43 protein-coding genes and 3 pseudogenes (1 of these 46 cut by a window edge) are annotated in these 57,671 nt (G+C 62.4%); 22 read left to right on the plus strand and 24 right to left on the minus strand.

Annotated elements, in window-relative coordinates:
• On the minus strand, positions 1–223 hold the start of the coding sequence (locus AC5Y3Z_RS17575; protein WP_499918669.1) for a phosphorylase family protein. Its footprint begins 4,334 nt before the window's first position; the window shows 223 of its 4,557 coding nt (coding positions 1–223); it begins with the start codon at positions 221–223; its stop codon lies beyond the left edge, outside the window.
• Between the two features lie 161 nt (positions 224–384).
• Here AC5Y3Z_RS17575 and AC5Y3Z_RS17580 point away from each other — a divergent pair, with 161 nt between their 5' ends.
• Together AC5Y3Z_RS17580 and AC5Y3Z_RS17585 are read left to right on the plus strand one after the other, a co-directional pair.
• Complete coding sequence (locus AC5Y3Z_RS17580; RefSeq protein ID WP_499918671.1) at positions 385–831, plus strand: hypothetical protein; 447 nt, start codon at positions 385–387, stop codon at positions 829–831.
• The gene (locus AC5Y3Z_RS17585) at positions 794–1,744 is read left to right on the plus strand and encodes a zeta toxin family protein (protein ID WP_499918672.1); all 951 of its coding nucleotides are present in this window, start codon (positions 794–796) and stop codon (positions 1,742–1,744) included. Before AC5Y3Z_RS17580 ends, AC5Y3Z_RS17585 begins: the two co-directional genes overlap by 38 nt.
• A gap of 741 nt (positions 1,745–2,485) precedes the next feature.
• Here AC5Y3Z_RS17585 and qatD read toward each other — a convergent pair.
• The 5 genes from qatD to AC5Y3Z_RS17610 form a co-directional block, all read right to left on the minus strand.
• Positions 2,486–3,220 (minus strand): Qat anti-phage system TatD family nuclease QatD, encoded by a 735-nt coding sequence (qatD, locus tag AC5Y3Z_RS17590; protein WP_499918674.1) that lies wholly within the window; start codon positions 3,218–3,220, stop codon positions 2,486–2,488.
• Positions 3,217–4,497 carry a Qat anti-phage system QueC-like protein QatC gene (gene qatC / locus AC5Y3Z_RS17595; RefSeq protein WP_499918675.1) on the minus strand — a complete coding sequence of 427 codons (1,281 nt, stop codon included), beginning with the start codon at positions 4,495–4,497 and terminating at the stop codon, positions 3,217–3,219. The genes qatD and qatC overlap by 4 nt, the downstream gene beginning before the upstream one ends.
• Positions 4,494–5,306, minus strand: coding sequence for a Qat anti-phage system associated protein QatB (gene qatB, locus AC5Y3Z_RS17600; protein ID WP_499918676.1), 813 nt, complete (start codon positions 5,304–5,306; stop codon positions 4,494–4,496). Before qatB ends, qatC begins: the two co-directional genes overlap by 4 nt.
• A complete protein-coding gene (locus AC5Y3Z_RS17605) occupies positions 5,284–7,200 on the minus strand; it encodes a KAP family P-loop NTPase fold protein (protein ID WP_499918678.1) in 1,917 nt (638 codons plus the stop codon). The genes qatB and AC5Y3Z_RS17605 overlap by 23 nt, the downstream gene beginning before the upstream one ends.
• Before the next feature lie 97 nt (positions 7,201–7,297).
• Positions 7,298–7,465, minus strand: a complete 168-nt coding sequence (locus tag AC5Y3Z_RS17610) for a hypothetical protein (RefSeq protein ID WP_499918680.1) — start codon at positions 7,463–7,465, stop codon at positions 7,298–7,300.
• A gap of 327 nt (positions 7,466–7,792) precedes the next feature.
• On the opposite strand from AC5Y3Z_RS17610, the gene AC5Y3Z_RS17615 reads away from it, so the two are divergent.
• The gene (locus AC5Y3Z_RS17615; RefSeq protein ID WP_499918681.1) at positions 7,793–8,749 is read left to right on the plus strand and encodes a hypothetical protein; all 957 of its coding nucleotides are present in this window, start codon (positions 7,793–7,795) and stop codon (positions 8,747–8,749) included.
• Between the two features lie 764 nt (positions 8,750–9,513).
• Positions 9,514–9,810, plus strand: a complete 297-nt coding sequence (locus AC5Y3Z_RS17620; RefSeq protein WP_463828042.1) for an ANTAR domain-containing protein — start codon at positions 9,514–9,516, stop codon at positions 9,808–9,810.
• A 301-nt stretch (positions 9,811–10,111) separates the two neighbouring features.
• Here the strand turns inward: AC5Y3Z_RS17620 and AC5Y3Z_RS17625 are convergent, their stop codons facing one another.
• The 4 genes from AC5Y3Z_RS17625 to AC5Y3Z_RS17640 all read right to left on the minus strand — a co-directional run bounded on the left by AC5Y3Z_RS17625 (position 10,112) and on the right by AC5Y3Z_RS17640 (position 17,690).
• Positions 10,112–13,642 (minus strand): non-ribosomal peptide synthetase, encoded by a 3,531-nt coding sequence (locus AC5Y3Z_RS17625; protein WP_463828043.1) that lies wholly within the window; start codon positions 13,640–13,642, stop codon positions 10,112–10,114.
• A 609-nt stretch (positions 13,643–14,251) separates the two neighbouring features.
• Positions 14,252–15,046, minus strand: a complete 795-nt coding sequence (locus AC5Y3Z_RS17630) for a CbtA family protein (protein ID WP_463828044.1) — start codon at positions 15,044–15,046, stop codon at positions 14,252–14,254.
• A 9-nt stretch (positions 15,047–15,055) separates the two neighbouring features.
• Positions 15,056–15,265 (minus strand): CbtB domain-containing protein, encoded by a 210-nt coding sequence (locus AC5Y3Z_RS17635; protein WP_463828045.1) that lies wholly within the window; start codon positions 15,263–15,265, stop codon positions 15,056–15,058.
• Positions 15,266–16,310: 1,045 nt separating this feature from the next.
• Positions 16,311–17,690, minus strand: coding sequence for a SagB family peptide dehydrogenase (locus tag AC5Y3Z_RS17640; protein WP_463828192.1), 1,380 nt, complete (start codon positions 17,688–17,690; stop codon positions 16,311–16,313).
• A 499-nt stretch (positions 17,691–18,189) separates the two neighbouring features.
• Here AC5Y3Z_RS17640 and AC5Y3Z_RS17645 point away from each other — a divergent pair, with 499 nt between their 5' ends.
• Complete coding sequence (locus AC5Y3Z_RS17645; protein ID WP_463828046.1) at positions 18,190–19,122, plus strand: alpha/beta fold hydrolase; 933 nt, start codon at positions 18,190–18,192, stop codon at positions 19,120–19,122.
• A 598-nt stretch (positions 19,123–19,720) separates the two neighbouring features.
• On the opposite strand, the pseudogene AC5Y3Z_RS17650 reads toward AC5Y3Z_RS17645, so the two are convergent.
• Positions 19,721–19,870: pseudogene (locus tag AC5Y3Z_RS17650) on the minus strand (transposase); the annotation flags it as partial.
• Between the two features lie 692 nt (positions 19,871–20,562).
• Between AC5Y3Z_RS17650 and AC5Y3Z_RS17655 the strand changes: the two are divergent.
• From AC5Y3Z_RS17655 to AC5Y3Z_RS17675, 5 genes and pseudogenes are all read left to right on the plus strand, one after another.
• On the plus strand, positions 20,563–20,874 hold the full coding sequence (locus tag AC5Y3Z_RS17655) for a zf-HC2 domain-containing protein (protein WP_463828047.1): 312 nt from the start codon (positions 20,563–20,565) through the stop codon (positions 20,872–20,874).
• Positions 20,875–21,366: 492 nt separating this feature from the next.
• A pseudogene (locus AC5Y3Z_RS17660) lies at positions 21,367–21,664 on the plus strand (hypothetical protein).
• A gap of 568 nt (positions 21,665–22,232) precedes the next feature.
• A complete protein-coding gene (locus tag AC5Y3Z_RS17665; protein WP_463828048.1) occupies positions 22,233–23,819 on the plus strand; it encodes a PPE family protein in 1,587 nt (528 codons plus the stop codon).
• A gap of 437 nt (positions 23,820–24,256) precedes the next feature.
• Positions 24,257–24,721 (plus strand): hypothetical protein, encoded by a 465-nt coding sequence (locus AC5Y3Z_RS17670; protein WP_463828049.1) that lies wholly within the window; start codon positions 24,257–24,259, stop codon positions 24,719–24,721.
• Positions 24,722–25,189: 468 nt separating this feature from the next.
• Positions 25,190–25,832, plus strand: a pseudogene (locus AC5Y3Z_RS17675) (IS21 family transposase); the annotation flags it as partial.
• A 613-nt stretch (positions 25,833–26,445) separates the two neighbouring features.
• On the opposite strand, the gene lpqS (AC5Y3Z_RS17680) reads toward AC5Y3Z_RS17675, so the two are convergent.
• The 5 genes from lpqS (AC5Y3Z_RS17680) to AC5Y3Z_RS17700 form a co-directional block, all read right to left on the minus strand.
• The gene (gene lpqS, locus AC5Y3Z_RS17680) at positions 26,446–27,009 is read right to left on the minus strand and encodes a putative copper homeostasis (lipo)protein LpqS (protein ID WP_463828050.1); all 564 of its coding nucleotides are present in this window, start codon (positions 27,007–27,009) and stop codon (positions 26,446–26,448) included.
• A 1,179-nt stretch (positions 27,010–28,188) separates the two neighbouring features.
• A complete protein-coding gene (locus AC5Y3Z_RS17685) occupies positions 28,189–28,503 on the minus strand; it encodes a four-helix bundle copper-binding protein (RefSeq protein WP_463828193.1) in 315 nt (104 codons plus the stop codon).
• 353 nt (positions 28,504–28,856) lie between these two features.
• Positions 28,857–29,690, minus strand: coding sequence for a serine/threonine-protein kinase (locus tag AC5Y3Z_RS17690; protein WP_463828051.1), 834 nt, complete (start codon positions 29,688–29,690; stop codon positions 28,857–28,859).
• A gap of 418 nt (positions 29,691–30,108) precedes the next feature.
• Positions 30,109–30,576 (minus strand): putative copper homeostasis (lipo)protein LpqS, encoded by a 468-nt coding sequence (gene lpqS / locus AC5Y3Z_RS17695; protein ID WP_463828052.1) that lies wholly within the window; start codon positions 30,574–30,576, stop codon positions 30,109–30,111.
• 635 nt (positions 30,577–31,211) lie between these two features.
• Complete coding sequence (locus AC5Y3Z_RS17700) at positions 31,212–32,021, minus strand: TetR/AcrR family transcriptional regulator (RefSeq protein ID WP_463828053.1); 810 nt, start codon at positions 32,019–32,021, stop codon at positions 31,212–31,214.
• Between the two features lie 598 nt (positions 32,022–32,619).
• On the opposite strand from AC5Y3Z_RS17700, the gene AC5Y3Z_RS17705 reads away from it, so the two are divergent.
• Complete coding sequence (locus AC5Y3Z_RS17705) at positions 32,620–32,910, plus strand: metal-sensitive transcriptional regulator (RefSeq protein WP_463828054.1); 291 nt, start codon at positions 32,620–32,622, stop codon at positions 32,908–32,910.
• A gap of 1,178 nt (positions 32,911–34,088) precedes the next feature.
• On the opposite strand, the gene AC5Y3Z_RS17710 is transcribed toward AC5Y3Z_RS17705, so the two are convergent.
• Positions 34,089–34,595 carry an STAS domain-containing protein gene (locus AC5Y3Z_RS17710; protein ID WP_463828055.1) on the minus strand — a complete coding sequence of 169 codons (507 nt, stop codon included), beginning with the start codon at positions 34,593–34,595 and terminating at the stop codon, positions 34,089–34,091.
• Between the two features lie 1,024 nt (positions 34,596–35,619).
• Between AC5Y3Z_RS17710 and AC5Y3Z_RS17715 the strand changes: the two genes are divergently transcribed.
• The 5 genes from AC5Y3Z_RS17715 (at position 35,620) to AC5Y3Z_RS17735 (ending at position 42,696) form a co-directional block, all read left to right on the plus strand.
• Entirely contained in the window at positions 35,620–36,657 is a 1,038-nt protein-coding gene (locus AC5Y3Z_RS17715) for a L,D-transpeptidase (RefSeq protein WP_463828056.1), read from the plus strand.
• 301 nt (positions 36,658–36,958) lie between these two features.
• The gene (gene pstS, locus AC5Y3Z_RS17720; protein WP_463828057.1) at positions 36,959–38,074 is read left to right on the plus strand and encodes a phosphate ABC transporter substrate-binding protein PstS; all 1,116 of its coding nucleotides are present in this window, start codon (positions 36,959–36,961) and stop codon (positions 38,072–38,074) included.
• Between the two features lie 475 nt (positions 38,075–38,549).
• A complete protein-coding gene (locus AC5Y3Z_RS17725) occupies positions 38,550–40,589 on the plus strand; it encodes a serine/threonine-protein kinase PknD (protein WP_463828058.1) in 2,040 nt (679 codons plus the stop codon).
• A gap of 245 nt (positions 40,590–40,834) precedes the next feature.
• Positions 40,835–41,239 (plus strand): ArsR/SmtB family transcription factor, encoded by a 405-nt coding sequence (locus AC5Y3Z_RS17730; protein ID WP_074343291.1) that lies wholly within the window; start codon positions 40,835–40,837, stop codon positions 41,237–41,239.
• A gap of 98 nt (positions 41,240–41,337) precedes the next feature.
• Positions 41,338–42,696, plus strand: a complete 1,359-nt coding sequence (locus AC5Y3Z_RS17735; RefSeq protein ID WP_500001820.1) for an MFS transporter — start codon at positions 41,338–41,340, stop codon at positions 42,694–42,696.
• 258 nt (positions 42,697–42,954) lie between these two features.
• Here AC5Y3Z_RS17735 and AC5Y3Z_RS17740 read toward each other — a convergent pair whose 3' ends face one another.
• Positions 42,955–44,943 carry a heavy metal translocating P-type ATPase gene (locus AC5Y3Z_RS17740; protein WP_074343292.1) on the minus strand — a complete coding sequence of 663 codons (1,989 nt, stop codon included), beginning with the start codon at positions 44,941–44,943 and terminating at the stop codon, positions 42,955–42,957.
• Positions 44,944–45,037: 94 nt separating this feature from the next.
• Here AC5Y3Z_RS17740 and AC5Y3Z_RS17745 point away from each other — a divergent pair, with 94 nt between their 5' ends.
• Complete coding sequence (locus AC5Y3Z_RS17745) at positions 45,038–45,400, plus strand: ArsR/SmtB family transcription factor (protein ID WP_074343297.1); 363 nt, start codon at positions 45,038–45,040, stop codon at positions 45,398–45,400.
• A gap of 196 nt (positions 45,401–45,596) precedes the next feature.
• Here the strand turns inward: AC5Y3Z_RS17745 and AC5Y3Z_RS17750 are convergent, their stop codons facing one another.
• The 5 genes from AC5Y3Z_RS17750 to lpqS (AC5Y3Z_RS17770) form a co-directional block, all read right to left on the minus strand.
• Positions 45,597–46,658: a PLP-dependent cysteine synthase family protein gene (locus AC5Y3Z_RS17750; RefSeq protein WP_463828194.1), complete on the minus strand. Its 1,062-nt coding sequence runs from the start codon at positions 46,656–46,658 to the stop codon at positions 45,597–45,599.
• Positions 46,659–46,893: 235 nt separating this feature from the next.
• A complete protein-coding gene (gene lpqS, locus AC5Y3Z_RS17755) occupies positions 46,894–47,208 on the minus strand; it encodes a putative copper homeostasis (lipo)protein LpqS (protein ID WP_463828195.1) in 315 nt (104 codons plus the stop codon).
• 380 nt (positions 47,209–47,588) lie between these two features.
• Positions 47,589–48,740 carry a PPE family protein gene (locus tag AC5Y3Z_RS17760; protein WP_463828059.1) on the minus strand — a complete coding sequence of 384 codons (1,152 nt, stop codon included), beginning with the start codon at positions 48,738–48,740 and terminating at the stop codon, positions 47,589–47,591.
• A 31-nt stretch (positions 48,741–48,771) separates the two neighbouring features.
• On the minus strand, positions 48,772–49,071 hold the full coding sequence (locus tag AC5Y3Z_RS17765) for a PE family protein (RefSeq protein WP_463828060.1): 300 nt from the start codon (positions 49,069–49,071) through the stop codon (positions 48,772–48,774).
• Positions 49,072–49,549: 478 nt separating this feature from the next.
• Positions 49,550–49,999 (minus strand): putative copper homeostasis (lipo)protein LpqS, encoded by a 450-nt coding sequence (gene lpqS / locus AC5Y3Z_RS17770; protein WP_463828061.1) that lies wholly within the window; start codon positions 49,997–49,999, stop codon positions 49,550–49,552.
• 531 nt (positions 50,000–50,530) lie between these two features.
• Here lpqS (AC5Y3Z_RS17770) and lpqS (AC5Y3Z_RS17775) point away from each other — a divergent pair.
• The 5 genes from lpqS (AC5Y3Z_RS17775) to AC5Y3Z_RS17795 all read left to right on the plus strand — a co-directional run bounded on the left by lpqS (AC5Y3Z_RS17775) (position 50,531) and on the right by AC5Y3Z_RS17795 (position 56,277).
• A complete protein-coding gene (lpqS, locus tag AC5Y3Z_RS17775) occupies positions 50,531–50,902 on the plus strand; it encodes a putative copper homeostasis (lipo)protein LpqS (RefSeq protein ID WP_463828062.1) in 372 nt (123 codons plus the stop codon).
• 61 nt (positions 50,903–50,963) lie between these two features.
• Positions 50,964–52,175: a PLP-dependent cysteine synthase family protein gene (locus AC5Y3Z_RS17780; protein WP_463828063.1), complete on the plus strand. Its 1,212-nt coding sequence runs from the start codon at positions 50,964–50,966 to the stop codon at positions 52,173–52,175.
• Positions 52,175–53,476 carry an MFS transporter gene (locus tag AC5Y3Z_RS17785; protein WP_463828064.1) on the plus strand — a complete coding sequence of 434 codons (1,302 nt, stop codon included), beginning with the start codon at positions 52,175–52,177 and terminating at the stop codon, positions 53,474–53,476. The genes AC5Y3Z_RS17780 and AC5Y3Z_RS17785 overlap by 1 nt, the downstream gene beginning before the upstream one ends.
• A gap of 186 nt (positions 53,477–53,662) precedes the next feature.
• Positions 53,663–55,174, plus strand: coding sequence for a multicopper oxidase family protein (locus AC5Y3Z_RS17790; protein ID WP_500001821.1), 1,512 nt, complete (start codon positions 53,663–53,665; stop codon positions 55,172–55,174).
• 347 nt (positions 55,175–55,521) lie between these two features.
• Positions 55,522–56,277: a YoaK family protein gene (locus AC5Y3Z_RS17795; protein ID WP_463828066.1), complete on the plus strand. Its 756-nt coding sequence runs from the start codon at positions 55,522–55,524 to the stop codon at positions 56,275–56,277.
• A 679-nt stretch (positions 56,278–56,956) separates the two neighbouring features.
• Here AC5Y3Z_RS17795 and AC5Y3Z_RS17800 read toward each other — a convergent pair.
• On the minus strand, positions 56,957–57,616 hold the full coding sequence (locus AC5Y3Z_RS17800) for a DUF305 domain-containing protein (protein ID WP_463828067.1): 660 nt from the start codon (positions 57,614–57,616) through the stop codon (positions 56,957–56,959).
• Between the last annotated feature and the right edge of the window lie 55 nt (positions 57,617–57,671).

The following is a 57,671-nucleotide window of genomic DNA, read 5'->3' on the forward strand; positions in this document are numbered from 1 at the left end:
CTTCGAGTTCCGTAACTCCGGCCACGTCAGCGGTCGTCGTCCATAGGGACGTGCGCCCGGCTTTTCGGGATTCGACGAGTCCACGCTCCTGCAGCGCCTTCAGTGCGCGGTTCGCGGTGTTCGGCGCTATCCCGACGATCACGGACACCCGCCGGCCGCTAAGTGGTTCGGCTGACCGACGGAGCATTCGCAAGATGTCGATATCGATGGCAGTCAGTGTCACGTCATCAGTGTGACAACTTGCGTATTGTTTGTGCAACACCATGGACTGTTGCACATGCAGTGTGCAGCAGTCCCTCGGCCTGATGGCAACCTGTGGTTGACCTGCTTGATACGCAGCGTATCGATGGGTGATACACTGCGTATCAGACACGGGGAGACGCCATGACTGCAACAATTGAACGCACCGTTGAACGTATCGCGCACGAAGCGCACATTCGCAGGGTGCGCGAGCGTTTGATGCACATTGATGAGATGCGTGCCGCCAGTGAGCTCGAGCAGGCTCGCAAGAGTCAGCGCGAAATCGCCGAAATTCTTGCTACCACCCAGCCACGCGTGGGACGGCTCTTGCGAGGAGCCCGCTTGCTCGGTGACCACCCAACCCCCGAGGAAATCATCCTGCGCGCCACAGTCGATGGGATCTCAAGGCAGAAGCTGGTCCGACAGCTCCGCGAGCTGGACTACTCGTTTACCGAGTTCGCGCCTCACCCTCACGAGGGATCCGTGCCAGGGAGCTGGGACCAAGTGACCACGGCTCATCTGCTCGGACTACTCAGCGACGAGGAATACGAGAGTGTCAGCTCCGCAGTCAAACACCCGACTACGGAATAAGGTCCGTTCTGAGCTAACTGCCCTCCACAACGGGGGGCAGTTAGCTGTTCCCAGCACGGTACTGAGTTACCTCCATGGTCCACTGATCGAGCAGGTTGCTCAGGACTACCGTGCGCAATGCCGCGACACCCCGACAACGGGTCATGCGGCGATCGTCACCGCGGGTGTTCCAGGCGCTGGAAAATCATTCGCCCTCGACGCAATAGCGGTTGGATATCGTCGTATCGACCCGGACGAGATCAAAGAAATACTCCTGGCGCGTCTTGCTACCGCAGGACTGCTCGACGTCCGAGACAATCACATTCTCGCCGATGGCAACCCAGTCAGTCCCGGCGAACTGTCGAAGTGGGTACACGAGGCGTCGACCAAAGCTGCGGATCTGGTTCGCGCGGTGTCGCTGCTTATGGGGGAGAACTTCGTCATGGAAGGAACCCTGTCTTGGCCTCCGCTTCCAGCCCACTACGTCAACGAGTTGGCGTTCAACGACTACGAGAGACTGACCGTACTCGACGTCGAAGTTCCTGCCGCTATCGCGGTCGAGCAATCTACATACCGCTGGTGGGCCGCGCGCCAAGCCCCACGGCGCGTGAATGGTGTCGAGCTGGGCGGCCGGTTCATCTCGGAAGATGCCGTCCGCCAGTTCTACGCCGGCCCACTCACAGCGTCGACCTGCGCGGCCAACGCTCGAACGCTATACGGCGAAGCAAACGCCGCCGGGATCGAAACTGAACTCCTCATTGTCAGTCGCACCGCGAGCGGCACCGAATATCGCGCGCGCCTAACAGCTGACAGTGATGTCCGACCGTGGCAGGGTCCGCCGCTAGGGGCCGTCTGCGTTGTTTGCGGTCGAATCCTCAAACATCAGAAGGCAATTCGCGACGGCGTCAGTAGATCCTGTATCCATAAGTCCTGACGTCGCTAACGTCCATTTATTTAGGCACCAAGACGCGAGTGTGCCGCGGAACGAGGCATAAGGCGCCCGCGCTCCTGAGCCTGGGCATACGTGCGACCGTGGTGCCGGCGCGTTGGGTCCGCCTCTTAGCGAGACGTGAGCTACACGTCTCTTTCTTAATCTTTCGGGACCACCTTCTCATCAACTATCTGCCCGTTCTCGCCCATCCCTAACAACTCGCCGCTATTCTCACTTGAATCAAAATCGTTGGACGCCAGCATTTCTCGTCGCAATAGTCCCAAAAATTGTTGGCTCATTTACACAAAAGGTGCGAGCATGTTTGTGGCGCGATAAGTATCAATTTTCGGTCTGCGAGTGGGCTGCTGGTGTGGAGAATCTCAGAGCTCAAGCGGTGGTCGATCAACTGCTAAATCGACAGGGCAACAACAGCTGCGCGCTCTCCAGCCGATCTGCAACGCGCGAATGGCGGGCTGGGGGAGTAATACTCCGAGCATGAGACGCACACACCGGTGCGCCTAGCGCACGCACACAGTCGGCGCGGCCGCTGGGATTCTATGATCTGCAGCGCACGGGCGGAAGCGGACGCCGCGGTGGTAGCGCGTTGGCTTGATATGGCGTCGCGCCCAGCACGCGGAGGCGTGCGTTCGGTGCCCAACACGCGGGTTGCCCTTGAAATGCCATCGTCAGTATGGCAAATTTCACTGGGGTACAGAGGATTTCATCCTAAGACCTCTCTGAATATCATCTTGCAAACTCCAGGAGCGAGCGCTCGTTGCTTCGGACCTTGACTTCTGCATTTTCGTAGTCGGTTCTCCATACCTCTGCCAACGCTCGGCACGCGAGAGCTACGTCCCAAGGCCGCAGCGTATTTTGCCGAACCTGGGCGAATGGTCCGTCTGTTTCGAGAAGTATCCTGTCCCGCGGCATCTCACGGACAAGAGCTCGTCCCTTCGCCCCGGCGAGCATTGCCGGCCCAACGCTGAACCAACATCCCCGATCGGTAGCGCGACGGACTTCTGCAAGGGTTCCTGAGAACCAGTGAAGGACAGGTGCTCGAAGTCCGCCAAACCTGTTGAGTGATTCTAGGACTGGGCTCGCAGCCCGTCTGCTGTGAATCGAAACAATCCTGTTACCCGCTTCTTCGCAGGATCGAAGCACGTGATCGAACACGGCGGTCTGGTCGGACCAGGACGATCGATGTTCCGGCGATCCATCGAGCCCGACCTCGCCTACGAACATTGCATCGGGCAAGTACCGGTCGAACGCTCTGAGCTCTTGTCTTCGCTCCGAGGCGAGCTGAGGATGCAAGCCGAGAGCAGTCTTGATGGTTGGCCGACCGACGGCGAGACTGGACGTACCGGGCCATGCCGACGGAGTTGTCGTCACCGAAAGGACGCCTACACCAATGCGTTGCGCTTCGTCAGCAATCTCGAGCGGGTCGCGGTAGAGATCCAAATGGCAGTGGAAATCAATCACGTCAAATGGTACTTGGTGTGCAGGACGCCAAGTTCATCGATGCCTCGCTGGACCGTCGATCGAAGTGTCAGTCGATTCGTGATTAGCGGAGAACTCAGCGCTGGCCCAAGCCATCGGTCAAGCCCATCCTCTTCCACCGTGAGGCGTGCGACCGCAACAGATCGCACGTCGTCGAACGCGGCATGGTCGTCATCCACCTTGCCTAGATCCTTGTAGATGTACTCGGTAGGGTCATCGTGCGGCCATGCGAGGAATGAAGCTCGTCTAATCTGGCACGGGACACAGCGACCACAGTGCGTGTAATTGAAACGCTGGAACCGTCCGCAGCTTGTCGATGCTGGCGCTTCGTTCATAAGAACCATCTGGTCGAGACATTCACGGAGCATCTCCCCCTTTGTCTTTTCGCCATAGGGGTTTTCGATGCGGATGCGCAGCCCAACCGCGTCAAGGATTTGTTGCATTCGGCCGAGAAATTCGGGGTGCGCTGTTCGCGTGCTGAGGCTTCCGATTCGAGCCTGGGTGAGTGGGGGATTGATAGCGATGAATCCGTTTTCGCACACGAAAAGCGGCACGGTGTCGCCGTCGAGGTAGCGCTGGGTTGCAGTCGCTGCCAGCACTCCGAAAGCGAGGAAGATAAGTGACCGCGACCGCTGAGATGTCTCTTTTTGCCCGCGGCGGGTGCTCGCGTTGTGATTGATCTGGAGGTGTTCTAGACCGCCGCCGATTAACTTCGCAAAACGTGCCTGCTTGTCCTTATCGCCGCGAACAATCTGGCTGACGGCGAACAGCTTTCGCCCTAAGCACGTTAGATCGATAGCTCCGATGAGGGAGTCGAGGCCACCAGAGAGGAGAACAATGGCATCCGTTTGAGGGTAGCGAGGCTTCTTAGGCGCTGCCGGAACGATCCCGCCGCTTTTGAAGCTCATGGCCCATCGATCGGTTGTAAGAAATGCAAGCGCTGATGAGAATGAATCAGCGAGCGCTTCCCATGGGCTGGGGTCGTGGAGCGCGACATCGATCTCAAACTCCCGCGTCCATCCGTCCGGGCTTGTCGATCGGCTAGTCTCACAATCTGCGACAACGACCGACAATGCAATTGATAAGAGATCCCAGGCGGCTGGGTCCGGCTGCAGAGACTGGCGTCGCACTGCGTCGGAAGCTGACCAGCCCGCCGTTGGTGTCTGATTTGGGGCAGAATGCCCGAACAGGACAATCGGCGTCGTCGAGGCGTTAATCGTTTCTACAGCTGACTTGGGCCCACTTGAATATCTTGTCATGTATATTCCTCGAACACGCCGAACGTCGCCCGAAGGGCTTCGCGTGTTAGCCGTGTGATGTCCGAAGTCGTTGCCGGGGTCCCCCTTTCGCGGATGGATCGAAATGCCGCAGCAACATGTTCGGCAATGAACTCCCGAACTTGTTTGAGTCGCCGGAGGCCCGTGGCGGGGTCGGGAGACTTCGCCATTATGTGTTTCTGCAAATCGAGGCAGAACCGACCGTAGACATCGAGTGCCGTGTACCGCTCGATGACGAACGAGCGTTCATTATCGCTGAGAGCCAAGAAGTCAGCATCCGGGAATCGCACGAGGAGGTCTGATAGTGCGTCACGTATCGCGTGTCTGGAGCACTCCCTATCTTGTGTTCCATCTGCCGGACTAGCCACGTCAACGATGGCATCAAGTACAACGTTAACGTCGTGGCCACCTGCCAAGATCGCATCGCGGATGTCTGTACCGTCCGGAGCGCGGCCAGATTGGAGTACGCCGTTGAGCCTTCCTGCAGTCGCGGCTGTGCCGCCCATACGGCGAGCCATTGTGCCGCCGCCGCCGTAGCCCGTTCGTACGTAGTGACCAAGAGCTCGGTGCAGCCCCCGCTCGTTGCCAGAGCGGGCGAAATCGCCGATTGCCCGTCGCGTGTCCCGAAAGCGCGCACGAGGGGCGATAGATACCGGCTCTTGCGCAGCTGGGTCATTAGACTCGCGCTCGTCGCCTTCTGTGTCCGCTGCTGGAACATCGACATCATGAGCCCAAGGCGGAACCAGCGGGACACCGGCCCCTGCCCCGCTACTGCTTTGCGATGTTCCCATCCTTGGCCTGCCCCTCGATTGCCCTCTTCACTGGTCCTTCGATCGCCGAAGATTTTGCCCAATGCTCGATCGCTGGCGGAGCCCATGGCAGCTGCGCGATCTTCGGCACGATGCTAGGTTGAATCTGTTGGGGCGGACGGTCGATCAGAAATCCTGCAAGTGTGCTGCCTTGCGTCGAGTCAACTTCCGCTACGACGATGCACGCGTCCAGAATTGGTGGAACGCCCCAAACTTGTTCTCGCCGCGCACTAGCAAGTAAGCGGTCCATGATGATTGAAAGTTCGGCGCGCTGGAGACTTTTGAGAGGCTCCCTGACGGCGTTCGCCATACCGGGGTTCTCCAGAAGCGCCGACAACAATGCTGCTGCTTCCGATGAGAGACGGTCTGCTGCCGTAATCAGCGGCGCCTGCTCGCGGCCAACGTACAATGCGCCTCGCAGATCTTGGTCGGCGAGCATTGGTGGTAGCGCCAGCCACTCACGAACGAAGGGACTATCCCACGCGCTGTCGATCTCGAATTCTTCGTCCTTTGATGCGGCTTCTTCCCACGGCCCGAGAAGGCGGGGCTTGCCGTCGGAATCTGCGTTAACGGCAGATATTAGAGCCGCGTAGGCCCCCGTCGGTGCAACACGTTCAAAAAGGAGAAGCTTCGCAAGAACAGCTTCATCAACGCCAACACCTTGGGCCGCGGAAATCGTCATGCGGATCGACAACGCATTGAGGAACCGTTTGATGAGGCGCGGGTTGCCGACGATCTTCTCCGAGGTCGTCATCAGCGGCGCCAGACGTTCCGCAGTCTCGAGTCGAGTAAGCAGAGCTGGAGGCAATTCGATTCCACATGACCCGATGAAAGCGCGATCGACCCGCTTTCCCTTCCACGATTCCCGAAGCTGTTTTGCGATCGCTCCACGTAGAGCGTCCTTGTTGTCGTCGTTGAGCTCACTGTTCTCGATGAACAGCATCATCATGTAAGCCCGAACCTCCTGGGTGCCGAGGGCGGGTACGCGAATGGGGATTTGGACGAGTTTGTCGAAATAGTTGGTGACGAGTGTCTCGTCATCCAATCCGCTGAAGTGCTGCTTCACAGCGTGCTTGATCATCCCGTCGTCTGCGGCGATCACGAACGCCGTGTTCTTTAGGAAGAGAAAGAGTCGTATGGCTTCCAGCGTCGAGATTGTCGTTCCAGGCAGGCACCGGTCGAGGTCATCGATCAACACGACCAGGGTGACCCCAATTTCTTTCAGTGCGCCTTCGAAGGAGTCACGGAGGGCTTGGATCTCTCTAGGCGGTGATGACTCCTGCTTCGGATCGAGTAGCGCTCTGCCAGCCGCTGCAGCTTTTGACGCGATTGCGCCAGCCTTTTCTAGATCATCGTTGTCCACGTCGCCTGCGAGTCCTTCATTGACCAAGCCGACAACCTCGCCGGCCAAACCTATTGGCGGCAACCCGAGTGCTATGGATGCCGCAGGGAGCGCGAGGAGCTTCGCCAGTCGAAACCATTTCACTCGACCGAGGAACTCGCGGGCCTTAGCAAGACCCGTCTGCCGCTTCTCGGCCTCCGTCTCAAGCTTGTTTGCGATCACTTCTAGTAGTGCCGCGCGAGCGTCGTCGTAACCCTGGTAGAGCCATGCGTTGAATTCGACAAATAGATATTTGGCTGGGGGCTCGGCAGGCTGATGTTTGGCTAGTGATGCTCGGGTGAGCTTGATCATCGAGGACTTGCCGACGCCCCAAGCCCCGGATACGCCAATCGAAACAGGTTTGCCGGCAGCGCTGACGATCACTTCAGCGATGGTGTCCGCGACACCTTCAAAGTTAAGGAAGTCACGGTCTGTCTCATTATCGGGCCACAAGGTGCGCGTATCTCCTCTTAAGTAGGTTTGCACTTCGCTCACAGGTCTGGCAGTCCAGACTAGGGCGATCGTTCCGATCTCACGGATCTATTGGCGTCTTTTCTGAAAAGCCCTTTCGAGACAGCCACTGGTTTCGAGATCAGGGGCGCTGGAAGGGGCACCAGATGATCTGCCGGTGGCTGCCGTGTGGCGCATCCTTGATCGGGCTTTGGCTGACCTCGCCGGCGGACGGCGGGCGCTCGAACTTCGCGGTGTCGTTGAGCTTGATCCGCAGGTAGAGGCCGAGCAGCGGTCGGAATCGCGGCAAGCGGTCGCCCCGCCCGATTTGGCGCGCGTGCATGTCAGGGCCTGCCGCGTTCGGCTTGGTTCGGCGGCAGTGGGCGCAATTCCGACGCACTCCGCCCGTCGATTTGTCGGTCCGCTGAACTATCGTGCCCTCGGTCGTCGACGGGAGAGGACGGGCCCGATGGGTAGTCGCAGAGACAGGGAGGCTCGACAGCAGCGAGCCCGAGACAGCGAACGGAAGCGCCGCGCGGCGCGACCGAGCCGCGAGCCGGGCGACCGCGGACCCGAGGAGTTCGGCATCACGCTGCCGCCACCCGTGGGTCCGGACGGCCGACAACCGCGGCCAGACATGTCCGGCGTCGATTGGAACGCGCTGCGCGCCGCCTACCCCGACGGCGCGCACGGCCTCAGGCGGGCCACGTACATCATGAATGTCGCTGATCGCACCAGACGAGCGATCGAATTCATGCCCTGGGGATTGCGGCCCAATCCTGCGCACCCCGAATCCCGTCTCGCCCGGGATGATTCCGCGGTGACTTTAGACGACGAGCCGAATCTAGTCAGCTCCACCGCGCTGTATCCGACGATGAATGCCAGCGAAAACCTCGTTGCCGCAGCGCATGTGATCTCAATGGCGATCACGAAGGGCCAGTTGCGGACCTCGGCCGCGACGGCGCTCTGTCGGATCGCGATGGAGTCCTCGGCCAAAACGATATGGCTGATCCGCGAAGCCGACACCGAGGAGCGGTTGCGTCGCTGCTACGGGTTCGTCAGGGCTGAGTACGGTCGACAGGACGAGTTCGAGAGATTCTCCACTGAAGCGCTCGACGCGCGCACAGACGAATTAGCGACGGTCGACCGAACCACCTTTGCGCAGCGCAAGGCGCGCGCCGCAGAGCGGCGATCCAGAATCGGCGGATTACCCAAGGCCGAGGTTCTAACACCGCCGGGGCCGTTGGTGCTCGTCGCGGATTCCGCCGACTGGATGGACAAGAATGTCCCACGTGCGCCAGATCTGGAGGTGGACAACATTATTCATCCTCGCGATGCCAAGAGTTTCTACTCGCTGAGTTCGGGATTCGTGCACGGTTTCAAGTGGCTTACCGCCTACGTCACCCCCGGTGACGACTCGGAATTGTTGGCGATCACGCTCGACGCGCTGGGCAACGCACTGCGCATGACGGAGTGCGCAGTAGCGCTATACGAGGCGCAGGCGACCGGGCCGCGACCCGATCCGCGCCGGGTGCGCAATTATCCGGCCGGGCTTGCGGATACGGTGGCCGCGCTCGCTCCGTGTTATCGGTGATCGGGCCGAGCGTGTGCGGTGTCGAGCCCGCGGAGTGTCGCCGTGTTGGCCGTCCCGCCATCCCGCGGCATCCGCCCGCCTCGGTGCTGCCGCGAGGGACCGTTATGGGCTCGCTTGGCCGTGCGGTGCACGAGATATACTGACCCGCTGCCGGGTAATTAGGCTCCTAATGCGTCACAGTGACGTATCGTTGTCCAACACAACCGGCCGGACCGGCAGCGGACCCAGGTTTCTTTGTCGGTCGGCCGCGGCAGGTGTTAGGGGTCCGCCGGCGAGCACGATGGCGATCGCGTCGAAGTCACGCCGATACGCCTCAGCCGTGCACGGTGAGGGCTGATGAGTTGCCCGGTCGGCCAAAAGCACACAAACCAGTGCGGCCAGGGTCGGCGTCGGCGCCATGCGGCGGTGGCCCTACCCGGGGCGGCTCAGCGGGTGACATGTTTCATGCATAATATCAGTTATGCATGTTTGCGCCGGTACGTGCGATCGTGCTATCGAAGCCTCGGCGGAGGCATTCCACGTCAACCGTATTGGCGCGCCGACCTACGCCGCGATACCTCGGACGTCACAGGATGCAGTCGGCTAATCCGCTATAACCAAAGCGTGCGGTCTCGAATACTAGTAGCAGAGCTCACAGCGAACATCCGCGATTTCATCTGTATATGTTTTGCCTCTACTACTGCTGGCAACCACCCCCGAATGATGTTCTGCGATCACCGCCTGGCTTCGGGTCAACCGATCTCCATCGGACGGGGTGACGAATAATGGGCCAAAGTGGCGAACTACCGAGCGGCACCTCGCGCAAAATCATCGACCTTGCGACGGGTGTGCTAGTCGGCCTTCGGGGTTGTTCACCGCAAGAGGCTTTTGCCGAATTGGTCGATGTTGTAAAGCGTGCACGCATCGGCATCGGCAGCGTCGCATCACAGTTGGTCGCTCTGGCCGCGGGCGCGCCAGTGACCGACAACGATTATCTCAAGCCCTGGGCGGACCTTGTAGAGCGCAGGCGAGATCAGGACAAGCGTCTAAACAAGTCGGACGCAACCGGCATGCGCGGATAAAAGTAAAATTCGTTGCCGATGATCGTGAACGCGACCGACTCGCAGCGCCCGCGGCAAGTAATCGCATGGAGCCGGTCCCAGTCCGACGGATCACTTCGTGGAGTCGAAGCCATGTCGGTTCGGTCCTCGCCACCGGATGCGGCCGGCAGGAGCCGCATCTATCAAGGTCGAATGATGTGGACCCACGAGCAGATCGCTCCCCTGCACTCAATCACGGCCCGGCGAGAGTCGAAAAATCGCAGGATTGCAGCGTGGGCGGCATCGTCGTCGGCTCTCGGGCGGCGAACTGAGCGGTCTTACATCATTCCAGGTCGAGGATCTCTTCATCGGTCATCGCTGCAACCTCGAGATAGTGATGCGCGATTGTCGCAAGTCGTTGCGGCGTGCCACGGGCAGCTTCCCGCTTTTCCAGCCGGAAAGCCAGACCAGACACCGTTCGCGTAGCAAACAGGTCTGCTACCCCAGCGTGATCGACATCCAACCAATCGCGTACCCGCGCGATAACGGTTGTGGCCAATACCGAATCACCGCCCAATGAGAAGAAATCATCGTGGACGCCGACCGCGTCTGCGTTCAGTACTTCGGCGACAATCTCGGCGAGAGCAGCTTCTAGCTCGTTTCGCGGAGCATGCTCTTGCGGGCCCAAGCCATTATCAGCGTCCGGTTCGAGCAGCGCAGCCACGGCGCGGCGGTCCAGCTTGCCATTGGAGGTCAACGGAATCTGTTCGATAACTACGGTGCGAGTAGGAATCATGTAGTCCGGCAAGAGGTTTGCCACCGCCGCGGTCACATCGCCAATTTTTTCTGCATCACCGGCAACGGCAGCAACAAGCTTCGGCGCGCTAGTGCCAACGACGGCCGCGACGGCATGGCGAACCCCTGGCACCGTACGAAGCGCGCTTTCGACTTCGCCCAGTTCTATTCGCGATCCTCGGATCTGCACTTGATTATCGGCGCGGCCTACGAATTCGATCGTGCCATCGGGCCAGTATCTGGCCATGTCACCAGTCTTGTACCAGCGGATACCGTCGTACTCGACGAAACGCTCTGCGGTGCGTACGGGATCGTTGCGGTAGCCCGCAGCGACACTGGCTCCGCCGACCCACAATTCCCCGCAAACCCAGTCCGGGCAGTCGCGGCCCGAGGGCGCCACAACCCGACACCGCACATTGCGTAAGGGGATCCCGAACGGCACCGTCGCCCAGTGCGCTGGGGGTTCACCGACCACTTCGCAGACGGTGCTATGGATGGCTGTCTCCGTAGCACCGCCCAGACCAGCAAACCGGCATCCCGGCACTTGCCGGGCCAGCCTACGGGCCAGATCAGCGCCCACCCAGTCACCACCGAGAAGAACCGCGCGTAACGAATCACCGAGCCGAGCACCGCCGAGTTCCAACACCATGTCCAGGATGCTCGGCACACAATTGAGGATCGATACCCGGTGGTGGCGAAGCAATTCCACCCATAGCGTGGCCGTACCTTTTTGCGCGACATCGACGGCGACCACCGCCGCGCCTGCTGAGAACATGCCGAAAATGTCATACACAGAGAGGTCGAACTCGAGGGCTGACAGCGCGAGCACTCGATCGGTGCTGGAAATCCCGAACCGTTCGTTGACGGCGTCGATGGTGTTCATCGCGGCGCTGTGCGGTACATCGACCCCCTTGGGTACACCAGTGGAACCCGAGGTGAAGATCACGTAGGCAGTCTGACTGGTATCGGGAAAGACAGGCTGGTGCAACGGCTTTGAATAGTTGCGTGCCGTTTCGATGGACAGACACGGTATCGATGCACCGATAGCCGTGCCCTCGACCGTCAACGCCGCGACGACATCAGCGGTCTGAAGAATTTTGGCGCGCCGGGCATCAGGTTGCTCGTAACCGATCGGCACATACGTGCCCCCGGCCGCAAGCACCCCTAGGACTGCAACGATCTGATCGCGCCCCTTGGGCAGTTGAACGGCGACCGCGTCGCCTTGGCTCACACCATGGGCGCGTAGCGCACCCGCCACCGCCAGCGAGCGCTCGGCGACTTCCTGGTAGCTCCATGCCCCCGCACGGTCACCGACATCCCACAACACGGCTGTTGCCTGCGGATTGGCCGCGGCATGGCCGAAGAATCCTTCATGCAAGCATCGTTTGCTGACCGGACCGTCGGTCGCGTTTATCACGCCACGAACATTTGCCTGGGCGCTGGGCAAGCACACCGTCGCCTGCGTGTCCCAGCCGGCTTCGTCGTCAGCTAGGCGTTGGACCGCCTCGGCGAAGTGGGCGAACATCGTGTCGATCACCCCTTGGGGGAACGCCGATTCGCGGACATCCCAGTTGAGCAACAATCCGCCGCGCAGCTCGGTTATCTGAGCATCCAGGAGTACTTGAGGTCCCTGCGAGACGATCCACACCGGTTCGCCGAAGGTCTGGACGACATTGTCGGCGAATAATTCGCCTAGATCCAAAGCGCTGGTGAACACGATCGGTGCCAGCACCGGCTCGCCGCGATATCTACTGAGATCGCGCAGTACCTCAAGACCGGAATAGGCTGCGTGTGAACCACTTTCGTACATGCTGCGCTGAATCGCGAGGGCTCGGTCGGCCACCGTAAGATTCTCGGTGACATCGACTTCGAGCATGACGGAGGAGGTGAAGTCCCCGATTACCCGGTCGATGTCCGCATGCATCGGTTCACGGTGAAACAACGGCACGTTCAGCAGAAACCTGCTCTGCGCTGACCAGCCGCCGATGGTGTCGGCAAATATCCCAGCCAACGCCATTGCCGGCGTCACGCCCCGCACGTGAGCCCCCGCTATCAGCTTCTGTTTTGCTGCCGGAGGCAGCCAGTGGTCGTAACGAACGGTGCGATGCGGTGCTCGACGCTCTCGCACCGGGACGGTCGGAAGTTCTGGCGCGCGGGGTATGTCAGCAAGCCGCTGCTGCCACCACCGGCGGTCTCGCTCGCGGGCAACGCGGTCCTCGCGGCGCTCGGAGCGATAGAGCCGGTAGCTGCAACCCGGCGGCTGCAGTGTCGCCCCGCGATACACCTCAGCCAGATCCGAAAGCAGCACGCGGTAGCTCATTGCATCACCGGCCAGCATGTCCATGTCCAGGTGCAGTCGGCTACGGTCTTCATCGTACAGAGTCAGGGTCACGTCGATGACCTGACCTTCTTCAATTGCCAGACGTTGGTGAGTCTTGCGGTCACGCAACCGCCTGAGTTCCGATGCGACCTGCGCCGAACTCTGCCTACGCAAGTCAACTAGAGCCAACATCGGCCTGATTGACTTGGACATCGTTTGCTGAGTTCCATCTGGAAGGAATCTGGTACGCAGCATTGAATGCGCTTCGACGAGACTGGCCACCGCCCCTTCCAAACGCAGCGGATCTAGCCCCTTCCCATCAAATTCGACATAGAGATGGGCTGCGACACCGCCCAACTCTTGCTCATCGGAGCGGCCAATCCAATAGGCGTGCTGCATCGCGGCCAGTGGGAACGGGGCTTCTTCGGCAGCGGAATCAACAACGGCGTGGCTGGCCGGTGCGTCAGGCTCAGCTGAGAGCTGCTGTGCTGCTGTTTCGCTCACGCCGCCCGAGAGCAACCCATACCAGGAATCGACGGTCGGACTGGCCGCAAGTTCGGCAAAGGTGATGTCAACTCCTCGTTTACGCCAACCACCCGCCAGCGCCATCATGCGGATCGAGTTCAGGCCTAGCTGGATAAGATTGTCGTGGTTGGCGACATCTGCGGCCGCGCAGCTCAGTTGGGCAGCGATCGCCGCCTTGATCTCGTCCTTGCTGATGCACTCTGCGGGGTCGTCTACATCTAGCAGCGGCTCCATTGCACTCCCTCTCCAGCGGCGTTGGTAGGCCCGCGACTCGCAGGGCTCTTATGCCGCAATAATTGCCAGGACCAGGTATGACGGCCGTCCGGAGATTATGCCGCCGCCCGCCTAGGCTCTCGCCGAGGCTCGCGCGCAGGACTGTGGGTGCGACTCTACAACGCGGTTATAAAGCGGCATTTATCAACTGCCCAATTTTATTAATGAGAGCAATACAGTTGCCAGATCGCGGTCTCGATCGGCACCTATCACCGCGATGTACACGACGTGATTGTCGGGAGTTGGCGCCCGGCATGCTGGCTGGCAGATAACAGTTTCCATCTTTGGCTGTAACTTGGCTGCATTGCCAGGCAGCCACGTCTCCGCCCCAGCCGGTGCTGGCGCACGTGCGGTCGATCCGATCCCGGAATGGTTCACCGCGTTCCTGCACGACCGCCAGACCCGCAACCCCGCGGCACACACCACGAAGGCCTACCGCCAAGACTTCCTAGCTATCGCAAGTTTGGTCGGGGGCGGCGATTCTGCACGGAGGGCCGTGGCTCATGTAAATGCGGACTCAATGCGGCCGCGTTCGGAGGGTCACGCAGGACAACAGCGGTCATGCATTGGTTACGCGACAAGGCTCCCCGCATCCGTCGCGTTCTTGGCCCGCTCGCCCAACAGCCGGTCTGCAAAGGTCGAGAAGACCAGTCCCATGGTAACCCACAGCACCAGCTGCGTACCCAGCGACACCAACCTGAATTGATAGAGAACATCGGCGGGGAAGCCAGGATATGTGATCGTCCCCGCGGAGTCGCGCAGAGGCTTCGGGGTCTCGTCAACAGTCGGCAATAGCAGCATGACTATCGCGATCACGACGACGTAGCCTCCGGCTGCGGCCAGCCCCGCGTTCCACGCACCAAGTCGGGCTGCGAGCAGCCTGGCCAGCAACAGCGCGCCGATCGCCAGCGCAACCGACACCAGCAGCATCACCAGATACCATCGGGTGCGCGCGCCAATCGTGTCCGATTGACCGACGGCCGGCGGATTTGACGGGTATTTCACGAACGGCACCAGGTATACCGCGGTGAAGATTCCGCTCGCCAGGCGGACCGAAAGAGCTCGTGGGCCAACATCTTTCGATCGTCCATGAGCAGCGCAGAAGGCGACAGCGAACAAGGCACCTATCGCGATGCCGAAAATCAGCAAACCGAAACCCAATCCGGCGTTGCCCTGCGTGCTGCGGGTGAACAGTTCGGCGCCGTGTTCGTGAACGCGCAGAGGTTGCGCTGCGTCGACGCGGCCCTCCTCATACTCTATTGCGCGTGCAATAACCCGCTCAGCCAATAGCCGGGCGAAGACGAACGCCAGCACAGCACCAACCGCGCCCGCCAGGACACCGCGCGCTATCAGACGCTTTTCCATCTGCACGGCTTAGTGGCAGGGAAATCCGATCAGATGCCTTGAGTCATGCAGGAACTCGTGCACGTGCGTGTCGTTGCTGACCAGCGATACCGCGCCTTGGTCTATGCCGACTACGTAGAGGGCCATCAGCGCCAACAACGCAGTTGCCGCTAACCAAAGCGCCGAACGCTCCGCCGACAGATCACGCGTTTTGACCTGGATCGTTTGCGAACTCACCATCGTGTGCTCCTTCTGGGAATCTCGCGTCCCGCTCGGGCTGATGACGAGCCGCGGGTCTGACTTTAGACAGTGGCGCGACCGTTCTGGAGTTTCACCAGATTCCGTAGCTCATCTACAACATCATCAGTGTAAACCCGATACAGAACAGCCTACTTCTGACAGGCCGGGGCCTGAGACGGCCCGGCAGCTGCCTTCGTGGCCGCCCATGCGGCTTACCTGGCGTGGCTGGCGCAGGCCAGCGTCGACAGCTCAACATCGCGTTCGCGCTCGGTTACCCGATGGACATCGGTCAGTACGCCGCATTCTTGGCGCAGACGTTCTTTGACATCTCCCCGGATCTCACCGCGGCATTCGCGTCGGGTAACCCTACGACCATCGGTTTCGCCGTTCTCTTCGTCACGTCGACGCCGTCGGCAGATCATCACCGACACCATTGCCTTGCTGAAGGCTCTGCTAGAGCAGACGATCGTGCTGATCAAGGTTCTGGTGCCGCTGCTGACTGCTCCCTTGGCGCCGTTGGCTGCAGGGGTTGTGTTGACACCGGATCGGCGTCAAGGGCCTGGTGACGTTGGCAGCCGTAGCGCCGCCGCCGGCGGTGCCTGCGGTGAGACAGCGCCAATTTGGCGGGCCGCAGCCGTCGTCCATAAGCTGGTGTTTGGTCCCGGGTCGGCGTTCGCGGGTGTTGCCGGGGCGGCTTGGAAACTTTCGCCGAGCTGTTTGAGATGCTAACGCTTGCCAGCACCACCAAATTTCGGATTTTTTGGGTCTGTACGAGGGGTCGCAGCACTGGGTCGGATCGCAGCATTGGACCCGGACCCACCTGTTGAACTGGCGCTGATTTTGGCAGACGACCTGCAGCGGCTCGCAGTTGCCGACGATCGTGACGCGGCACCGAGGGTTGGCGTCGTCGTCAGCCAGGAGATTTACCGTCCCACCGGACCGTGAGCGAGTCGCTCGGGCGGCGCACGCATCGCCGTGATCAGTCCCCGCTATCGGGAACTGAGCTATTGCTAATGAGCGATGCTTTTCAGTACGCGGTGACCCCCTAATGCAAGGCGGTCGAGCCGATGACAATGCTTCCCACACTGCATTCCTGCATTTCGTCAACACCGGTGGCGGTGACGAACGCCGCGGTGTCGCCGAACCCTTGCGCACAAGCGCCGAGACCCATTGCAGTCGCAGCTAAGTAGATCGTTTGCATCAGCACTCCGACATCCTTCAGAATTACCGTGTAAGCGACTTGCTCATAAGTCCACATCATCCGACCGCACCGCGCAGCCATAACGATGAGCACTTGCGGCTCGGCGCCTGCGGCGAGCGTCGCCGAGGCAACCCTCATCAATTGCGACACCGCGGGCGAATCCGCACTGGCTACTGGGAACAACGCATGATCGAAGGAGTCGTAGTGATACATACCTGGCTTTAGTCCGGCGACGTTCCGGACCACCGGATAGAGCTCAAGTTCATAAACACTGCCCCCCGACGGGTATGGCCGCGACACAAGTTCGTCACCATCAGAAACCTGATGAGTGCTCCGCGTACGCGCCGTGCGGTAAAGCAATTCGGCCAATTGCTCGGCGGTGATCGGGCGAGTCTCATCGAATGCCCTTGTCGAAACCCGATCTTCAAGCACCGCCGTTAACGTCGGGTCGTGCCTTCGCCTGGCCCTCAAATCGGGAACGTACAGCGGGATCGGTGCACCCGGATAAAGTTGACGGCGCGCGGGGGGCTGCGGGAAGCGGCCCTTTGCCCACTTGGTGGGACCGAAATGCTCCCAAGTGACGGTGCGTTTGCCGAGGGTGCTGCGACGGTGAAACCATAGATCCGGTGCGCTCCAACTCAGGGCATCGAAGGTGCAGTCCTCGTCGCCGACCGGGACCACGAAACCGCACCGGTGCAGATCCAGAAGGAATCGGGACTGGACTGTGGACCGTGCTTCCACGCCGTTTTCTGTTGTCCCGTCGAGTAGGGCAAGCAAACCACCGTCATGGATGCGCAAATCGCACCAGCCCATTGGATGCTCAAGGATCAAACCGTTCGAGTCTCGGTGCAGCACAGCGAATTTCGACATTATTGCAGGCCGTGTCGTCAGCGGCGGCGCAGGCGGTGATGCGGGTTGCGTAAACGGCAAAATGGAGTAGGAATCTCTTTCGCCATCGCGAACGGTGATGGTGAGCCAGCCGCCGGCGTGAAGCCGACGCATCAGTGCGTTGATGTCGCTTCGGTGTCCTGGTGGGCAGATCTCGGCGACTGTCGCCGGCCCATTGCTAAGTGCGTTGAGCGCTTGGAGCTGTCCGGCCGTCAATCCGACGAGCTTCTCGCGGTGCGAGGGATCCAATAGCACTGTGCCGTCGGGTGTATTCACGCACGTGGCTCCCAACCGGAACGCGAATCTCGTTTGGTGGGGGTACCTGGTACTGGACATAGTCATGGACATTTCGCTCCTCAGTGCCACGCGGACCATCGACGTTAGGTTAGCCAAGGCTAACTACTTGGACAACATTTCGACGGCGCGGCGACAGGCTAAGCCCGCAGCTTTCAATCAAGCTCGGGATCGGCCGAAACCGTTTGATACAAAGCCGTCATCGCGGTGTATGGGCAAAGCAATGGCCGAACCGCTGAGTTCATAACGGTACCCTACCCCCCTAAGGCACATAGTAAGTTTAGTGGTGTGCTGGTGTTGACTGAACACTATCGTCGCGGTGGCTTCGGGCTTCCCTTTTCAGAGCGGATCATCGTGTCTGGTCCCATATGTCCACTTGCCCTGGCGACCGGACGAAAAGGGGACGCAACTGGCAGTTGTGCGTGACCCGCTACCGGTCGATCACCAGCGATCACCGTAGCGATGGCAGGATCGGTGGGACACGATGAGTTCTTCCTACCGACACCGCCGGGGGCAATCTTCTGCGACGGAAGGCAGACCGGTGATACACACTCTGGGCAACAGTAACTTTGTCCGCCTCGCGGATGGCCGCCGACTGCACTACATGACCGCCGGCGCCGCCGGGCCAACCGTGCTGTTCGAGTCCGGTTTGGGCGCATCACGATCGGAGTGGGGACTCGTGCAACCACTTGTCGCGCCGAGGTTTCGTTCGGTGGTCTATGACAGGGCTAATCTTGGTCGCAGTGACGATGATCTCGAACCACGCAGCCTGCAACGCATCGTCAGCGACCTCACCGAGCTATTATTCGCGCTGGATGCGGCCCCATACATCCTTGTCGGACACAGTTACGGCGGAACCATTGCCCTGGCCGCGGCGTCGGCGAATACGTCGCTCATCGCAGGACTGGTACTGATTGACCACGCCGATGAACACGTAGATATTTGCTGCGGGTCTCCGCTTATACGCTTGCGTAAGATCGTGTTGGCTGGCCGGTCAATCATTAGTGTCCTGAGACGCCTGCGCCTGATCAGATTGGTCGCCCGGCATGTCATGCCGGGAATGCCAGCAGACGTGCGAGAAGATCTTGTCAACGAGGACTTCACCGCGCGCGCGGCCAAGGCGGCCGAAATCGAGGAACAGTTCTTTATCGAGGCGCTGCGGAGTCTGCGTCGCAATCCGCCTGAGCTGGGCGCCGTTCCGGTGACGATCATTTCCGGGATGAAATCGTCGATATTTGACAGGTCTATTCGGAGACAATTCGTGACGGCGCACCGCCGGACCGCAGCGCGGATGCACGCACGTCACGTGGAGGCCGCGCGATCGAATCATCAAGTGGTATTCACCGAACCGCTGCTGGTTGCAAAGGAGATCATTCGAATTGCGGGTCGCCGCCGCGAGCTGCACCCCACCGACCGCACGGCACAACATAGCTCGATTAGAGCTCCGGGGCGGTTTGGTCGTACAGGCAAATAGGTCGTGAGGCCGCGATCGAAGCGATTCAGCAGTTAGGGTGTGTGCACGGGAATCAACGCGACAAGTGGCACATCAGCAGGCCCGAACGGCGAATGCCGCGTTAACCGTGACCGCGAGACGGTGACGAGCGCTGCGCAAGCCCAAAGCTACTGCACGCCCGTCGGGCCGTTTGGCGCGGGCCAACACGGCCAGATCGGCGCCGCGAGGGCCTTGGCGGGTGTCGCGCGGCACATGCTTTGCAGCCCCCAGCAACACTGCCGCACCGTTTCGTCAGGCCGAAGCGTCGTTGGCGCACATCTCCAGCAATCGTGACACCCTACCGGCGCGACTCGACCAGGACGGCTCATAGCGCCACCGAAGCGGCGAAGTTTGACAAATGACACCCGGGTACTACGGGACTGTGCCGGGTTCTGATCGTCAGCAACGCCGCCGCCTACCGCCATATGGTGTTGACGTCGGTTAAAGACCCGGCCAGTCGCGACGGTTGAAATGGATGGCCACCCAGTCAGATTAATTTAGTGGTCTTTTTGGGAGACTGGGCCGTGATCCGGCATCTTCACCGCAGCGAGGGTTTGTCGCAGCGGGCCATCGCACGACAATCGACTCGGGTTAGACGGCGCGGCCGCCACTTAACGATCTGCGATCGAAAGCTGCCATCGTCGTTGCGGGATACCGTCATCTCGATCTCACCGACTGTGTCGGTGAGCACTGTTTCGGTGGGAGTGCCGTTGCGCGATCTGACGCGATTGGGGGACCTTCCTCGCCAGGCTCACACCCGGCGTGTCGGGCCACTTGCAACGCAATTCGGATACTTCCCTGCCGAACGTCAACGAGATAGCACCACTGGTGGGTTGCAAGGACCAACTGTCTATGTAAGCAGTCGTATTGCGTCGAGTTTGGTCGTGGGTGGTTGCCGAAGGCTGGCTCTTCCGATTTAGACACGCGAACCGGGTTGAACTCGGATCGGCGTAGAAATCGTGTTACAAGCAAGGAGGTGTTCGAATGCCCAGGGCCGTCGCGCCGATAGCAGTAACAGCAAACAGGACCCTTCACGGGGGCTCGCCACAGGGTTGCGGTGTTGTGCAAAGCGAGCGCAACGGGAAACGGGCGCGCCGCCGCGCTTTCCCGGCCATAGGCCAAAGAGGTGCGAGGTGGTGCGCGAGGCGTTGGCAATGCCGGGTGGCGCCAGAGCTACTGTGCAACCTTTTGACGAATGACACATGCCAGGCGGGCATTCACGGCTCAGGCTGCACTTTGCGATGTTCAGGCCAGCGCCCGCTTTCACACTGCACCGTTCCTTGCCTTGGCCGAAGAGCCAAAGGCTACTCGCTCTCAGGCCAGATCGGCACTGCGCGCCGTCAGCCCAAATGCTTAAGTGCCGAAGAAAGCTGGATGATAATCACGTCGATAAGGGGACCTGACCCGCGGGATGACTGGCACATGAGTGTAAACGATGATGATTGCTATGCGATTTGGGACGCGGCCTACGTCCTCGGATCCCTATCTGCGGCCGACCGCCGTGAATTCGAGACGCATTTGACGCACTGCCTGGCATGTCGGCAAGCCGTCGATGAACTGGCCGGCATTCCAGCTTTGCTTAACGAGCTAGACTTTCGCACGGCCACTGCGATTGATGACCTAGGCACTTCTCGGCAATGTTACTGGCGTCGGCCGAGCTGCCGTCGGTGCGGTGGATCCAAAGACACCGCGCGCCGCCGGCTTTGGATATTTCACGGTGTATTCGCAAGATAGATCACAGGACTGCCCAGTCTCATTAAAGTCCCGTAGCTGCGCGTAAGGAGGCTACGTTCCGCACTGTACAAGCGGCCAGACTAAACCTCACCCCATCCGTCCGCGTGCAGCTATGCAGTCCCGAGACTAGCTGGTGTGCGTAAAGACGACTTGACATCTGCTATTTTGTGAACCCATTCTTTCCAGTACGTGGGAAATCACTAACAGCGCCCGCGAGCACGGCATTTCCGATGAATATGTTGCACGCGATCGATTTCGCAAGCCGCACCGTCGAGTAGAAGTACGACAGCGAGGTTCGTTTGCTCATTATGGTGCAGACTGCACCGGGCGTCTGCTCGAAATCGGCGTAGTTACCGATGAGCTCGATCAGATCATTTACGCCACGTCCTGCGTCCGAAGTTCTACGACTACCTCCGCTGAGCGCAACTACACCGACGCGCACACCTGCCCCCACGCACATGCACACCAACACCTCGAGATTGGTCCGTATCCATGGCACCTGAACACTCCACCCCGTCCGCTGCCGAGGATTGGCTCGACAAGCTCGAGTGAGCCCGGCCAAGGCGCGCGACGCCAGTCACATGCGCCGCATTGCCGCGGCTGTCAAGGTCCTCGATGATGCCGGCGCCGAACTGCTCGCCGCTGTCAAAGCCGCCGCGCCGCCGGCGACTCCTGGTCCATGATTGGCACCACCATGGGCGTCAGCCGGCAGGCCGCCTTCCAACGATTCGGAAATGTCGCACATGACCCCGCAGCTGTTCGACGTCGTCATACACGTTGCCGTCAATAACGACCGGCCACCTGGAACCCTTTGACGTTTCGGCCTGCACAAGAGTTTCGTTTACCGACTCTTGAAACGGCGCTTCTTTCCCCACGGTCACGATGACCTTCTTGGGCGTCGCACCTGCAGTAACTCCGGCGGCTGCGGCGGTCGCGGCCTCGACCGGGTCACATACGTGAGTCGCACCAAACTTCAGCGCTCGTTCTAGTATCCATCGACGGGCCCCACACATTAGGTGGCGCCTGCCGCGATTGTTCCTGCGCCGCGGGGTACCGCTGGCGGTATAAGCGGTAGTGCGACCGAGGTTGAGCCATGGCGCGAATGCGGTTGCCCAAGATAGAGACCGCACGATCGATTGTCGCGGTCGTCGGACGGTCGAGACTCGAAGGTGCGCAAGTCTGCGACCGATATTTCGTGCTCGCGTGGGCCGGCCCGTATTACCACGCATCAACGCGCCGTAACCTCTCCCCGACTGCAGCCACCACCGGACTGCCTAATTCCCGCGGACACCATATTGAAAATGGTTTTCAAAGTCAGTAAGGTGTCCAGTTGGGGTTCACGGGGAGGAGGGTCTCACATGGGCACGCTGTGGATGGCGTCGCCGCCAGAGGTGCATTCGACGCTGCTCAGCAGCGGCCCGGGACCCGGCCCATTATTGTCGGCCGCCGCGGCGTGGTCAGCGCTGAGCACCGAGTACACGCAGGTGGCCGCTGAACTCACGGCAGTGCTGGGTGCGGTGCAAGCCCAAGCCTGGGAGGGGCTCAGCGCCGACCTGTATGCGGGCGCGCACATGCCGTACCTAGCGTGGCTGACCCAGGCCGGCACGAGCAGCGCGGAAGCTGCTGCACAGCACGAGATCGCGGCGGCGGCATATACAACCGCGCTGGCGGCGATGCCGACGCTGCCCGAGCTAGCGATCAACCACGCCATCCACCAGACGTTGGTCGCGACCAACTTCTTCGGGATCAATACCATCCCGATAGCGCTCAACGAGGCCGACTACCTGCGAATGTGGATCCAGGCCGCCACCACCATGGCGACATATCAAGCAGTGTCCGACGCGGCGGTGGCGTCGACACCGCAGTCCAATCCCGCGCCGCAGATCGTGCAGCAGAGCCCTGCGGGCGGCCAGGCGGCTGAGGTGGCGCACGCAGATGCGCCCACACCTATCGACTACGTCGTCGCAGAGTTTTTGCGGATCATCTCTGGTGGCCGGGTGAACTGGGATATCGCTGAAGGCACTCTCAATGGGATTCCTTTCGAACAATATACGAATGCGGCCGACCCGTACTGGTGGGTTGCTCGCGCTATCGAGTTCCCGAAAGATTTCGAAACGTTTATTCAGGAGCTTTTTACCAATCCGCAACAGGCTTTGCAGTCCTACTTCGATCTTATTTTCTTCGACTACCCCGAGCACATACCGCAGATTTTTCAAGCGGTGAACCAGGCCCCGCTGTTACTGGGGGCCGCGCTCGGTGCCGCTGTCACCAATCCGGGCGCGGTCACCGGTTTGGCCGGGCTTTCCGGTCTGGCTGCCATTCAGCCTACGGCGATCCCGGCCGTTGTGGCGCCGCCTGTCGCCGCCGCAGAACCAATGTTGCCGGTTACGCAGATGGCCCCGGTAGCGTCGGTCGGGCCCGCGACGCCGGCGCCCGCCCCTGCGCCTGCTGTAAGCGCGGTCACCAGCGCGGGGCCGGCACCCCCGCCGCCGGCCCCGGCCGCCGCGAGCGTCGGCTACCCGTTCCTAGTGGGCGGCGGCCCTGGTGCCGGCTTCGGGTCGGGGTCCGGGATGGGCAGTAGCGCCAGCGCCAGTGCCAAGAAGAAAGCGCCCGAGACCGATGCTGCCGCAGCGGCAACCGACGCGTCCGCGCGTGCGCGGGCCCGTCGAAGCCGACGCGCTGCGCGGCACGACCACGGCGACGAGCTGATGAACATGGACGTCGACGTCGACCCGGACTGGAGCGTGCCGCCCAGTAGGGAGCCGAGACTGTCGACCGTTGCCTCGGATCAAGGCGCCGGACATTTGGGTTTCGCCGGCACTATGGTCAAGGACGCAGGCGCGGCGGCGGGCCTGACTACGCTGGTCGAGGACGAATTCGGCAGCGGACCGAAGCTGCCGCTGGTTCCGGGCACCTGGACCCCGGACGAAGCCGGTGCTTCGTGAACCCGGGGCCGTGCCGTGGGGTACGGAGGGACCTTTACAGTTGGGGTTTCACGCGTGTCGAGTCGACGCACTCTTCGCAGCGACCGGGCGGCCGTTAGCCGGAAACGCCTGATCCGCGCGCAGGGCTCCGTTCGCCAAGGAAAGCCGGACATGTAGGCGCCGTCGATAGGCACTACTTTACGCTTGGGAGAATGCTGACTTTCGTCAACACGAGGCTTCAGTTTTCGATCAGCACCGAGGTCCGCCCCGCCCGCCACGGGCGCGTTGTCGCATACGTGCTCGGGAACAGTGGCACGCACCCCCGCAAGCCAACCAGACACCAATGCACTCCTCATGTCGCACACCGTCGCCGCGACCGATCGCAGCGTGACCGCAGAAGCTAGATCCGCGCCACCTTCGACAACAAGTGAACAGTCCGTTGAGAAGTAGGTCCGCCAATGCCAACCATCGCGCATAACCCGGACGTCGGCGCCAACCGCTGGGGCCCGCTGCGAGTTCTTTTAACCATGCACGGCGTCGCGAGCTTGGCCGCTGCTGTCGTGCTGGCCGTAGCTCCCGCCGCCATCCCGGCGACAGTGAACATCACCTTGGAGCAACGAGGCTTCCTGCTCTCCTATCTTCTCGCCGCCGCCGAATTGTCAATCGGCTTGCTGTCATTGGGGGCTGCCCGATTGAACGACAAATTAGCTCTGCGTCTGATTGTCGCCGTCTTGGTGGTGTTCCACCTGGCGACCGGTGCTCTTGAGATCCTGTACATCATTGTCACTGCCCCCAGTGGCACTTTGCTCTTCAACGTCGTGACCCGGTTGGTTGCGGCCGCTTTGTTCGTCGTCGGATGGCAGATGTCCCAACGGCCATTGCGTGATGAGCCCAGCAGCACGCCGAACGTCCTAGGAAACTGACTGGCGTCGAGGGGCCTACGCGACAGTCACTTTCGGCCACCGAAGCCGCCCATGCGCCCAATAGCCGGTATCGGAAAGTTCCAGACCAAACGTCAGGCGATGGACGTGTCCCACAGCGGGCAACTTCAATCCACCGAGCTCTATGTGCGATTCGCCGCGCAGCTCGACTTGCGCTCAAAACGGATAGTCTTGGAAGATTAGAACCGCGGCAGTTCAAGCCGCGCTGGCGAGTCCCCGTCATCAGTTCGCCCCGACTCCCGAGTCAAAGCCGTCGTCGATTTTTAGTATCTTTGCAGTCCAAATTCCCGTTACTGAAAGCTGTAGCGATGAAACGCGTCCGTTGACGGAAGGCGATGGGAACTGGGCCGAAGTGTCTGGCGCACTTCGTAAAACAACCTACCGTTACCGGACTTCGGCGAAAAGGTCATCAAGCACCCATTGGGCAATGGCGGCTACCGTCCACTGGCGCCCGGACGGCATTGGGTAGTACCCGACGATGCCGGCCCGGCGCTTGCGCAGCGGGTCGGCTGGACCGTTAGGCATTCCCGGTTCGCCGGGTTCCCCGGCGCACTAACGCCCAAAGGGGTCGCGGCGTATCCCCGGTGCATCGCCGCGATGATGACCGCCGCTGGTCACGGGAGGGAGGATCTGCTGGCCGGGATGTGGCCGCCTCAGGGTGTCGTCGTGGTGCTTCGAAGACTGTTGTGGGACAACGAGTCCGTCGTCGGCCAGCGCGGTCGACTCGCTAAGGGGTGGCGAATGGCCGGATCCTGCGGGGCTACCGACCCGGTTGATCCAGACCCGTTCCATACGACCCCGAACCCAAAGGGCATAGTAGAGCGCCTATCTGGAGACGCCGTTCTTGCCCGGGCGGGCTTTCACGTCGGCGGCGGACTTCAACGCCCCGCTGTGGGCGTGGCTGGCTGCGATCGCCAACGCTGCATCCACGCCACCACCGGACTAATCCCCGCCGATGCACTCGCGGCGGATCTAGGGGCGATGCCGCCCTGCCACCGGTCGCTCCGGCAACGGGGGACGGTGCCGTTGAGGCGCGATTACTACGTCAGCTGCGGCGGTAATGCCTGATTCGGTGCATTCGGAGGTGATCGGTGCGCCTAGCAACCAGGAGCCCTAGTGTCGCCCGCCGCCGTGACCTCCCCCGCCGTGACCGCCACCGCCGTGACCGCCACCGCCGTGGCCTTGACCGCCGTGGCCTCCACCCCCGTGGCCCCCACCGCCGTGGCCTCCGCCCCCGGGGTGGCCGTAGCACACGGGCCACACACACCAAGGGTCATTCGGGAGGGGCCCAGGTTGCGCTTGGGCGCCGGATGCGGCGCCCAAGCCGGCCAGCCCTAATCCGGCGGTCATCACCACTGTTGCTGCGGCGGATGCGAACTTTTTCTTCATCGTGTTACCTCTTTCTTGTGTTTACTGCTTCTCTGCTTTTCCATCGCGGTGGATTGCGCGATGCAGTTACGGTTGGTTTCGGTGTTCTTTCGGGTGGCGTGGCAGTGCGGTCCGAGGTCGGTGAAGTGAGTGTGGCTGTCGGACAAGACATTCAGGGGACGATGAGGATGAGGCCGACCTCGCCGGCGGGGGCACTGAGTTGTTGCGCCGGCTTTTTGGGGTCACCGCTTTCGCGCATGTGCCTTTAAGGGGCAGCGTCAAACGTCGCTCAGCGCTCAGCGGTCGTTCGTTTTAAGGCACGACGTGGCGCTGACCGGTCAGCGGCGAGCCGTGCAGAGTCGCGTTAACAGGTCTTGCCCGTTGAGGACAGGGCCGAGCACTTGCGGGGGGCCCCGTTCGCCCGGCACCCGAGGGTTGGACGGCATGGCCGCACTGGCGACAGCCGCCGCCGCAAGCTCAACTAACCGGATAGTGGAGGGCGGCAACGTCGCCAGCACGTCGTGGCATTGGACCAACGAGCCGTCGAATAGGTGCGCGTGGTCGATGTTGACAGTGAACTCATCACCCGGCCAAGACATCACCGAATGGGTCTGTTCCGTCGTCGTAGGGATTGCGGTGCGCAATATCGCCGAGTGACCGATCAGCACGAACAGCAACACCACAACAGCGACCGCGCTTACTGATCGCCACCGCGGGAGCCGGGGGACCTGGCTCATCGCCGAAAGGCTGTCATAGCAGCACCGCGAAGATATGGGCGACGCGGAGCGGCGGGGGCCAGCCTCGGATCGACTCGGCACGCGCGTTAGGGGCGGGGCGTCCCACGCAACGGTGGCAAGCCGGGCAATACGAGCCGGTACCAGCTGCGCGCCCACGAACCTCATACCCCTACAGGGTACTACGCGGGCCGGCCTATGCCAACCGAATGTTGGCGTCGCCGTGCGCTTTAACTAGCGCGGTTCGATGCAGATGTAGTTGACCTACCAGACGTCCAACAACTTATCTGGCCACCGAATTATTAGGTGCCCTGCGGCATGGTGGGGGTCTTGCATTCAAACTGCTTGCCCGCATGTCGAATTCGCGCTGCGGTAGCTATCGTCGGCGTTGGTGCGCTCAGCGCCGCGCTGGCCGTAGGCCCCACCCGCATTGCGCGTCGCCCTTCGCCCCCATCAGTGCGCGCACGGGGTCGTCAGCGATTCGCGCAGTATGTCGGGCTGAGTGGTAGGCAGTCGCTCGCCAGCTGTGCCGAAACCCGATATCGTGGCACGGTCATCGCGTTAATTCTTTGCTCGAGTGACTTTGGACGGTCTCTTACAGGATTAACGCGATGACCTTATTTTTGCAGTACGCTTGCCGGGTTCAGGATGAGTCTCTGCGACAGAACCTGATGCGCGTCGGGTAGCAGGCGCGGTAATTTGGAAGATAGCTATCGATGCGCGCAGATTAGCAAACAATACGCTCTCAGCGCGCTTGCGGATCTGCACCGGGTGTGTTCGCCGCCGGATCCCACTCGTGACGCCGACCCATCGACTCGGCGTCCGACCCTCAGCGAGTTTCAAAGCAGTCGGCTGCAGCGTCCCCGGCACGCCGTCCGCCATGGCCGGTACGAACGAGCCGAGGCCGGTCGAGCAGACCGCCGTTTCCGCCCTGCTGATAAGCGGACGCTCCGCGCGGTGATGGTCGGGCGCATGCGAAACCCCGTGCAAGAAAACGATTTCGCCTATTGCGACCCACCGGCGACGGGCAAGCTCGCTGCGCACACTTTCCTAGTCATCGTCCACGATTTCGGCGAGAAATTCGCCTGCATACTTACGCCGATTGACACACGTCGTCTCTAAGAAAGAGGAAACCAGTCACTTGCAGTGCCTCAACAAACAGCAGACGTTGGGCGCGCTTGTGCTGTGCTCAGACCCAGCCAGCCGGGCGCTGCTGGATCACTGCTGCCTGCAAGCTTTCGGCAGGCTATCGATTACGGCGCGAAGGCGAGCAACGCAGGAAGCGTCCTTGGCCGCTCCACTGGGTAGGGCGCAGCGGCCAAGGACGGGTGGTGGTGCTGGGTCGGATCAGGCCATCGCCCGGCACTCCTGCGCGCAGCGCCGACACGATTCTGCGCAGGCGCGGCAATGATCGTTGTCGTGTTGGTCGCATTCGGCCGCGCACGCATCGCAAATCTCTGCGCACAACTGGCACAACTGAGCCGCCCATCGCGACCCGCGCGAGACTAATGCTACGCACGCCGCGCAGATTGCCGCGCAATCCAGGCACAACCGAACGCAATCGGCCATCTGCGCCTCATTAAGGCAACACGTCGCGCACGCCTCACATGCTGCCTGACACTCGGCGCATGCCTCCAGGCAGGCCTGGTTTGCTACCGTCATGACGCAATCTCCTTGCTCGTCAACCGTGGAGCGGTTGTGGTCATCTTTTGACTCTTCCCCAGCGCTGCTTGCGCGGGGGTCCTGATCTGTCACAGCAGTACCCAACGGGGGTAGGGTCTTTCGTCCTGAATTTTCAGTCGTGGGTATCTATGCGCCGGCAGGACCCGATGGCGTTGCGTGGGGTCGCATGGCGGGTCCTTGAGCCGAATCCGGCGACAAACGCCCGGGCGCAGCTCCGCCGTCTCGGCACCCGTGGCCGGTAGTAATTCGGCGGGAAAGCGAATAGACGCGTCTGCCTAACGAACCCAGTTGCCCGACGGTGCTACGCGCGAGGGAGTAGGTGGTCTTGCCGTCTACCGAGGACTCACTGACGTTATGGCCTTGGCGAAGTCGCGGCAGTGACGGAAACGATTGTCAGGTCGCTTGGCGAGAGCGATCGCTAATACGGTGTCGAAGGCAGCCAGGTCGGGGCGCGTGTCGGCAAGCGCAGGAGGCATGGCGGTGAGGTGACGGCCGAAGGCCTCAGCTGCATTGGAGTGCGCAAATAACCGTGATCCGCTCAGCAAATGGTATGTCGTGGCTGCTAGTGAATACTGGTCAGCGCGGCCGTCGAGCTGCTGCCTCATCAGCTGCTCAGGGGCGGAGTAGGCGACACTGTTAACGGTCAAGTTGGTGGTGGTCCATTCACTGATGTCGTCGCACCTGCGGGGGATCCCGAAATCAGTCAGCAGGATACGTTCCTCGTCAGCGGCCAGCATGATATTGGACGGCTTGACGTTTCGGTGCAGCAGTCCACGAGTGTGAGCGTAATCCAGGGCGTCGGCGACCGCGGTGACAATCGCGGCAACTCGACGCGGATGAAGGCCTCGCGGGAATTGCGCATCCAGAAGGCGGCCCGCGTCCACACCGTGGACGTAACTCATCGAGATCCACAGGTGGCCATGATTGTCCCCGCGGCGGTAAACGCGCGCGATGTTGGCGTGCCAGAGTCTGGACGCTAAATCGGTTTCACGCGCGAAGCACGCACGATAGTCGGCATGGGCGGACACAGAGCTGGCCAATACTTTAAGGGCTTCTCTACGCGGCAACTGCAGGTGCTGCGCCAAGTAAGTTTCCCCCACGGCTCCGGACCCCAGCCAACGCAGGATTCTGTAGCCAGCGAATGCCCTACTGTTTGCTAGCGGCATGATTCACAGCAGTAGGTCAGGAGCGCAAAGCCGCACAACAACCGCTTGGCGGTGCCCGGCCGCCCGGAGGTCGCGGCGCTCGAGTTGTCCACGCCGCGGATCAATTTCCGGTGGTAAACGCAATGGCGCCGCGCGCACCACGCCGGGCGAGTGACCTTCCGCATCCACCGGGCAGACGTGAGGTCAGTGCTTACCACCGGGTCAAACTCCTCCGGTGCCACCAATTGGTAGCAGTCAGAGTCGTTGTGCTGGTGGGCATTCCAAGCGTGCGGGTCTGCCGTCATCGGGTCGGGTAGTAGGGCGTTGCGGAAAAATTCTTCATTCGATCGTCGCTTTCGCTATGCGCCGCAAGGCAGTCTTAAAGTCTGTAAGCGGTCATTGGCCGTCGTGCGTGGCACGGCAACCGGACGCTGATCGATCAGCGACGAGCCAGGCAGAACCGCGTCAGACGGTCCTGACCGGTGAGGGCGGTGAATAGCCCGCTGGGCGGACCCCGCTCCGATGGCGCTACACAACGGGCCAGCATCGTCGTAGTCGTAGAAACTGCAGCTGCAAACCCGCATGCCACCAACATGGTTGCTGTCCACGGCAACACCGCGGAGGTGGCCAGGTGGTGGCACGCAGTCAACGACTGATTGCGATGGGCATGGTCGACATTGATTGCCGATTCCCCTACCAGCAAGGAGACCTGAGCATGCCAGCGATGGGGGCGAGGATTCGCAGGATGCAGCATTGCGCAATGGCCGACAAAGACGAGAAGCAACACGGCCGTGGCCGCGGCGATCACCGGCCGCCACCAGGGCCGCCCCGAAGGGCTACCTACCCCCACCACGACCCGTGGGCAGTGACGAGACCGACGCCGAAAGCCCGACAAGGTGCGGTACACCGCGTGTAGAAAGATCGACCAACCACAAGATTCCCGACGACAGCAACAGGCGGCGACACAGCATCAAACCGAGCCGGCAATTCCCCCGTCAATCCCATACCCGCAGGCTACGTCCCAATTATTCTACTAGCAACCACCTGGCACTATCGCACGCCGTTTGCCCTCGTCCCGAGGTTGCACCAGGAGTTTGATATCGCAATGCCGTGTTCTTATGGTCGCGTCGCGGTTGCGGTACGACCGGCTGTGGCTTGCCACTCGAGCACAGATACGAGTCGATGCGTCTACCGGGTTCAGGACGCTTTGCCGGACCGAAAAAGCGCCGCGCATCCCGCTGTGCTGGTCCAACACATGAATCGCAGATTGGACGAGCAATTACTCAAACGGTTACGGGCAAACAACTGTTGATGCTTAGTGTGGACACGAATTCAGCGTCACGACGACGAACGGCGCGGCTCCCCGCAAGAAGGTCGACGCCCGCACCGCCCGCGAAATTCTGACAGGCGTTTAAACCGTAGACATTCAGATGGGACAGGCCTGGCACTAGCCTTTGAAGAGCACATCTCTGAGGGGCCTGGGTGAGCAGCGACTGAGACGTGTTAGCAGGGGATGTCATCTTGGCCAATTTGTCTTCGCGTTTAGCTTAGCCGTCTTGGCTCCGGCGACAGATCTGCTTGGCGCAACAGGCTGCCAGTCAGCAGCCGGCGTAGCGAATCGATGATGGCTTCCGTATCGCGCGACCCTCTCGGCAAGGCGGGGTAAAACGCTACGGCACACAAGATCAGCAGTAGAACCTCGACGTACGACGCGACATCGGTATCGGTGTCGGTGGCAAGTTCTCCGGAGTCGACCGCTTCGTTGACAGCCCGTGTGACAAGATCCCGGGTGGTTCGCTCAAGTTTGTTGTCGATGTCCCGCAAGTCAGGGTGCCGCGGGAACTCCAGCGCGGCCATGGCCAGAAAAGATGCAGTAGAGGGATTTTGGGCATCGGCCTCTGCCGCCGCAGCAGCGAACGCAGCGATTCGGCCCAGTAGGGTCCTTTCGTGGTTGACCCGTTTCAGGCCGGCGGCCAACACGAGGTCAGTGGTCACGTTCGTCACTTCAATGTATAAGGCGCGCTTACTGGAGAAGTAGTAATTGATCGCAGGGCGGGTCACACCGGCCTGAGTAGCGATAGCCGTAAGACTAGCTCCCTCAAGACCGCGTTCGCTGAACATCTGCCTGGCGACACTGATTATCCGACGTCTCGTCTCTTCGGCCTTCGCAGCGGCGGGGCGTCCTGGTCCGCGGTTCGCGGTCGGCGGCACAACTAAAGTGTGCCACTCTGACGGAACGGCGTTGATTCTTTGAGCTCGCGGAGAGCAATTTGCTGGTGTACTAGCCTCGCCCGACCACGCTTGATGGAGACTCCTCACCACACCCCGTACTGGGGGCGATTCGCAGTTCATCGGAGAGGAGGATGTCTCGCAACGTATTTTGTACCTTCGGTGCAGAAATTATAAGGCATTCGTAGGAGTATTCGCTTCTGCAAACGGAGTATTTTGCGCCAATAAAGCACGACTAAGGACTAGGCTTAGGTTACGCAAACTACTGATCCTCGCTGACGTAATTCGACGCCACAGTATTGCTCGATCCCGGTTGCTCGCCGGTGCGCCGGTATCAATACGAACCGGGCGGCTTCCTTCGTTGGCCCTTAGTCGAATTTTTTCACTTTACTACCGACTAGGGACTCCTCAACATACAAGGACAGCCGGAATAACATCTTTGTCGTCGTAAATCTAATTCAACTCCGCGCGGTGTGTCACCTGCCGGTAAGGCGACGTCCTCTACGGAGGATGGGGAAGGCCGAAGCACACCTCTGCCGCGAAAATGTTTCCCGGGCGTACCATTTTGCGCCGTCGACGCCTGCCCGGAGGGACACGAAGAACAAAGATCATTAGAACGTTAGGTACGATGGCCACACGAGCGCAGACGTCATTGGATGTCAACCCTGCCCACCACGCGGCACTGCAGCGACGACCCTATGATCGGAGTCCAGGAGTTCAAATGAAGCCGACGTCCGGATATGCCACAAATAAGGACGGTCATGCCAAACGATTGCGCAAAATTGAAGGCCAAGTTCGCGGCATCGCGAAAATGATTGACGAGGACAAGTACTGCATCGATATACTCACTCAAATTAGCGCGGTGAGCAGTGCTTTGCGGTCCGTGGCACTCCACTTGCTCGACGACCACCTCGAGAACTGCATAACCGAAGCAATTCAGAAAGGAGGAAGACAAGCAGACGAAAAACTGGCCGAAGCATCCGCGGCTATCGCACGACTTGTTCGCTCCTGAGTAATCATGGTAACGCGGACCATTTAACCTCGCTGCTGGCGCGCAGGTGCTTGGCTTCTGTTTTGCAACTGCGGACGGGTGCGATGCTGCCTCCAAATGCCAAAGGTTCGCACCATATGTAATGTCTCCTGTCGGTTCACGTCACCGTCGCCGGTCTCGGCCAAGTAGACCGGTGTAGATCCAATCCCGGCAGCCCCTATATGTCCACTCGGCGTTTTCGTAGATCCGTTTGCGTATCGCTTACTAGGAGCCCCGGCCAAGGACTGCAGACCCTACCCCCGTCGGGTACCGCGGTAGAGGACTAGGTGGGAGCCAGCACGCAGTGCGGCGACGGAGCAGAGACGGCGACAACGGACTCGGCACAGCTACCGCTGCTCGCGGTCGGCGGATTGCTACACCCACCAGCGATCAAAGAAATCTTCGGCGGCTTATACCCAATGCATTGTCAGCTAGAATTCGGATATTCGCCGCAAGGCTTGCTTGGCGCCGAGAGCTCACCTTCCAGCACTCCCAGTTCTATCTCTCGTTTGAGAGCCACGGTGCCAGGCGCATGTAATTCCCGACAGTCGCCGCTGCAACTGAGCACGCCGAACGAGGGGGGCTCTGTAGAGATCGTCGGCGCCAACCCGACAGAGGCAAACGCAACGACCGCGGCGCTGATAATGATTTCCGTAATCATTGTGTACGTGTCCCAAAGTATGCTCAGAGCCATCATACACGGGAATTCGCGGACACCGGCGCTCTACTGCACGTTAAAATGGTCGTACCAGTGATTAAACGGCAGATAATCAGAAAAGGTACCCAGATACGCACCGTTGCAGTACGTCGGTTCGCGAAACTGGCTGCGCCAGCCGCATAGCGTATGTCAGCGCGAAGCGGTGGCGCTGTGCCGTTTGTTGGCCCCGGTACAGAACCAGCGGGGTATCAGACACCAGAAAGACGGTATTGCGACGGTGACCTAGTCACCCTCGCGCGGCAGCACGCCGGTCTTGGCGCGCGGTTGACGAACGTGCTGACTGCTCTCGGCGTCGCGGATCTTCAGTTGGCAGGCCGGCATCAGTGCCGGGTGCGCTCGCGGATACCAAGGCGTCGTTGACGACGAACTCATTGGTCGCGGCGGGCCCCGCCGCCCCCCGCATCACCGGATGGTAGCGGCGGTAGGCGGTTCGTGTGGTCACTCATCTCGGAGTCGCGATTGACCCCGTAGCGGCTGCGGTCCAGGGATTGGGGTTGCGTTGGCGGCCTGCGCACAGTCGCGGGGATCGTCGTCTCACTTTTTTTGCCGCTATCGCCACGCGGCCTAGCGCTTCACCTAGCGAATCCACGAGCGGAAGGGACTGTTCATTGCGCAGTGCCCCCGATTCAGCGTTGACGATCAGCGCCCAGTCGGTATCTGTTCGCAGGCAATCTTCAGCGATTACGGATAAGGCGCGCACGGCCGAATTGCCGACGAAAGCAGCATCGTACAGGTCCAGTACGAGGGGTCGCCCCGTTCCGACAAAGCTGCGAATGAAATCGCTTACTGGGTCCACGTTTGGGATGTCGAAGACGCCGGTGAATGCTAATAAAACAAAGGATTCGCAGCGCGAATAGGCTCTTATGTAAGCGCCGCGACAGTCGAACGGCAGACTCTGGGCTCGCGGTGATTGGGCACCGGAGGCTTGCTTGTGATAGGCGATTGGCATGCGAACTCCACAGGACCTAATTGCGGCCGTCACTTAAGACGCGGCCACGGCATATTCGGCATTTTTGCGAAAATCTCGCTGAATTCGGCACACCTCAAACTGATCACTCAACCTGCAGGCAAGGCATTCCCTGTATCCGTCGATCAAAACGTGAACCTCGCGTATCATGTCGAGTCGGCTTGTCACAGCCCGGGTATGGCTACGTTCACCGCGACATCCTTGGTTGCTGCCTCGCGGACATCATTGGATTCCGATCGATTGGTGAACATTACAGCCGAGTCGCGACGTACCCCCGTTACCACCGAGCCGGGATGCCGGATCGTGCGCGAGTTAGCGGCGTCGGATCCTGCGGGCGATGCGCGCCGGCACCCAGGCGCGAAGGAATGCCTGCCGGCTCGACAGCGACTCACGGCAAACCGCTTAGCGCTTCGGCTACATCGACGGCGTAGGTCGGCGATAAGGACCGCACCCGCTCCTCCTCCCTCTGATGGGAACCTACGCGTTAGGGAAACCAAACATATTGGTCGATATAGGATTTCGACGGTGCTACGAGCCGACAGTCCACGACCTAGCTAGTTGCACGAGCGCGGCGGCGTCTCTCATACCTTCGACCCGCCAACCGCCGTTGACGTGCGCCATAGTGTGGTGCAGCTCGACCACTCCGACCACCCCTCGTCTACTATACCCCCCTAGGGCACCGGCAGTCTGATCTATGATGTTGGTACGTAGATATGCAGTGTCTGTCCGGGCGGTGAGATGCGTCCGCTGACACCCTGAAACCGCGGAGAAACCCTGATGGCACGCAGCAGTCGGTGTACAAGGTGGATTGGCGCGCCGCTGGTGGCGGCGGCAGCATTGATCGCAGTGGTCGCGGCTCCCACGATGTGCCGTACGCAGTCGTGTCCGGCCGGCGCCGCGCCGCGCGCTGTCGCACGGTCTCGCGCCAACCGTCGCCGCATCCCGCAACAGTGACGATCTCTCCGGCTCCGGCGCCCGTGACGTCGACCCGCGGACCCCCGTCGCCGTGACCGCTACCGCGGGCTCGCTGGTGGCAGTGCAGATGGTCAATGAAGCCGGTAACGAAATCGATGGTGTCCTGACATCCGACAACAGGACCTGGAAGCCCAGCATGCCCCTAGGTTTCGGGCGCACCTACACGCTGAAGATCGTCGGCCGCGGCAGCGATACCACCATCACCACGACCCTGACATCCAGCTTTTCCACGGTTGTGCCGGTCAGACAATCAGCGGTGCGGCTCACCACCACCGCTGACACCCCACTGCGCGACGGCGACACCTATGGCGTGGGCACCGTTGTTGTGGCCCGTTTCGATGAACACATTCCCAATCGTGCGGCCGCGGAGCGGTCTCTGCGAGTCATCACCAATCCGCCGCTTGACGGGGCCTGGACGTGGGTCGATGAGCAGACTGCGCATTGGCGCCCGCAGCGTTACTACTCGCCGGGAACCATCATCACCGTAGCCGCCGATCTCTACGGTGTTGCCCTCGGCGATGGGCTCTATGGTCAAGAAGACGCCCGAGTGAGGTTGCGCGTCGGCGATGCCCACCTGACGGTCGCCGACGATGCCACCAAGCAGGTCACCGTTTATGAGAATGGGAATCTTGTGCGCACCATGCCGACTTCCATGGGCATGGGCGGCAGTCAAACCATCGGCGGGCACACATTCAGCTTTTGGACCCAACCCGGTGTCTACACCGTTATGGATAAGGCCAGGGCCGTCGTGATGGACTCGTCGACCTACGGTTTGCCGCTCAACTCGCGTCTCGGCTACCGCGAAACCATCAATTACGCCACCCGCATCAGTACCGACGGTATCTACCTCCATGAACTCGACGACACGGTGTGGGCGCAGGGCAACACCAATGTGTCCCACGGCTGTCTAAACCTCAACGCTGACAACGCCCGCTGGTTCTACCAGTTCTCCCAGCCAGGCGACGTCGTCGAAGTCCGCAACACCGGAGGCGCGCCCTTGGCTATCTGGCAAAACGGCGACTGGAGTGTGCCGTGGAACCAGTGGCTGGCCGGCAGCGCTTTGAGATGACCAGCCCAATCTGCGCTCGTCCCAGCGAAACGCCCAAGCTCAAGGACGCCTCCCATGATGCGATCCATCCGCGGGCAACAGACCGCAACCGCAGGAGTTCACGATTACGTCATCAGCGCCAGCGCGAACCGCTAATGCTCTCGACGCTTCCGATCAGGTGCTCGTACGCGAGTCGAGCCACCGCCTCCACCGCTGTCACTATCAACGGTGCGTCCGCGCGAACCACGATGGCCCGCAGTCTGTGCTGCTCGGTGGCGACGAACTCGACGTCTCAGCTGCCGCGACCTCTCCAAGGCGTGCTGTGAACGGCCGTCGAATGAGCGCTGCGGTCAGCCTGGTCGTTCTTAGCGTGCTGGTGTCCTCGGGCTGCGACAGCAACACAAGCCCCTCGTCATCGTCGCGGGCCAGTATCGGGTCGGCGCCGGCGAACTGCGGCGGCAAGAAACAACTAGAGGCAAGCGGGTCAACCGCCCAAAAGAACGCGATGGAACATTTGGTTGTCGCTTACATCCGAGCGTGTCCGGGCTTCTCGCTGGATTACCACGCTAATGGATCCGGTGCTGGGATGCAGGATTTCATTGCCGGCGAAACCGATCTCGCAGGTTCCGACTCACCGATGGACCCATCGAAGGGCGAGCCAGACAGTGCCGCCAAGCGCTGCGGTTCGCCGGCATGGGACCTGCCCATGGGATTTGGGCCGATCGCTGTGGCGTTCAACATCGGCGGCGTCGTTTCGTTGAATCTGGACGGTCCCACGATCGCGAAGATCTTTAACGGCACCATTACTCGTTGGAACGATCCGGCGATTAAGGCGCTCAATTCCACTGCGAATCTGCCCACGACACTCATTCACGTCGTCTTCGACAGCGAGTCGTCCGGCACCACAGACAATTTCCAGCGCTACCTCGACGGTGCATCGAACGGGGCGTGGGGCAAAGGCGCCGGCCAGACATTCAACGGCGGCGTCGGCGACGCTGCCAGCGGAAACGATGGCACCTCGGGTGCAGTGCGCAGAACGGAGGGATCGATAACCTATACCGAATGGGGTTTCGCGATGGCCCGTCAGTTGAACATTGCCCAGATTGTTACCTCTGCGAGCCCTGATCCGGTGGCCATCACCACCGACACGGTCGGCAAAACACTTGCCAGTGTCGCGTTCACGGCTGCGGGCAACGACTTGGTGGTTGACACGTCCTCGTTCTACCGGCCGACGCAGGCCGGCGCCTACCCAATTGTGCTAGTGACCTACGAGATCGTCTGTTCCACTTATGTTGAATCCCGGACCGGCGCAGCGGTCAAAGCGTTTATGCAGTCCACTATCGGTATCGGACAGCAGGGATTGGACCAGTACGGTTACCTTCCTCTACCGAGTTCGTTGCAAGCGAAGGTGACGACGGTCGTGAACCTCATCGCATGAAAACAGGTCACCAGCGCCTCGCCGGCGGACGGCGAATCAGCTCCGCTGATGCGGCGCCCCGTTTGGGCTGTTCCACGACGGCCGCCGACCCTGCGACCCAAAGTTGGTTGTCGCGACAGTGCGATCATGCTGACAGCAATCAGTGTCGTTGCGGGCGACGGCGCCTAGCGGAGCACGCGTGCTGGTCGGCCGGTTCGCATCACGAATACGGCCAAGTATCAAGGATGATCACATCGGTGCCATTAGACACACACCGCACCCAACCACGCCGCCGACCGCGCGACGTCGAAATCCGCCCGGCGCTCGGCCAGGGCATCTACTCCCCCGCCTCGGGTAACGATGGCGTCGGTGGCGTGCTGTCAGTGGCAACATTGGGAGGACCTTTCATGCCCCTTGGACATCATCAATTCTCCCGGCGAGCCGCTACCGACTCCGAAGTGAGGGCAAGCGCGCTCGGGCGTGTGGAGTGTCCACGGTGAGCGGCACCGAGCCGGGTGCGCGGGCAGGGTCGCGTTTCGGTCACTACCACCTGATTCGGCTTCTGGGGCGCGGCGGCATGGGCGAGGTTTACCAGGCCCAGGACACGCGCAAGCAACGGGTCGTGGCACTAAAGCTGATCTCGACGCGCTATTCCGACGACCCGGTGTTGCGGGCGCGAATACAACGCGAGGCCGACGCCGCGGGACGGCTGAACGAACCTCATGTGGTGCCGATCCATGACTACGGCGAGATCAACGGGCACTTCTATGTCGAGATGCGCTTGATTGACGGCATCGACCTGTCGACCCTTCTGCAGCGATCCGGCTCGTTAAGTCCTCCTCGAGCGGTGGCCGTCGTACGTCAGATCGCCGCCGCGCTAGACGCCGCGCACGCGATCGGTGTAATCCACCGCGATGTCAAACCGGAAAACATCCTGATCACGGCCAGCGATTTTGCCTATCTGGTGGATTTTGGTATCGCCCGCGCGGTCAGCGATCCCGGACTCACGCAGACCGGGACCGCGATGGGAACCTACAATTACATGGCCCCGGAACGGTTCACCGCCGACGCGGTCAGCTATCGCGCCGACATCTATGCATTGGCCTGTGTGTTGAGTGAGTGTTTGACCGGGGGGCCGCCGTATCGGGCTAACAGCCTCGAACGCATCGTTGCAGCGCATTTGCTTGAACCGCCACCGCAGCCCAGTCGGCTGCGACCCGGCGTGGTCCCCGTGGCCTTCGACCCGGTGATCGCACGAGGCATGGCCAAACAACCCGAGCATCGCTTCCGCACGGCAGGTGAACTGGCCGCCGCTGCGCACGACGCGCTGACCGCACCCGAGCGGCAGCAAGAAGCCACCATCCTGCAGCACGGCGATAACCCGACGCTCGCGGCCCGCGCCGTCGATAACGGGCCGGCTGGTCTGTGGGCCCCTCACGCAGTCTCAGATGTCGATCCTTTGCTGGCGAAACCGTCAGCGGTCGCCTTTGAACCCGCGCCAGGCGCCGAGACGATGGCCCGTCCCGTTGTACCAGAGACCTCCACTAGCAGCTGGGGTCAACCACGGCTCCCCTACGCCGCTGGCTCGGCGAGCTCGCCGCCCGTGAGCCCACCTCCTCACGCCTTCGAGCCCACCCTCACACCCGGTGCGCCCCGCGCGCGCCGCACAGGCAAGCGTCGGGCCGTGATCGGCGCCGCTGCACTTTTGCTGATCACTGCTCTCGGCGTCGCAGGATATCTGGGAACGCAGCGCGCGACCCCGTCGAAGCCAACCACTGGGCAAACCGTGGTGGCGTTCGCCGGCCTCAACCTCAGCCTCACCCCAGGAGGGGTGGCGGTGGACGGCGCCGGAAACGTATACGTCACTAATCAAGGCATGTACGGACGGGTGGTGAAATTGGCCGCCGGGACAGGAACCGCAACATTGCTGCCCTTTAACGGCCTCTACGAACCCCAGGGCGTAGCGGTTGACGCCGCGGGCAGCGTCTACGTCGCCGACTTCAACAACCGAGTGCTGAAGTTGACCGCCGGATCACACACCCAAACTGAGTTGCCGTTTACCGGTCTGAATTATCCCGAGGGCGTGGAAGTTGACAGCGAGGGCACCGTATACGTTGCTGACCGGGGCGGTAGCCGGGTGCTGAAATTGGCGGCGGGATCTAGCAACCAAGTGGTGCTGCCCTTCGATGGCCTCAAGAACCCCGATGATGTGGCGGTCGATACCCTAGGCAACGTCTATGTCACTGACTCTGATAACGACCGAGTGGTGAAGCTGGCCTCGGGGTCCACTGCGCAAACCGTGCTACCGTTCACCGGTTTCACTTTGCCGTGGGGTCTTGCGGTCGATACCCGTGGCAACGTCTATGTCACCGATCAGGAGAACAACGAGGTCGTAAGATTGGCGGCGGGGTCGACCGCCCAAACCGTGCTACCGTTCACCGGCCTCAACACCCCCCTCGCAGTGGCAGTGGATCACGCCGGCAATGTCTACGTCGCCGACCGGGGCAATGGCAGGGTGGTCAGGCTAGCGGGCTAAGGAGCGGCGGGGACCCTGCTGCGCCGACCGTATCGGAGGTCGCACGAGCACTTCGTGTGTCAGCTACCGATTTCTGGTCGCCAACCGCGCAGTGTCAGACAGGTCCGGTGCGCGCAATCGGCGGCAATCCTACCCGCGGCGACGAAGCTATTCCGGAATCGCCGACTGCTGTTCCTGCCCAGACCGACTCGGCGCGCTGAGACCGGCCGCGCTCCAGACCATCCTGCGTAGGCTATTATCTGCGTATGAATGCAGGTAACGCACGTGACTGCTTGGACGACGACCACGCCGACCTTATCGTCGAAGTGTTCCGAATGTTGGCCGATCTCACTCGGATTCAGTTGTTGTGGGCGCTGACTAGTCAGGAGTTGTCGGTCACTGAGTTGGCCGAGCGACTGGGCAAGCCTGCGCCGTCGGTGTCTCAGCATCTGGCCAAGCTGCGCATGGCGCGGTTGGTGTGCACTCGTCGATCGGGCACGACCATCTATTACAGCCTGGAAAACGAGCATGTCCGCCAGTTGGTAACCGATGCGGTGTTTAACGCTGAGCATGCCGGGCACGACGTCCCGCCGCATCATCGCGCCGACGCTGCTGTGCACCCACTAACCAGACAGCCGGCCAGAAAAGCCCACAACCAGCCGTCGCCCTAGCTCGCCGTTGGCCTCCTGGCTGGCGAGTCCACCCTCGCGAGACTCGTTGGTGGACAAGGGTTCTCACTGGCGACCGCGCCGTCGTGGCCTGATGAAGCATGAAAGGACTGAGCATGTCGTTGTTCAGCTACCGCGACTACCGGCGTTTGTTCGCCGCCCAAGTCGTCGCGTTGTTCGGGACCGGGCTGACCACCGTGGCGTTGGGATTGCTGGCGTACCAGTTGGCCGGTGCTGACGCCGCCGCTGTGCTGGGAACGGCGCTGGCGATCAAAATGATCGCCTATGTGGCGGTGGCGCCGATCGCCGCGGCACATGCTGACCGGTTCCCCCGCCGGCTCATGCTGGTGAGTTTGGATGTGATCCGAGCAACGGTGGTCATGGCGCTGCCGTTCATCGACCAGGTCTGGCAGATCTATGTGCTGATCGCGGTGTTGCAGTCAGCGTCAGCGGCGTTTACCCCGACCTTTCAGGCGGTCATCCCCGAGGTGGTGACCGATGAATCTGACTACACCGCAGCACTTTCGGCCTCCCAGCTTGCCTCCACCATGGAAAACCTGCTCAGCCCGGTGGTGGCCGCATTGCTGTTGACGGTGATGAGTTTCCATTGGCTGTTCCTTGGGACGGTGATTGGGTTCTTGATCTCGGCAGTGTTGGTGATCGGCACCCGAATCCCTGACGCGTCTCGCAACCCACGCGCGAGCGCCTGGGACAAGATCGCAGCCGGGATCCGCATCTTCGCCGCGACCCCGCGGCTGCGAGGTGTGCTCGCCCTGAACCTGGCCGTGGCCGCAGCCGGCTCCATCATCATGGTCAACACCGTCAACTATGTGCGCGACGCACTGGGTCGCTCTCAAGCCAATGTCGCGTGGCTGCTCGCCGCCGGCGGGACCGGCACGATGCTCGTCGCCTTGCTGCTGCCCCCGGTGCTGCGCCGGGTGCCCGAGCGAAACGTCATGATGGCCGGCGGGGTGCTGCTGGTCTTCGGCGCCGCTGGCGCGATCGGCCTGACCGCGACCCACGCAGATCAGCGCTGGAGCGCGGCCTTGGTGATCTGGACGCTGATCGGGGCCGGGATGAGTCTCGTCTTGACCCCGGTCGGCCGGGTGTTGCGCCGCTCGTCGACTCCAGCGGATCGGCCCGCAGTGTTCGCCGCCCAGTTCTCCCTGTCGCACCTGTGCTGGCTGCTGACTTATCCGATCGCAGGCTGGGTCGCCACCTTGGCCGGCTTCCGCACCGCCTGGACGATGCTGGAGGCGATCGCCGCGGTGGGCGCGGTTGCTGCGCTATTGCTGTGGCCCCGAACCGATCCCGAGGAACTTACTCACACCCACGACGACGCCACGACCGACTCTCATCATCTCGACGACGCCACGACCATGCAGGGCGGTCGCGTGCAGCACACCCACGTCTTCGTCATTGACCGAAACCACCTACGCTGGCCCGACCCGACCAAATAGCCGACCGGCTTCTTCTGCCCTGGCTCGTTGATACCCCACGCATGAGGTCGGCTCTTCACACCGTGACCGCTGGCGGCCATCGGGCCCGCGACGCCGGAGCCCACGAGTCATCAAGACCCGTCAGTACAACGGGAGCCCCTGAGCGCGGCCGGCGCGGTGACGGCGACGATGATGTCGCTGCCGATACTGACCGCAGGCTGACTCGACCGGGACGGATGCGCCGGCTCCTGCGCGGCCAACCGCCGGTCAGGCCAGCGGCTATGCGCGACTCGCCGACCGGGTCGGAAGTCGCCAGGCGCGGCGGGACAGCAGTCGCATTCCGTTGAGGCCCACGATGACGGTGGATCCTTCGTGTCCGGCGACCCCCAGCGGCAGAGGTAGGTGACCAAGCAGGTCCCACAACACCAACACGGTGATAAAGCTCGACGCGATGACCAGGTTGGCGATGACGACTCGGCGCGCCCGCCGCGACAACATGATCACCTTCGGAATGGTCGCCAGCTCATCGCGGACGACGACGGCGTCGGCGGTTTCCAGCGCCAGATCAGAACCGGCCCGGCCCATGGCGATTCCCGTGTGCGAGGCAGCCAGCGCTGGGGCGTCGTTGACGCCGTCGCCGACCAGCAGCACCCGATGGCCGCGGTCATCGAATTCGCGCACGGCGCCGACCTTATCCTGCGGCAGCAATCCGGCGCGCACATCGTGGATGCCAACCCGCCCGGCAAGTGCGGTGGCGGCGCGCGCGTTGTCACCGGTCAACAGCACCGGCGTCGCACCGGTCAGCGCGGTCAACGCGGTCACGGTCTCAGCGCCGTCGACACGGACTTGGTCGTCGAGGCCCAGCACACCGACCGCGTCGTCGTCGACCAGCACGACGACTGCGGTCTTGCCTTCGGCTTCCAACCCGGCCACCACCGCAGCGGCCCGGGCCGACGCCGCACTGCTCGGACCGGTGGCCAACAGCTGCGTCGGGCTGCCCACCACCACCTGGCGGCCATCGACCACCGCGCGCACGCCCCGGCCGGGAGCCGATTCGAACGCGTCGATCATCGGCAGTGTCAATCCGCGATCGGTGGCCGCGCCCACCACCGCGGCGCCCAGAGGATGTTCGCTAGGGTGTTCGGTGGCCGCAGCCAAGGTGAGCAATTCCTCGGCGTCCAGGCCGGCGCCACGAAGAGGTCGGATGTCAGACAGCTCGGGTGTGCCTCGCGTGAGGGTGCCGGTCTTATCGAACGCCACCAGGGAGACCGACCCCAGCCGTTCCATCACGACCGCGGATTTGACCAATACCCCGTGCCGGCCGGCGTTGGCCATCGCTGACAGCAAGGGCGGCATGGTCGCGAGCACCACTGCACAGGGTGAGGCCACGATCATGAACGTCATGGCCCGCAACAGCGACGGTTGCACTGCGGCGCCGAGCGCCAGCGGGACGAGAAAGACGAGCACGGTAGTCGCTACCACCCCGAGCGAGTAGTACTGCTCGACCTTCTCGATGAACAGTTGCGCGTTGGCTTTGGTGGCCGAGGCTCCTTGCACCATCGCCACGATGCGGGCCACCACAGTGTCGGCGGCGGCGCGGTCCACTCGAACCCGCAGCACACCGGTGCCGTTGAGGGTGCCGGCGAACACTTCATCGCCGAGCCCTTTGGCGACCGGGAGTGGCTCGCCGGTGATCGAGGCCTGATCGACGTCGCTGGCACCGAAGGTGACCTGCCCGTCGGCGGCTATGCGTTCCCCGGGGCGCACCACAATCACCTCCCCCACCGCCAGGGCCGCCGCATCCACCACCCTTTCATCTCCCGAGGCGGTGATCACGGTGGCGCGCTCGGGCGCCAAATTCAACAGGCTGCGCACCGAATCGGCGGTGCGTCGGGTCAGGAACGCTTCCAACGCGCCGGACGTGGCGAAGATGACGATCAACAACGCGCCGTCGAGGACCTGACCGATCCCCGCCGCGCAGATGGCCGCGACAATCATCAGCAGATCCACATCCAGCGTGCGCCTTCGCAATGCCCGCACACCGGCCAGTCCCGGTTCCCACCCGCCAGTGACATAACACGCCAGATACAACACCCACCACACCCAGACCGCGGCGCCGCCGTATTGAGTGGCGACCCCGAGCGCAAACAACACGGTAGCGACCGCTGCCCACCGCACCTCGGGCAGCGCGAACGCCCGCGTGCGGACCGCGGTGCCCTCGCCACCGCCGGCGTGGACAGGGCCGCGGCTTAGCACCTGAGACGACATAGAACTACCTCCGGGACAAGCGGGTGGGGGCGCCGTCAATATACAGGATCATATGAATACGTCTTCATTCGTGCACGTTGATAGGATGATGGACATGGGTCACGGAGTCCAGGGCAAGTCCACCCCACCCGCGCAGTTGGACGCTGACTCGGCCGCGTCAGTGGCGGCCACTCTGCAGGCGTTGGCGACACCGAGCCGGCTGCGGATCCTGACCCGCCTCCGCCACGGCGCGTGCTCGGTCTCTGAGCTGTCCGATGCCGTCGAGATGGAGCAGTCCGCGGTGTCGCACCAATTGCGGCTGCTACGTGCCCTAGGCCTGGTAAACGGCACTCGTACAGGGCGCAGCGTGGTCTACAGCCTCTATGACAACCACGTCGCCATGCTGCTCGACGAAGCCGTCTATCACATCGAGCACCTCGGTAGCGAGATCACAGACGACCCCGCTATCAACGCTTGATCCGCAGCGATTCAGCGATGTGTCCCCAAGTTGCCCCCCGCGCAGACGGCTTGCGCGACCGAGGCCGGCGGTTGGCACCGTAACCGAGTCGCCGGACCAGAGCAGGTGTGAGGGGTTTGGCGGCCGGCCTGCGAGAGAAGTCAACGAGATCCCGCTTCCGCAGTGATACGTCCGCGCGTTGCCTGTGCCAGCGCCGCTACCGCTGAACGACGGATGGATCAACCACCGTGGTGCACCGCGTCCAGGATTGCACCACCTTTGCAGCTGGAGTTCTGATGACGGCGGGGTGGCTGGGCCGGGCCTCGGTCAGCAGATCGTGTTCGCGGCAGTAATTGTCGTTGTAGATGGTGTCGAAGTAGCGCAGCGGACCGTCGGGGAAGACCGCAGCAATCGTGGTGCCGCGTCGGTGGGTGCGGGCCGCCCACCCGGCGACCAGCGCCACCGCGCCCACACTCCATCCTCCGCTGGTGTAGTAGGTGCGTGCCAGCGTGCGGCACGCCCACACCGCTTCGGCGGGCGCTACCCAGTGCGCCTCGGCGAACGCCGGATAGTCGACGTTGCGGGGATAGATGCTGGATCCCAGGCCGCGCATCAACCGCTTGGCGGCAGCTGGTTGACCAAAGATTGTCGAGCCGACGGTATCCACCCCGATCAACTTGAGGCTGGGGTTGGCTCGGCGCAGCACGTGGGCCACACCGGCGGAGTGACCACCGGTGCCCACCGAGCAGACCAGGACATCGATGCTTCCGAGCTGATCGAGCAGTTCCAGCGCCATCTCCTGGTAGCTGTCTACGTTGTCGGGGTTGTTGTACTGGTCGGGATTCCACGCGTTCGGGTCTGCGGCCAACAGCTCAGCAACTCGGGCTTTGCGAGCCTGCTGCCATCCGCCGCTGGGATGCGGCTCGGTGACGATGTCGATGCGCACCCCGTAAGCGGCCAGCATGTGTTGCACGATCGGTTCCATCCCGGGGTCGGTAACCACCGTCACCGGATGATCGTGTACCTGCCCCGCTAGCGCGAGACCCAGGCCTAGTGTGCCGCTGGTGGATTCGACTATCTGGGCGCCGGGGCGCAAGACGCCGCGGGCTCGCGCGCGTTCCACCATGTGTAGGGCTGGGCGGTCCTTCAGTCCGCCGGGATTGGCGCCTTCCAGTTTGGCCCAGAAGCCTCGGTGATCGTCACTGAAAGGCTCGGAGATCCACAACACCGGTGTATTCCCTACCAGGTTGGCGGGTTTGCGGTGCCGGCCTGCGTTGATGCGCCGCCTCGCAGAGTTGAGTTCCCTCCCTAAGTCGTGCGGCCGTGGGGTCAAACCCCCGTTGCGGTGCGGTTGCGCAGTATTTGTCGCGGGATTTAAGCGTTCACAAGGTGCTCCGGGCAGGTCATTGTTCATTTGATCGTCGCTTTCCCAGGTGCGCCGCATGGGGCGGCATTGAACGTCGGTCAGCGGTCACCGGTCGTCGTGCAGAGCACCACGAAGTGACGCTGATCGATCAGCGACGAGTCAGGCAGAAACGCGTCAAGAGGTCTTGCCCGGCAAGTGCAGCGCGCGGGACTTTGGGCGGCCCTCGCACGAATGGCGCTCTCAGACTGGCCTGTACCGCGGTGATCACCGCCACTGCCACTGCCACGCCCAGCTCGATCAACGTAGCGGCTTCTCGCGGCAACACGACAGCTGCCAACGCGTCGTGACATTCGGTCAATGACTTATGGAAAAGATAAGTGTGATCAGCGTGGGCGGTGAACGCATCGCCCGCCGCGGACAGCAGCGCCTGTGAGTGGTTGGTGGGACCGGTGAGTCTCCGAATGCAGCATTGCGGCGTGGTCGATCAAGGTAAGTAGAAACATCGCGATGCCGGCCGCAAGCACCAGTCGCCACCGCGACCGCCGGGGTGCGTTGCCTGCGCGTAGCACGCCGGAAGCGCAGCGGCGCAGGACAATGCCCGAAGTTGCGCGCCGCGGCGTGGACCGCGTAGCTGTTGATTGGCCGTCAGAACTGCACCCGTCGGGCCCAATGGTGCGCAGCGAACTTATTCGAGGCGGAACCGCCTGTTTCCGCGCGAACCTCATACCCCCATAGGGTACGGGTGGAGTGCCGTCCTGGCAACCGGACGCGCCAACTGCTTTGGTGGCATTGAGCTGCAAGTTCTCGTTTCTGTATGTCTACTGGACTTACGCGCGAGCCCTGCTATCCCAGGCCGGACCAGCGGGGCACCATTGGGGGGCGTTCTAAGAACCGCGCATCGGGCACGATACCGGCTGCGCCGCGTTCGGCTGCACCCGCCAAGGGCAGCCCGCCCAACATGGCTGGCCCGGCTGCGTCGGCCGCTGGTACGGCGCTCACATTGGCGCCGGTGAGTCCTGCGGCCGCTCTGGCTGGTACGGCGGTGGTCCAACTCGGTGGCACCGACAGCGGCCCCACCAATCCCGCCCGGCCCACACCCGCCGAGACCGCCGCATTGGCACCGCCAAGACCTGCTACTCCCCCAGCCTGCGACCCCAGCACCCCCGAACCGAGCCCGTCAGCAACAGTCGGCGTCAATGCCGCGGTGGCCGACGGGAGCAAGTTCTTGAGTTTCTCTCCGGTCGATAGCCCCGCACTGGCAATCCACGCGGTTGAACTTATCGTTGACAGCTCTGGGTTGATCGCGCTGAGCGCCGAGGACAGCGACCCCGACGTCAGCGGTGAGGCGAGACCCTGCAGTGCCGTGGGTAGCGACGACGTCAGCTGCGTCAGTGCCGCTTGCGTATCCGTTGCCGCCGCAACGCCGGTGACCTGCGCAACAACTGCACCTTGCGCAGCCAGTCCGCTCGGATTGGTGATCTGCTGCGGCGCGGTGAACGGCGTCAACGTTGACGCGGCTGCCGACGATCCGGCATAGCCATACATCGCCATCGCATCTTGTGCCCACATCTCCGCGTACTGGGCCTCGGTGGCCGCGATGGCTGGGGTGTTCTGCCCGAAGATGTTGGTCGCCACCAGCGACATCAGTAAGGTGCGGTTGGCTGCGATCACCGGCGGCGGCACGGTTGCCGCGAACGCCGCCGCGTAGGCCCCGGCCGCGGCCCGGGCCTGGTCGGCCGCGTGCTCGGCCTCGGTGGCGGTCATGCTCATCCACGCCACGAACGGCGCTGCTGCAGAGACCATCCACGTTGCCGCCGGGCCCTGCCAGGACAGAGCCGCCAACCGCGAGATGGTCGCGGCATACGAGGTTGCCGCCGAAGATAGTTCTGCGGCCAGCTCGTCCCAGCCAGTCGCGGCAGCAAGCATCGGCCCGGAGCCGGGGCCCCAATACATCCTGGCGGAGTTGACTTCCGGCGGGAGCGCACCGAAATCCATTCGCGTGTCCCTTCGAGTGTAGTGATCCGCGTCAGCGGGTCGCGGCGGCGTTAGCTGCCTCGGTAGCGGCATAGGAGCTAGCGCTGGTCGCCAAGGCGGCAACAAACTGGTCATGAACGGCTGTGGCCTGCGCGGAAACTTGCTGGTAAAGCTGCGCGTACGCAGCGAATTGGGCCGCTGTTAACGCCGAGACTTCGTCAGCGGCCGCGGGGACCACCCCGGCCGTCGGGGCGGCCGCCGCCGCGGTTGCGGCCCCCACCGCTACACCCACGGTCTGCAGATCGCCTGCCGCCGACGCAAGCGCTGCGGGATCTGTCGTCACAAAGGACATGTGTGTGCCTTTCTTGAGAAACCTCCGCCGCGTGCATGATTCACGGGAGCGGGCGGCGCTGATGTGAGTGTCATCGGATCCCAGGCGGTTACAACCCGCCGATCGGTTGCTAGCCGGTTACCGGGCGTGGCAAAAAGTTGACATACCGCCACTATCTGGCGCGTCCGGGTGAGACGAGCTACCGCATTTGCTTGCGGCTTCTCCCAGCTGAGCGCCACCACGCGGTCAGTAGCCGGCACGTGGCAGCACCCCGGGGAAGCGCAGCCGAATCGGCCACGTCGGGCGGTGGACTGTTTTTTCGTCTGATGAAGGCGCCAGCAGCCACACGGTTCGGTGGGATTGACGAGACACGTGAGGTCACCGGACGTTGAATATTGCATGAGATCGTCGCTTGGGTCAGGCCGCGACACAACCGCGGCGTTAGACATCGATCGAGTCGTGGTCGTGGGGCATGGCCCCGCGACCTGGCGCTGACCGGTCAGCGGCGAGCCAGGCAGAACCGAGTCAGGCGATCTTGACCGGCGAGAATGGCGGCCGGTGCCCCCGGAGGGCTCCGCCCGGCCGGTACAACTAGTGGCGCCAGCCATCCCCTAACCCCGAGTGCCACCAGACCAACGCCGAGCGCGATTAACGACGCAGCCGCCGGCTGCGATACCGCCTCAACCGCGGACATCTTGGACGCCTTGCATGCGGGCAGCACGTGATCAAGAGACGGCTGATTCGCGTCCGCACCGAGCGCCACGGGCAGCGATGTCGATGAGAGCGGCTGCTGGGCATGCGAAGGCAACGATGGGATACGCGAAGGCACGCAGTGGCCAAGAATCGCTAATCCTGCTACAGCGCCCACGACAACGACCGCCAACCGCAACTTGAGCGGTCGGCGTGCCGCGACACCTCGGTCATCCGACCCTAATCGGATGTTCCCCATACCCGCATAGGGTACACCATGAGTGCCGCTGCGAGGCTTTGCCACCGTGCGCCGCGTCACCGACGATGACACTGAGCAGTGTGACTCGGAGTTTCGGCACCACGATGGACAAATCGGCACCGCCCTGGACGTCGGCTACTTGTTCGCGACGGCGCCGCGCAGTCCACGGACGCCGCGCACCTGACACGTGGAGTTCTACGCAGCGCGGGGCCGGGAAGCCGGCGCCTAGGATCGCGTCATTGACCATCCTTTGGTGATGCACCCAAAGCGTGTCTTCGGCAATTTGTGCGGTGCGAGCTGCGCCCTTGCCGAAACGTTCGACTGCCCGTACCCTCAGGGGGTATGGGGTACTTAACGGCGGCGACTGCAGCCATCCGGTACGTGCTACCTAGCCGCATATCCCGGACCCCGCGCCTCATCGGGGTGCAGCCCCGAGGCATGTTTTCAGTGCCCGGTGGCCGCTGGTACCCTAAAGCTATTGTGAATGCCCAAGTTCCGCGCCGGCGACCCCGGTGGCAAGTCATCGCGGCGATGACTGCTGCTGTCGCCGCGGTTGCGATGTGGGTGCTGGTCCAAGGGCACGCCGTGGTGCGGTCTGAGTCTTCTGCGTCTCATCCGGCGCACGTGTCGGTGAGTTCGCACAGTACTGACTCTTCGGTCCACAGCGATGACGCCCATCTGGGCCACCCGTCACCAGGTGGTCACCATGAGGCGTTGGTTACCGCGGTGCTACCCCATTCCCCGGCCCCGACGGTGGCAGCCCTCACTGTGCTGGTGGTCGCGGTCGCTGTTGCTTTCTTCTGGCGGCAAGCGACCTTTTCCGGACGCGGTCCGCCACGAAGACTCGCTGCTGCGGTGACCGGTCAAGATCTATTGACACGGTTCTGTCTTTCGCGTCGCTGATTGGTTAGCGCCAGGCCGTTAGTGCATCGCCACGACGGCCGGTGGCCGCTGCCCGTTGTCAATGGCCGCGCTGGGCGGCCTCACGCTAGAAAGCGACACTTCCATGAACAACTCTCACTCTCGTCCGTTGACCTCGTTGGAATCCCGTCTGTTGTGCAGTTCCCGGTCATTGCCGTTCGTGAACCGCGCACCCAGTGCTGGACAGTGCCACCCCGCCTTGGGTAGCCACCGCCAGCCGGCTGGGCTGGTGGGTAACACCCCGGTATTGCGCATCTCGGAGCCGTTAACCGCTGCAGACCGCGGATTCTGGGCCAAGTTGGAAGCTTTCAACCCCGGGGGCAGCATGAAAGACCGCCCCGCCGTGCACATGGTGGAGCGTGCCCGCGCCCGCGGCGAACTGCGCCCCGGAGCCCGGATTGTGGAATCCACCAGCGGGTCACTGGGTCTGGGCCTGGCACTGGCCGGCATGGTGTACGGCCACCCCGTCACGGTGGTCACCGACCCAGGCATGGAACCCATCGTGCAGAACATGCTGCGCGCGTATGGCGCCGAGGTCGACCTGGTCACCGAAGCGCACCCGGTCGGCGGATGGCAGCAAGCCCGCAAGGACCGCATCGCCCAGCTACTGGCCGCCGATCCTGATGCGTGGTGCCCCAACCAGTACAGCAACCCCGAAAATGTCGATGCCTACCGACCGCTGGCCCTGGAGTTGCTCGACCAACTCGGTCGCATCGACGTGCTGGTGTGCTCGGTGGGCACCGGGGGGCATTCGGCCGGCGTGGCGCGGGTGCTGCGCGAGGCCAACCCCGATCTGAAGGTGATCGGGGTGGACACCGTCGGTTCGACGATCTTTGGTCAACCCGCGGCCAGTCGACTGATGCGGGGCTTGGGCTCGAGCATCTATCCGCGCAATGTCGACTATGCGACGTTTGACGAGGTGCACTGGGTGGCGCCGGCTGAGGCGGTGTGGGCGGCCCGCGCTTTGGCGGCTACCCACCACGCCAGTGGCGGCTGGAGTGTGGGTGCGGTCGGTTTGGTTGCTGGGTGGGCGGCGCGCACGATGGCGCCCGATACCAGCATCGCGGCGGTTTTCCCTGATGGGCCGCAACGGTATTTCGACACCATCTATAACGACGACTACTGCCGCGACCACGGGCTGCTCGATCAGCTACCGCCCCAGGAGCCGGACGTCATCGACCACCCTAACCAGCGGGTAGTGCAATCCTGGACTCGGTGTGCCACCGTGCTTGATCCCACCGGAGCGATGCAGTAATGGAATTGATCACCCAATTCCGCAGCTTCGACCGGCCCAGCCGGATGCTGATGATCAACCAATTCGGCATCAACCTCGGCTTTTACATGCTGATGCCGTACCTGGCGGCTTACCTCGCCGGCCCCTTGGGGCTGGCGGGGTGGGCTGTGGGGCTGGTCTTGGGTATCCGGAACTTCTCCCAGCAGGGCATGTTCATTGTCGGCGGCACGTTGGCCGACCGAATCGGCTACAAACCGTTAATTGTTGCAGGGTGTGTGCTGCGCACCGGCGGTTTCGCCTTGCTCATCGTTGCGCACTCGTTACCGGTGGTGTTGATTGCCTCGGCAGCCACCGGTTTCGCCGGCGCGTTGTTCAATCCGGCGGTGCGCGCCTATCTGGCCGCCGATTCCGGCGCTCGCCGCGTGGAGGCGTTCGCAGTGTTCAACATCTTCTACCAGGCCGGGATTCTTCTGGGTCCTTTGGTCGGAGTGATGTTGGTGGCTATTGATTTCCGCATTAGCGCCGCGGGTGCGGCCGGCGTCTTTGCGGTATTGACCGTGGCCCAGCTGCTGGCGCTGCCGCAGCACCGTGCTGATCCGGCGCGGGAAAAGACGTCGATACTTGATGACTGGCGAGTCGTCGTCGGCAACCGGTCTTTTCTGTTGTTCGCCTTGGCGATGGTCGGTTCTTACGTGTTGTCGTTCCAGGTGTATCTCGCCCTTCCGCTGCAGGCCTCACTGCTGACTAAGCGCTATCAAACGCTGTTAGTGGCAGCGGTTTTCGTCGTGTCGGGACTGGTTGCGGTCGCCGGACAGCTGCGCATCACCCGCTGGTTCGCCGCTCGGTGGGGCCACGGGCGCAGTCTGGCTATCGGCCTGGCCATCATGGCGGCCTCGTTCTTGCCGCTGCTTGTTATCCCTGATAGTTCTGGGGTCGGCGTTGTCGCGGCGGTAGTTGCGCTGCTGGTGTCAGCGGCCATGCTTGCCGTCGGCTCCGCCGCGGTCTTCCCGTTTGAGATGGACACGGTCATGGCGTTGGCCGGAGGCCGGCTCGTGGGCACCCATTACGGGTTCTACAACACCATTGTTGGCGTGGGAATTTTGGGCGGCAATTTGCTCACCGGGTGGGCGATGGGTGCTGCGCGGCAGCTGGGTGTGGGTGCATTGGTTTGGGCAGGGTTGTTTTTGGTCGGCGTCACCGCCGCGCTGGCCCTACACGTCCTTGACCGCAATCATCACTTGGAGCCTGCAGCTGCCGACGAGTGCCCGGCCGGGCCGACCAGCGCTCGAGGTGCTAGCGAACCTGGGCGGGATCGGATCTAAGGCGCTGGTGCGTGCCGCGGTGGTGCGGGCTAACAGTGAATCCGGACACCGGTTGGACGACACCGCGTTTCGCGCGAGCGCCGTTCTGGGCCACTGCGCTGCGGCGAACATCGGTGTGAGTCGAGAGGTTTCGGCGACGTGCCCACGGCAGAGGCCGAAGGGGGAAAGTTTGAGGAGGGACTCGTAATGAGATCGGTGTGGAATGAGGGTCTGTTGAATCGGCGTGCGTTTGTCACGGCCTCGGTGGCCGGCGGGGCCGCGGTGGCGCTGGGGGCATGTGGGCGAAGCAATCCTGCGCCCAGCGCGGAACGAGCTATCGCCGCGGCCGAGGCCGCGCGCCCGCACACCGGACGCACCGTTACTGCCACGTTCACGGCGCAGCCGGCCCCGATCGACCTCGGCGGCCCCATCGCAGGCACACTGGCCTACGGCGACACACTGCCCGGCGCCCCCCTCCGCGCTAATGTCGGCGACGACCTGGCGGTCACCGTCAGAAACCGGCTCAGCAACCCCACCTCGGTGCACTGGCACGGCATCGCGCTGCGCAACGACATGGACGGCGTGTTCCCTGTTACCCCGAATATCGCGGCCAACAGCGACTTCACCTATCGGTTCTCAGCGCCGCACCCCGGCACCTACTGGGCCCACCCGCATGTCGGCATGCAAACCGACTACGGGCTCTACCTGCCGGTGATCATCGACGACCCCGCGGAGGCGGCACGCTACGACGCCGAATGGGTTGTCGTCCTTGACGACTGGACCGACGGCATCGGCAAGAATCCGCAACAGTTATTCGACGAGCTCAAGGGCTCGCACATGCCGGCTCACGGGTCCGGCCAGCAGGAGATGGCTGGGATGTCCGCGGTGGGTAGCAGTGCGCTGCTGGGCGGCGACTCCGGCGACATCGACTATCCGTACTACCTGGTCAACGGTCGGATTGCGGCGGCGCCGACTACCTTTGATGCTCGGCCGGGCCAGCGCATTCGCATCCGCATCATCAACGCCGGCGCTGACACCGTCTTCCGCGTGGCCCTGGCGGGCCACGTCATGACGGTCACCCACACTGATGGTTTCCCCGTTGTGCCGACCGAGACCGACGCTTTGTTGGTCGGCATGGCCGAACGCTATGACGTCATCGTCACCGCCAGCGACGGGGTCTTCCCACTCGTGGCCATGCCGGAAGGTAAGCAAGCGGTCGCGGCACGGGCGCTGCTCAAGACGGCCAATGGCAGCGCACCCGATGTGAACTTTCGGCCCACCGAGCTCAACGGCCGAGTCGGTACGGTCGACACCTTCACCGCCCCGCCGGCCGCCAGTCTGGGCTCGGCGGCCTCAGCGGTGAATCTGGACCTGGAATTGACCGGGTCAATGATGAAGTACGACTGGGCCATCAACGGCAAGCCCTACCCGGACAGTCCGCCCGTGAGCGTCACGCAGGGCCAGCGCGCCACGCTAGTCTTCACCAACTCCACGATGATGTATCACCCCATGCACCTGCACGGCCATACGTTCCAGATGATCAAGTCCGACGGCAGCCTGGGTGCGCGCAAGGACACCGTCATCGTGCTGCCCAACCAGAAACTGCGCGCCGTGCTGATCGCCGACAATCCGGGTTCTTGGATGATCCATTGCCACCACGGCTATCACCTGGAGGCCGGCATGATGACCACTTTGAACTACACCGCCTACACCAGCTAGCGGGTGGCGCGCTCTGCAGCACCAACTCGGCCACGCCCGCACGGCGCCGGCCTGGGCGACCGGTTGCGCAGCGACCGGGAAGGCAGTGGGTAAGCAGATGACTACACCGCAGTCAAGCAACGGCCCGGCCATTCCCCTTGAACCGCGCGGGAAAGACGCGTCGGGACGGCCGGCTGAGGGCTGTCGCGGCGATTGCACTGCGACGTTGCGACAACGTTTGTTGTGCCGCTCGGCTCCGCTGGCCCTACCGGCCCCTCGCAACGACGACCGCGCAGGCCTGCGGGTTTGTGGTACGTCGTTGCCTTCCCCCGTCGTTAGCGCCATCGTAGAAAGGGATTGATGCTCGAATGCGCAGACAGAAACGTTGGCTGCCACCCCGGGGACTTTTGGTCGGCTACAGCGGGGTGCTGGCCTCGGTGGCCGGTTTTGTCAACGCGGTGGCCCTTCTGGTTTTGGCATTTCCGGTGGGCAATATCACGGGGGTCACCACTCAATTAGGCATGGACACGGCCAACCCATGGCTCTATGAGGGTCACGTGCTCGCGGCGGTTCTACTCGGCTTCTTGAGCGGCACAACCGCGGCCGGTGCCATCCTGGCGCCCACCGACTCGCAGAGCGGCTCGCGGCATGCTGCTGTGCTGATCGCAGAAGCGGGCCTGCTCCTTGCCGCCGCCATCGGAGTGCAGGACGCCGTCGTCAAGGCGCAGCTCGCCGCGCTGGGGATTCATCGTGCGGTCATCCAGGCGCTGTTCGCCGCTGCGGCGCTCGGGCTGCAAAACGGGTTGACTTCAAGCGTTCGCGGAATGGCGATCCGCACCACCCACTTCACCGGCACCATCACCGACCTTGGGCTGATGCTGGGCCGCAGCCGCCGCCACGGGATCGACAAGTCGAAGGCTGCCGTGTTCACAGTGACGCTGGTGCTGTTTTTGGTGGGCGGCGTTGCTGGAATAGTGAGCGGTGCGCGGCTCGGCGGATACGCGTTGATCATCCCGGCCGTGATCTGCATCGCTGTGGCCGCTGCTAGCCTGCTTCACGGCCGCAGGCGACGCCTGTCATCGCACGTCGCATCCGCCGCGCCGACCTCGGTGAGCTCCGACTGAATGCTTATCAGCGCGATATCCCCTTGCTTGCAACAGCACGCGGCATCACCAACATCATGACGTACCTTTTGCATACCCAAGGCCCGCGGTTCTGCGGTGACTGCTTTGACGTGACCGCCCCCCTGGCGCCGCCGCCCCTAACCCGGCATCGTGTCGTACTTCGCGAATTGTGTTGCAGCGCGTGGCTTTCCGCCGATCGGCCCATCGTGGACGAGAAGAAGCCCCGTGTGCCGACTAGAAACCTTGGTGCGCGGAGTGCAGGGTGGCGATCTGCTGTTCGTCGTCCGCCGGTGATCGGCTGTGCCAGCGCTATGGTCGACGGGATATTGGCCCGGATCGAATGTCGCCGAAGGATAGCGATCGCCGTTGATGGGTGCTGATCACCGCGGATAAGTGGAGGCCTGTCCACCGCAACACCGCGAGTGTCCAGCAGAGCCTGGCTGCATAGCCTGCTCGCCTTCGTCCCTTGTTCTCCGACCCCTTTCGGGCAGTGCCGGTGGCTCGGCATAACCCGGCGCCGGGCTCTCGGCTGTCATGCTGCTCAGGTCGCGGTGCAGAGTCGTCCGCCTCTGGCGACGATGCCGACTTTGAGGATGGGTCGAGTGTTAGCCAGATCCGGTGAACAGCGGATTCTTGCCGCGCACACTAGTGCTTGGGCCAGCGGTCGCGATGCCGGACGCTAGAGAGACTTCAGTATGGTTTGCATGGTGTCGATCTCGCGTTGCTGATTAGCCACGATCGATTGTGCCAGCGTGACCGCCGGGGTGTATTGGCCGGAATGAATCTCGTTTTGCGCCATGGTGATTGCGCCTTGGTGATGCGCAATCATCTGGGTAAGGAAAAGCCGGCTGGCCTCCACGCCCTGGGCGTTTTGCAGAGCCTGCATGTCCTGTTCCGACATCATCCCTTCCATTCCGGGCATGCCGGCGTGGCCCGGCATCCCCGGCATCGTGGTCGTGGGTGTGCCGCTCAGGGTAGTTGTCGCAGGCGTTTGCTGCGTCCACTGGTTCAACCAGGACTGCATCTGTTGGATCTCGGGGCCTTGGGCCGCCTTGATATTATTGGCGAGGTCGATTACGCGAGCGTCGATGCCCTGTTTGCCGAGGATGATCTCGCTCATCTGAATTGCTTGCTGGTGGTGAGCAATCATGCGCTGGGCGAAGGTGACGTCGTCAGCATTGTGCGCCGCAGGAGTGCCCTCAGCCGGACTTGACGCTGTATTAGGCATGCGAAAGGTGTTGCTCGGCGCGGTAGGGTTATCTGAGTCGCCGCACGCTGCCACGGTCAGCAGCACCGCAATCGCTGCTGCAGTGAAAGTAAATAACCGTCGCCTCACCATGACTTCCTTTCGGGACTCACGCACACCATGTTTGGGTATACCGGGTATAGGTACA

It is taken from the genome of Mycobacterium sp. NGS61 (assembly GCF_059812325.1).

Excerpts from the sequence above, each read along its gene's own strand:
- AC5Y3Z_RS17580 (WP_499918671.1), top strand. The coding sequence starts at position 385 with ATGACTGCAACAATTGAACGCACCGTTGAACGTATCGCGCACGAAGCG.
- qatC (WP_499918675.1), bottom strand. The coding sequence starts at position 4,497 with ATGACAAGATATTCAAGTGGGCCCAAGTCAGCTGTAGAAACGATTAAC.
- qatB (WP_499918676.1), bottom strand. The coding sequence starts at position 5,306 with ATGGGAACATCGCAAAGCAGTAGCGGGGCAGGGGCCGGTGTCCCGCTG.
- AC5Y3Z_RS17615 (WP_499918681.1), top strand. The coding sequence starts at position 7,793 with ATGTCCGGCGTCGATTGGAACGCGCTGCGCGCCGCCTACCCCGACGGC.
- AC5Y3Z_RS17620 (WP_463828042.1), top strand. The coding sequence starts at position 9,514 with ATGGGCCAAAGTGGCGAACTACCGAGCGGCACCTCGCGCAAAATCATC.
- AC5Y3Z_RS17625 (WP_463828043.1), bottom strand. The coding sequence starts at position 13,642 with ATGGAGCCGCTGCTAGATGTAGACGACCCCGCAGAGTGCATCAGCAAG.
- AC5Y3Z_RS17630 (WP_463828044.1), bottom strand. The coding sequence starts at position 15,046 with ATGGAAAAGCGTCTGATAGCGCGCGGTGTCCTGGCGGGCGCGGTTGGT.
- AC5Y3Z_RS17635 (WP_463828045.1), bottom strand. The coding sequence starts at position 15,265 with ATGGTGAGTTCGCAAACGATCCAGGTCAAAACGCGTGATCTGTCGGCG.
- AC5Y3Z_RS17640 (WP_463828192.1), bottom strand. The coding sequence starts at position 17,690 with ATGTCCAGTACCAGGTACCCCCACCAAACGAGATTCGCGTTCCGGTTG.
- AC5Y3Z_RS17655 (WP_463828047.1), top strand. The coding sequence starts at position 20,563 with ATGAGTGTAAACGATGATGATTGCTATGCGATTTGGGACGCGGCCTAC.
- AC5Y3Z_RS17665 (WP_463828048.1), top strand. The coding sequence starts at position 22,233 with ATGGGCACGCTGTGGATGGCGTCGCCGCCAGAGGTGCATTCGACGCTG.
- AC5Y3Z_RS17670 (WP_463828049.1), top strand. The coding sequence starts at position 24,257 with ATGCCAACCATCGCGCATAACCCGGACGTCGGCGCCAACCGCTGGGGC.
- lpqS (WP_463828050.1), bottom strand. The coding sequence starts at position 27,009 with ATGAGGTTCGTGGGCGCGCAGCTGGTACCGGCTCGTATTGCCCGGCTT.
- AC5Y3Z_RS17685 (WP_463828193.1), bottom strand. The coding sequence starts at position 28,503 with ATGACGGTAGCAAACCAGGCCTGCCTGGAGGCATGCGCCGAGTGTCAG.
- AC5Y3Z_RS17690 (WP_463828051.1), bottom strand. The coding sequence starts at position 29,690 with ATGCCGCTAGCAAACAGTAGGGCATTCGCTGGCTACAGAATCCTGCGT.
- AC5Y3Z_RS17700 (WP_463828053.1), bottom strand. The coding sequence starts at position 32,021 with ATGAACTGCGAATCGCCCCCAGTACGGGGTGTGGTGAGGAGTCTCCAT.
- AC5Y3Z_RS17705 (WP_463828054.1), top strand. The coding sequence starts at position 32,620 with ATGAAGCCGACGTCCGGATATGCCACAAATAAGGACGGTCATGCCAAA.
- AC5Y3Z_RS17710 (WP_463828055.1), bottom strand. The coding sequence starts at position 34,595 with ATGCCAATCGCCTATCACAAGCAAGCCTCCGGTGCCCAATCACCGCGA.
- AC5Y3Z_RS17730 (WP_074343291.1), top strand. The coding sequence starts at position 40,835 with ATGAATGCAGGTAACGCACGTGACTGCTTGGACGACGACCACGCCGAC.
- AC5Y3Z_RS17735 (WP_500001820.1), top strand. The coding sequence starts at position 41,338 with ATGAAAGGACTGAGCATGTCGTTGTTCAGCTACCGCGACTACCGGCGT.
- AC5Y3Z_RS17740 (WP_074343292.1), bottom strand. The coding sequence starts at position 44,943 with ATGTCGTCTCAGGTGCTAAGCCGCGGCCCTGTCCACGCCGGCGGTGGC.
- AC5Y3Z_RS17745 (WP_074343297.1), top strand. The coding sequence starts at position 45,038 with ATGGGTCACGGAGTCCAGGGCAAGTCCACCCCACCCGCGCAGTTGGAC.
- AC5Y3Z_RS17760 (WP_463828059.1), bottom strand. The coding sequence starts at position 48,740 with ATGGATTTCGGTGCGCTCCCGCCGGAAGTCAACTCCGCCAGGATGTAT.
- AC5Y3Z_RS17765 (WP_463828060.1), bottom strand. The coding sequence starts at position 49,071 with ATGTCCTTTGTGACGACAGATCCCGCAGCGCTTGCGTCGGCGGCAGGC.
- lpqS (WP_463828061.1), bottom strand. The coding sequence starts at position 49,999 with ATGGGGAACATCCGATTAGGGTCGGATGACCGAGGTGTCGCGGCACGC.
- lpqS (WP_463828062.1), top strand. The coding sequence starts at position 50,531 with ATGACTGCTGCTGTCGCCGCGGTTGCGATGTGGGTGCTGGTCCAAGGG.
- AC5Y3Z_RS17780 (WP_463828063.1), top strand. The coding sequence starts at position 50,964 with ATGGCCGCGCTGGGCGGCCTCACGCTAGAAAGCGACACTTCCATGAAC.
- AC5Y3Z_RS17785 (WP_463828064.1), top strand. The coding sequence starts at position 52,175 with ATGGAATTGATCACCCAATTCCGCAGCTTCGACCGGCCCAGCCGGATG.
- AC5Y3Z_RS17790 (WP_500001821.1), top strand. The coding sequence starts at position 53,663 with ATGAGATCGGTGTGGAATGAGGGTCTGTTGAATCGGCGTGCGTTTGTC.
- AC5Y3Z_RS17795 (WP_463828066.1), top strand. The coding sequence starts at position 55,522 with ATGCGCAGACAGAAACGTTGGCTGCCACCCCGGGGACTTTTGGTCGGC.
- AC5Y3Z_RS17800 (WP_463828067.1), bottom strand. The coding sequence starts at position 57,616 with ATGGTGAGGCGACGGTTATTTACTTTCACTGCAGCAGCGATTGCGGTG.